Below are 57,671 nucleotides of genomic sequence, written 5' to 3'. Positions count from 1 at the left end.
CCTAACCTGATGGTGTATCAATGGGATGCATTTGACGTTAATTCTCCTTATTATCACAAAGCAAGACCATGGCTGGCAGCGTCAAATAATCCTTCTACATTCTTTGTGAGTCCTGCATCAACCAATAACAGCATAGCTATTGATGGTGGTGGCGATAAGGGCTGGTACAAACTTGGTTATACACGCACAGATGAACGGGGAGTGTTGCCTAACAGCCAGATCAAAAAGGATATCATCAACTTTGGTGCTTCCTATAATATTACCGACAAGCTGACTGCAACTGCCGGCGTAAATTATTCACACATTTCAGGATTGGGCAGATATGGAACAGGATATAGCGGTGATCACTCCACCAATCTTATGACGAACTTCAGAGAGTGGTGGGAAACAAATGTCGATGTAAAAGAACAAAAAGAAGCTTATGACAGGCAGGGTAAAAATGTAACATGGAACTGGGCCGATCCAAGCGATGAAAAAAATGGCCTCGTGCCCATTTACTGGAACAACCCATACTTTGTGCGGTATAAAAATTTTGAAAACGATAATCGCTCCCGCTACTTTGGTAATGTTAGCCTGAACTATAATGTTGCAAAGTGGCTCAATATACTTGGCCGCGTAACACTGGATTATTATGATGAGATACAGGAAGAGCGTATCGCAGTGGGGAGCCTGGAAGTGCCTTATTATTCAAGATATAACCACACTTTTAGTGAGTATAACTACGATCTGCTTGCCAACTTTAATACAGACATCACGCGTGACCTGAACTTCAAGGGAACAGCAGGCTTGAACATAAGAAGAACAAATAACAGTTCCATTTTTGCTGAAACCAACGGCGGACTTGTTGTGCCGGATATCTATGCGTTGTCCAACACAAAAAATCCGATGGTTGCTCCAACTGAAGCATATATTGATGAAGGTGTAGACGGCATATTTGGTAGCGCAACTTTTGGATATAAAGACATGTTGTTCCTTGATCTTACAGGACGACGTGATAAAGCCTCAACACTCTCTCCGGGAAATAATGTTTATTTCTATCCCTCAGCCTCGCTGGGTTTTGTTTTTTCAAAGTTGATTAAAAACACGCCCTGGCTTTCTTACGGAAAGGCAAGAGTGAATTATGCTGAAGTAGGTAACAGCGCTCCTCCGCAGAGTTTGCTGGATTACTATACAATGAACCCTGCATTTGGTACGCAACCATTAACTGCCAACGCAACAACAAAGAATAATCAGAACCTTGTACCGGAAAGAACCAAGTCTTATGAAGGTGGCATTGAAATGGCGTTCTTTAAAAACCGGTTAGGTTTTGACTTTACTTATTATCATGCAAAAAGTGTAAACCAGATTGTTGCTGCGCCTGTATCTGATGCAACGGGGTATGATTTTAAATACATCAACGCGGGAGCGATTCTTAACCAGGGCTTTGAAGTTTCATTATATGGCACACCTGTTAAAACACGCGACTTTACATGGAACATCAATATTAACTGGACAAGAAACAGGAACAAAGTACTTGATCTCAATGGAATTGATAACCTGCAACTAGGTTCATTCCCCGGTGGCATTTCTCTGAACGCGCAGGTTGGTCAGCCTTATGGAATTTTAAGAGGTAGTGATTTTATCTACCTGAATGGAGAAAAGGTTGTGGACGGAGATGGTTATTACGAGATTACTTCTACTCAAAATAAAAACATCGGTGATATTAATCCTGACTGGATTGCCGGTATTAACAACAGTTTTAAATACAAAGATTTTTCATTGAGCTTTTTGATTGATACAAGACATGGCGGCGATGTATTTTCATTGGATATGTATTATGGGCTGGATGTAGGATTGTATCCTGAAACAGCAGGTCTTAACGATAAGGGCAGCCCCGTTAGAAATACAATTGCTAATGGTGGAGGAATTATTAATAAAGGAGTAACTGAAGATGGCAAGCCGAATGCAACAAGAATAGATATAAGTGGAAGCACCGGTGCTTATGGATATGAATTAAATCCTGATAAAGCCTTTGTGTATGATGCAAGCTATGTCAAACTGAGAGAGCTTACCCTAACATATTCATTCCCGCAAAAATTTATGAATAAGATTGCCCCGTTTAAGGGAATTGATCTTTCCCTGATCGGAAGGAACCTGTGGCTCATTCACAAAAATCTGCCTTATTCAGATCCAGAAGAAGGCATTAGCTCAGGCAACCTGCAGGGCTTCCAGGTAGGAGCTTATCCAACAACAAGAAGCGTTGGTATTAACCTGAGACTTAGATTTTAGTAATGGCTGATTGAAAACAACATCTATCAGCAGTATTTAAAACTTAAATTCTATTCGGATGAAAAAGATCCTCATTATACTATCAGTTTTCGCGGCGCTTGCTTCCTGCAAAAAGGATATTCAAAATTTAAATGAAGGTCCGAAGTTGTACACAGACGTGCCGCCGGCAACCTTATTCAGCAATGCACAAAAGAACCTTGCGGATATACATACCAGCTCAAGTGTTAACCGCAACATATTCCGGCTTATAGTGCAATACTGGACAGAGACTACTTATACCGATGAAGCAAACTACGATCTTACAACAAGATCATTGCCGGATCAGTTGTGGAATATTATATACAGGGATATTATCGTCAACCTGGAAAAAGCAAAAACCCTTATACCGCAGCAGGACCCGCAGGTAGTATCTGATATCGTTAAGAAGAATGAAACTGCTATGTGTGACATTACAGAAGTGTATGCCTTCTCTATGTTGGTGAATACCTTTGGCAATATTCCTTATACAGATGCATTGAAAGTGGATAGCATTGTTCAGCCAAAATTTGATGATGCGCAAACTGTTTATTATACATTACTGACCAGGCTTGACGCTGCCATAGCACAGCTGGATAATACAGATGCAGGCTTTGAAGATGCAGATCTTATCTATGGAGGTTCCATTGATAAATGGAAAATGTTTGCCAACTCACTGAAATTGAAATTGGCTATGGTGATTGCGGATAGTGATCCTACAAAGGCCAAAACGCTTGTTGAGCAAGCTGCACCAAATGTATTTACTTCCAACGGCGACAACGCCACGTTTCAATATTTGGGAAACACGCCCAACACAAATCCTATCTGGGTTGATCTTGTGCAAAGTGGCAGACATGATTTCATCGCATGCAAAACTTTAATGGATAAATTAAACACGCTGGTGGATCCGAGAATTCCTTTGTACCTGGTTCCTAACGCCAACGGCGTTTATATTGGTGCGCCTGCGGGTTTAAAGAGCAGCTTTACAGCTTATGCATCCCCAAGTGAACAAATGTTGGAAACAACATTCCCCGGCGACCTGCTGGATTATAGCGAAACAGAATTCTTATTGGCCGAAGCAAAAGAGCGTGGCTTTAACGTGAGTGGCACTGCTGAAGATCATTATAACAATGCGATAAGAGCCTCTATACTTTACTGGAATGGAAGTGATGCAGATGCAACAACCTATCTCGCTTCTGCCAATGTGAAATACGCGACTTCACAGGGAACATGGAAACAAAAAATAGGTTTGCAAAAATGGATTGCAGAGTACAATAGAGGCTATGATGCCTGGATTGATGTAAGAAGATTGGATTATCCGGAAATGGCTGTTCCCGATAAAGCGCAGTCAGGATTTCCCAATCGCTTTAATTATCCCGTAAAAGAACAAAATGTAAATACAACAAATTATGATGAAGCAGTGAAAGCCATGGGAGGGGATGATAAAGTTGAAGTGAAATTATTCTGGGATAAATTCTAAATTGTTATATGTACTATTTATAAAAGACTGCCGAAAAGCAGTCTTTTTATTTTGCGATTTTAATTAATATGAATATTTTATAAAGCCTGACCTTAAAATTTTAATTTTTTTAAAAAAAACATAAACCGTTTTAGCTTTTTTTGTTAAAAATATCTAAATTGCCTCCTTATTCGGACCCGATGAACAACTCATCAGTCCATTTTAACCTATAGAATCAAACTACTCACATGAGAAAATTTGCAAGCATGCTACTGCTGCTAATGCTGTCTTCTTTTCTTGCATTAGCCCAATCGAAAATTACAGGTAAGGTCTCCGACAAAAGCGGACTTCCGGTAGAAAATGCATCAGTGGTTATCAAAAATACCTCAAGAGGTACAGTAACTAACGCCGCAGGTGTATTTACCATTACTGTGAAAAAAGGCGAGACGTTGGTGATTTCTGCGCTTAGCTTTAAAACTGCTGAAGTGCTTGTCAAGAACGAAGAGTCACTGACCATTAGTATGGAAACTTCTGAAAGCGTAATGGATGAAGTGATCGTTACTGCGGGTGGTCTTAAGACCAAGCGTAGAGAGCAAGGTACTGCTGGTACAGTGTTAAAAGGCGATGTCATTACTACAGGTAAAGCGCTTAACGTAGCGAGCGGCCTGCAAGGTAAGGTTGCCGGCTTACAGATCAGCGCGACCGGCGGAGGTGTTAATCCTAACTATAGGCTCATTCTTCGTGGTCAGCGTTCTTTAACTGGTAATAACCAGGCATTGATTGTATTAGACAACGTAATTGTGCCTAACGAAGTATTAGGTAACCTTAACCCGGAAGATCTTGAAAGTGTAAACACCCTGCAGGGCGCTGGTGCTGCTGCACTTTACGGTTCTCAAGCTTCTAACGGTGCGATCATCATTACCACTAAAAAAGGAAGAAAAGGCTCTAACACAGTAAGATTGTCTAACACAACAACAATCGAATCTGTGGCTTATTTTCCTAAGTTGCAAACTTCATTTGGCGGTGGTGGTGCTGGCTATGGATATGACGTAAATGGCAACACTGCTTTCTCTAACCTGGAAAACCAAAGCTACGGTCCTCGTTTTGATGGAAGCCAGGTATCACTTGGTTTGCCATTGGAAGATGGAAGCCAGCTAATGGTGCCTTTTGCTCCAAACAATTCACGTAAAGACTTTTGGAATAAAGGTCTCACCAACCAGACAGACTTTGCATTGTCTTCAGGCGATGATGTTTCTTCCTTTTATGTTTCCGGTCAGTATGCCGCTATTAAAGGAACAACTCCCGGTGATAAATCAAACCGCACAACTTTACGTGTAAACGGTACAAGAAAGATCGGTCAGAAAGTAAACGTATCTTATAATACAACATACACTCAATACAGAGATGACATTACAACACAGACTGGAAGCATGTATGCAAATATGTTGAACGTTCCTGCTAACGTTCCGCTTACAAGCTACAGCGACTGGCGCAATGATAAATTCTCTAATCCAAACGGTTTCTACAACCCATGGTATCAGAACCCATATTTCTCTGCTGACAACTATAGAATTAAAAACAGGAAAGATTACCTGATTGCAAATATTGAAGCAAGATACTCTCCAACCAAATGGCTGGATTTGGTAGCAAGACAAGGTATTTCAACAAGAAACGGGTCTTCTAAAGCAACCGTTGGTGCGTTTAAGTATACTCCGTATGCTATTGAATCAAGCGGTGGCTCTAAATCAAATATTCCTGCCTCTGTTTCTGACGGAAGCGGCTATATAACAAACCTGGTGAGCGACCTGTTCTTACAGGCTCGTAAAAACTTCGGCGATTTCAGTGTAAACTTCGTAGGCGGCGGACAATGGCGTCAAGACGAATCTAAAGTTGTTGGTGTAGGTGCATCAGGACTTGTAGTTCCAAACTTGTACAATGTTGGTAACCTTGTAGGTACACCAACTGTTAGTGAGGGTAACTATAAAGCAAGGCAGATGGGCTTTTATGGTGACTTACGTTTAGGCTACAAAAACTACTTGTTCTTACACGGTACAGGTCGTAAAGACTGGGTTTCTACATTAGCTCCCGAAAACAGATCTTTCTTCTATCCTTCAGTTGACCTTTCTTTCGTAGCTAGCGAAGCCTTGCCTTTCCTTAAAGAAAGCAATACAATCAATTACCTGAAATTAAGAGGTGGCTGGTCTAAAGTTGGTCAGGTTAACCTGGGTAATTCTGGTGATTTTGGCGCATACTATTTGCAGCAAACTTTTAGCCAGGCAAACGGATTCCCTTATGCAAGCGGTGCAGGTTTTACTGTTAACAACACGCTGGTTTCAGCTTCTTTAAAACCAGAGATGACAAAAGGATATGAAGTTGGTTTTGAAATGAACATGTTTAAAGATCGCATTACATCAAGCGTAACCTGGTATAGCACTAAAACAGACGACCAGACAGTTACAACCGGTGTATCTAACACAACCGGCTTCTCAGGATTGAGAACAAATACTGGTCAGACTCAAAGCCAGGGCCTTGAGCTTACTTTACATGGTACACCGGTAAGAACTCGTGACTGGGAAGTTACAATCGGTGGTAACTATACTTACCTGGATAACAAAGTAAACTCCATCAGTGCTGACCTTCCAAGACTTGCATTGGCTACCTATGGCGACAATACCGGTTCTTACGCAGTAGAACAGCAATTCTTCCCTGTGATCATGGGATTTGATTATAAAAGAGATCCTCAGGGCCATATCATTGTTGACGGAAAAACTGGTAACCCGCTGAAAGATCCAACCATTAAAGTGCTTGGCAATGCTGTTGCTAAACATCGTTTAGGTTTGGATGCGAATGTTAGTTACAAAAATTTCCATTTCACTGCATTAATGGAGTACCGTGGTGGATACCAGATATATAACAGAGGCGGTGGCGAATTTGACTGGTCAGGTTCTGGTATCAGAACTGTAGGCTTCAACCGCACACGTTTTGTTGTTCCTAACTCAGTTTATGAAGATCCAAACAAACCAGGTAGCTACATCAAGAATACAACACTTACTGTACAGGATGGTAACGACTTCTGGAGCGATAACGACTTAAACAGGTCTATTACATCTAACTATGTTACATCAGGTGCATTCTGGAAATTAAGAGAAGTTTCTATCTCTTATGATCTTCCCGCAACTGTTATTAGAAGCGTTAAGTTTATTAAATCTGCAAAGATCAGTGTTCAGGGACGTAACCTGTTGATCTTCCTGCCAAAATCAAACGTGTATACAGATCCTGAATACAGTGAAGCAGGTAACGACAGCAACGGTATCGGTATCACCGGTCTTAGCTCAGCTCCTCCTTCCCGTTTTTATGGAGCTACATTATCTCTTAACTTCTAATAACACTGTATTCGAAAATAATTATCTCTGTGTGTGTGATTGATTCAGGAAGTACAGAGATGAGTTTAAAAAATTACACATGAAAAAATTAGCATACATAGTTTTTATGGGAGTGTTTGCGATAAGCACTTCTTGTAAAAAATATCTTGATATAAACCAGAATCCAAACACGGCAACAAGCTCTACTCCTGAGTTGATCCTGCCACAGGCATTGACGGCAACTGCTTCAGTTACCAATGCGTATAACTCAATGGGGTCTCAGCTAGGTGGCTACCAGGCAAATGCCGGTGGTTATAGCGGCTTTGGTCCTGCCGTAACATATAGCTTTTCTGCATCTGATTTCGGAAACTTATGGTCTAGCGTTTATGATAACCTGGAAGATTATCAGTATATACTTGATAATACAGACACATTACCCGATTACGCTTTCTTTAATGGTGCTGCCAGAATTATGAAGGCAATGGACTTCCAGGTGTTGGTAGACACTTATAATGATGTTCCATATTCTCAGGCATTAAAAGGCATTAACAAACTTACTCCGGCTTATGACAAAGCTGAGGACATTTATGTAAGCCTTGGTAATCAACTGGATTCTGCTATTGCTTCAATTAAAGCCGGTCAGAATAATTCAAATGCTGTGGCTTTAGACAAAGCTGACGTAATGTTCAAAGGTGATATGAACAAATGGCTTCAATTTGCTAACACTGTGAAGCTGCGTCTCATGATTCACGGACAGGGAAAAATTAACCTGGCTAACAAAACTTTTGATCCAGCAGGTTTCTTAACTGATGATGCTATTGTAAACCCTGGTTACATTAAAGATAACGGTAAACAAAACCCTCAATGGAACAGCTGGGTATCAGACTATACAGGTACTGCTGCAAACAGGGCATGGATACCTACAAAATGGATCTTGTCTTTCTATGACGGAAGAAAACTGGATGACTACAGGGGTTATGCTATCTACTACAGCTTCCCTAATACGGCATCTAACCAGTTAGGTAATTTGAGCAGCAGCACACCTTCATCACCATCAGACGGTGCATGGAACTCTAAACAGGAAGGCGGTGTAGGCATCTTAAAAGGACCATCTCAGGGACAGCCTATCATTACTGCAGCAGAAGCTTATTTCTTAAGAGCAGAAGCTGGTTTAAACGGTCTTACAGCAGAAACAAATACGCAAGTATTATTTGAAGCAGGTATACGTTCTTCGTTCAAATATTTGTACAAGCTTCTTGATGGAAGTTATGATATGAACAACTGGAACTATACTGCTGACGCAGATGCTTATTTCGATAATAATCCTACCAGCCGTTTAGTTCACTACGATCTTGCTACAACAAAAGATCAGCAGTTAGAAGCGATCATTACACAAAAATATATTGCATTGAACTTCATCAATGGTAATGAAGGATGGAACGAGTATCGCAGAACTCAGTATCCTAAAATTGTAAATGGCTCAAGCGATCCGTTGTTAACGTTCGCTTCTACACAGTCAACCAGCACAAGGCCTGATAAATTACCAACAAGGATTCAGTATCCTTCGTCGGAGAATTCTTATAATCCAGAGCACGTGCCAACAAACATCACTCCGTTTACATCATTCATTTTCTGGGCAAAGCAATAGTGAGTTTGATATAAAAAGGATTTTAAAATAAAGCCGGTTATGTTTAACAACCTCTGACCGGCACAATTAAAAACTAAAACGATGAAAAAAATAATTATAAAAGTATTGCCGCTCCTGATTGGTATTACAGGTCTGGCGTCATGTTTAAAAGAGGCTCCGAGCTTTAACCCTGACGACTCTAACAATGTAGTTGAGTTTGGCAACACTGGTGCTGTACAGCATTATGGAGATCAAATCGGTTTTGCAAGTGATCTTGGTTCAATTGCAGTTGGCGACACAGCAACCTTCAATGTAAACCTTAGCTATTCAGGAGCAAAAGTTGCCGGAGAGGATATTACCGTAACATTGGATCTTGATGAAACTTTGTTAACTGGCACAGATCATATTATGCCACCTGCAGAACTATTCAGCTTTCCTAAAACAGCTGTTATTAAAAAAGGAGCTCAGGTAACCCAGATTAAAGTAACCATCAAGAGAACTGAAGCTTTTGACTTTACTGTAAATTACGCGCTACCATTAAAAATTACAGCTGTATCAAACAATACGCCTATCAGTGGAAATTTTGGTGCTGCATTATATGCATTTGCACTTCGCAACCAATTTGATGGTGTCTACCAAATGAAAGGATATGCTTTGAGAGGAGGGGATGCTAATCTTACAGGATATTTTAAGCCGATCGAAATGGATCTGAAAACAATGGGAGCAACAAGCGTTCAGTTTGGAGATCTGCAGGTATGGGGTAATGGAAGCGGTGTAGGGGTTGGTAATCCTCTTATTTCTGTAGATGTTAAGCCTTCAGTTGATAAATATGATGTTACGATGAGCAGCAGCGGTGGAATATATAACGCTCCAGGGTATGCCTCTCATTACGACGTGGCTTCTAAAACATTTTATATCTCTTTCACTTGGGGTGCTGGTCCTTCTGCAAGGTTGGCCACCGATACCTTAACATTTTTGAGAGCAAGAGATTAAACATTTTCTTATTTCTTATGTGATGGGCTGTCCTTTCCAGGGCAGCCTTTTTATTTTGTGGGGGTTGTGACACAAAAAGTGAAAAAAAGCTTAATAACGGTATCGGCTTTATGCAGAAAATGAATGCGAATTTTTGTTAGTTTTTGACATTGAAATATTTCACGCTGTGGATTTAATATATTATAAATAGAAATATTAAAATGACATTATAAATTGGTTAAATTTTCATTTAAATTGCCTCAAAATTGTTAATTGGCTTTGCAGTTTGAAAAATACTGAATTGCAGATCCGCTAACCAATGAAAAATAATCACATGAGAAAAATCGTAAGCATGCTTATGCTGCTAATGCTGTGCTCTATTCTGGCATTGGCTCAAACTCCCAAATCAATTACGGGTAAAGTGCTCGATAAAAACGGTCAGGCGGTTGAAGGCGCTACTGTTACTATCAAGGGCTCTAAAAAAGGAACCATGGCAGGAGCCAATGGTGGCTTTACCATTTCCGCCAAAAAAGGAGATGTACTGGTTATCTCCGCAATCAACTTTGACAATATCGAAGTTACTGTAGGCGACGATGACGACTACCCTGTTATGCTAAGTGCAAAGGCGAACATCGTTAACGAAGTTGTTGTGACAGCGCTTGGTGTTAAACGAGAAAAGAAAGCGCTTGGTTACGCTATGCAGGAGGTAAAAGGTGAAGAGTTGACACAAACAACTGAAAACAACGTGTTGAACTCCTTAACCGGTAAGGCTGCGGGTGTGCAGATTACCAACACGGGTGGTGCAGTTGGTGCAAGCGCAAGCATCATCCTGAGAGGTTACAACTCTTTCAGCTCAAACCAGCCTTTGATTGTAGTAGATAACGTTCCCATCAGCAATGGTGCTACTTCTGTAACGCCTGGTGCTTTAAGGAACAGTGGTACAAATACACAAACTGCGGTTGACTATGGTAGCGGTATCCAGGACATTGATCCTGAGAACATCGCTTCTATTTCAATTCTTAAAGGCGCAAATGCTGCTGCATTGTACGGTTATCGGGCTGCAAATGGCGTTATACTGATCACAACAAAAACAGGTAAATCTTCAAAGAAGGGTATCGGCGTTTCTTATTCTGGTGGTTATTCTTTCGACAACCAGTACATTCTGCCTAAATACCAGAACAAATACGGACAGGGTTCCACAGGTAGCGAATACTGGTACAATCAGTATGCTGCTTCTACTCCAAGTCCTTTAAGCTACCAGGATTGGGCTTTGCAAAATGGCTTTGCATATGTTGATGGTGCTGGTGGTGGTGTGAATGATGGTGTGGATGAAAGCTGGGGTCCTCGTTTGGATATCGGTTTAAAACTGCCTCAGTACAACAGCCCGCTTGATGCAAATGGCAATAGAACTGCTACTCCATGGATCTCTCATCCAAACAACGTTAAAGACTTCTTTGTTACAGGTAACACTTTCAACAACAACGTAGCATTAACTTCTAATTCGGATAAAGGAAGCACCAGGTTGTCTTTGAGCAGTCAGCAACAAAATGGTACTATTCCTAATACTGATCAAACAAAATATTCAGTTCAGTTAAACACATCTCAGAATCTTACCAACAAATTAAAGATTGATGCGATGATCAACTATGTAAGAACTGATAACAAAAACCTGATTGGCCAGGGCTATAACGAATTTAACCCGCTGCAATCTTTAGGCAGTTGGTTTGGTCGCCAGGTGGATGTAATGGATCTGAAGGCTAACTGGCAGAAAATGATGGTAAACCCATTATTCCCTGCTACCGGCGCCCCTTACAACTGGAACCTTAACTATCACGATAACCCTTACATGTCTGTTTACAAAAATCTTAATTCAAGAACAAAAGACAGGATCATCGGTTATACCAGTGCTTCTTACAGCTTCAACAAGTGGTTCAATGCAATGGTAAGAGTTGGTAACGACTGGTCAAGTGAGTACCGCAAACAGATCACTTCAAGTTTAGCAACTGCTAACTTCCAGTCTGGCCAGGGTGGCCAGTTCACAGAATGGAATCTTTATGCGAATGAACTTAACGCTGACCTGATGTTTACAGGTGGCGGTAAATTAAGCGAAGATTTTTCTTTGAACTATACTGCTGGTGCTAACTACAGAGATGTAAGATCACGCACAACTTCAGTTACTGCAAACGATCTTACAGTTCCTGACTTCTTCACAATTACAAATGCTAAAGGTGCTCCAACAAATACTTCTTACCAGGATCATATCCGCTCAAACAGCGTATTTGCTCAGGGTTCGTTAGGTTACAAATCATGGTTATATCTTGATGTAACTGCAAGAAATGATTGGAGCTCTACATTACCCAGCAACAATTGGTCTTATTTCTACCCTTCAGCTAGTTTAAGCTGGATCTTCACAGATGCATTGGGTATTAATTCTTCTATACTTAATTATGGTAAAATCAGAACAAGCTGGGCTAAGGTAGGTAGTGCAACAACAGCTGCTCAGTTACAAAATACTTTCGTTGCTTCTGCAAACACTTTCAACGGAACTACATTGTACAGTCCTAACAGCAGACTTGCTCCACAGAACCTGAGACCAGAAATGACAACGAGTAACGAAGCTGGTATCGAGTTGCACTTCTTAAACAACAGGTTGAATCTTGATGCGACTTACTACAGCAAGAAAACTGTTGATCAGATCATGCCGGTTAGTATTTCTACTGCATCAGGAGCAAGCAGCGTGTTCGTAAATGCTGGTGAGCTACAGAACAAAGGTGTGGAAGTGTTATTAAACCTTGGTATCCTTCGCACACACAGCGGCCTTAACTGGGATATGACTTTCAACTGGTCTAAGAACAAAAACAATGTAGCTGCATTATATACTGATCCTGTTACTAAACAATCATTGGCTAGCCTGAACCTTTCAAATGCATGGGCTACGACAATTGATGCGATCCCCGGCCAGCCTTTTGGTGTGATTAGAGGTGCTGCTTACCACAGAGACAGCAAAACAGGTGCTATTGTTGTAAATGCAAACGGTCTGCCGTTGTTTGATAAAGCACAACCTATCGGAAACATTACTCCTGATTGGATGGGCGGCATTAACAACAGCTTTACATACCGCAACTTCAACTTCAGTTTTTTAATTGATGTTAGAAAAGGTGGCGATCTGTACAGTGTTACTGATATGTTCGGTGCTAACACAGGTATTCTTGAATACACTGCTGCAGGCAACATTCGTGAAAAAGGCTTAGTAGTTGGTAAAGATGTTTTAGGTGGTGAGAAAGTTGTGAAAGCTGACGGTACTCCTAACGACATCGTTGTATCTGCTGATAAAGCTTTCAAATATCTTTCTTATGATGGAGCTTCTTCTGGTACTCAGTTCGATATCATGGACGGTAGCTACATTAAACTTCGCCAGATCCAATTGGGCTATAACCTGCCTGCAAGAGTTGTCTCTAAAATCGGTTGGTTGAAAGGTGCTGGTTTATCAGTATTCTGCCACAACGTAGCATTGTTAGCTGTTTCAAAATCAAACAAAGCGCATATCGATCCAGAAACTGCTTTCGGTACAGATATCAGCTCAATTGGTATCGAAGAATACCAGATTCCTTCAACCCGTAGCGTTGGTGTTAAGCTGAACGTAAACTTCTAATTCATGTATGACATGCTGCGACCCCGCTTGCAGCGTGTCATCACAAAAAAATAAATGAAAATGAAATTGAATTATTTAGTAGCTGGTTGTATAGCTGTAGCTTCTTTAGCTTCCTGTACAAAGAGCTTTGAAGATATAAACCAGAATCAGAACAACCCTTCAACAGCGCCTTCTACAAACCTGTTAGGTTTTGCTTTGGAAGATTATGCTGCAGGTCTTTACGACGTGTGGGGAAATATGAATGAGCCAGAAACTTATGGCGGTCATTTAGGTAAGATCCAGTACATTGATGAAGCACGTTACGTGTTCCGTAGCTCAACTGTACAGAATGATTGGACATATACTTACCGCGACATGAAGAACCTTCAGCTGATCATCAACGCAGCAATTAAAGGTGGTCAGGCTAACCAGCAGGCAACTGCTTTAACTTTCCAGTCTTTCATCGGACAAATTGCCACAGATACATGGAGAGATCTTCCATTCTCTGACGCGTTGAAAGGTGATTCTGGTGTAATCACTCCGAAATACGACAAACAGGAAGATATTTATCCGGTGTTATTGGCTAATCTGAAAAAAGCAAATGACCTGTTTGCTCAGGGTTCTGCCGATGAACTTGGTTCTGGTGATTTTCTTTACAATGGTGATGTAGCTAAATGGCGCAAGTTCTGTAATTCTATCAGGTTAAGAATTGCTATCCGCATTTCAAAAGTTGATGCTGCTACAGCAAAAGCAACTATCGAAGAAATCATGGGCAATCCTTCACAAAACCCGATTTTCACCAGCAATGATGATAACGCCTTCTTCAACTGGCCTGGAGGAAAACCATACAATGAGCCTTGGGCTAGCGACAGATTCGACAACAGCCGTGATGATCACGCTGTAAGTGATGTTTTGATCAATACTTTGCAAAACCTTTCAGATCCAAGATTGGATGTATATGCTAAACCTGCTACTGACGGTGTTTACAGGGGTGTAGGTATTGGTATTCCTGATGAAGATAAATTACCTTCTTTAGGTCTTTATTCAAGAATCGGCGCTCGTTTCCGCGACAACAAACAAGGATTCACTCCGTTTATGCGTTACGCAGAAGTTGAATTTATTTTAGCTGAAGCGGCTGCTAACGGTTGGAATGTAGGTGTTACAGCTAACGATGCTTACAACAAGGGAATCAAGGCTTCAATGGATGAGAATGAAGTGGCCGGTGATGTTAACGCATACATCAACAGCGCTAACGTAAAATACAACGGCGATGTAACAAGGATCAACCTGCAGAAATGGATCGCTTTATTCAAAGATGGTCATGAAGCATGGGCTGAAAGCCGCAGAACTGATGTTCCTTCACTGCCTGCAGCAAAAGGCTCAGTATATCCTGGTCACACCCGCGCACCTTTCCGTTATCCTTATCCTGATAACGAAACTAAATTGAACGGTACAAACAGTGCAGCATCTGTTGCTCAACTGAAAGACAATTTCTGGGGCCAGCAAATGTGGTGGGATGTTAGAAAGAACGTACAGTAAATGTTCATGTTTTGGATAATAGAAAGAGGTTGCCGGCAACGGCAGCCTTTTTCTTTTTAATGGAAAATTGAAAAGGGGGGCAGGTATCAGGTATCAGGTGTGAGGCATAAGGTTTGAGGAATGAGGTATAAGTGACTGTATTTAGCAGTAAGGTACAGGTATAATAATTTTCGCAAGTTGCAACCGCTCTAATAAAAAAGAAGCTGTTTCACCTAAGTACTTCGTAACTCGTACTTCGTACTTATTAATTCCTAAATCAAAGATTCGCCTACATCGTACCCGCCCGAACGTACCGTCGGTACGGGCAGGCACCTAACACCGTACATCGTACATCCGTCTGTTTTCCTACATTTGCTGCCATGCAACCAGCTTATATAGTCGACGCGGTAAGATCTCCTGTGGGAAAATACGGAGGAAAATTAAGTTCCATAAGACCGGATGATTTAATGGCTTCAGTACTCAAAGCCTTATTGATGCGCAATGAGTTTGATGTAGAATCCATAGAAGATATTATTATTGGAGATGCCAACCAGGCTGGGGAGGATTGCCGTAATGTGGCGCGTATGGCTGCATTGCTTGCCGGCCTTCCTGTAAGCGTTGCTGGTAATACGGTGAACCGTTTGTGTGGAAGTGGTATGCAGTCCGTAATGGATGCTGCAAGGGCTATTATGTGCGGTGAAGGATTATTTTATGTAGCAGGCGGTGTAGAAAGCATGACAAGAGCTCCCTTTATCATGCCCAAAACAAACGGCGCGTGGAGCAGGAATAGTGACGTGTTTGATTCAACCATTGGCTGGCGTTTTACCAATAAGCAGTTGGCAGATATGTATTATCCATACTCAATGGGAGAGACTGCAGAAAATGTTGCCAAACATTGGAAAATCTCCCGTGAAGATCAGGATCTGTTTGCATGGCAATCTCATCAAAAATATTTTGCCGCACTGGAGGCTGGTAAATGGGAAGATGAAATGGTTGGCATCGAAATAGAGAATAACAGGATGATCAGTTGGATCTCTGGTGATGAACCGCCACGCAAAACTTCCTTGCAAACATTGTCCGCATTAAAACCAGCCTTCGCAAAGGATGGTACCGTTACTGCTGGTAATTCTTCAGGATTAAATGATGGAGCTGCCGCCGTATTGCTAGCCAGCGAAGAGGCACTAAAAATATTCAATTTGCAACCTCTTGCCCGGATAACAAGCATGGCCGTTTCCGGAATCGATCCTGGTATAATGGGCGTTGGTCCGGTGCCTGCTTCTGATAAAGCGCTAAAGCGCGCAGGCCTTCAAATGAATAATATAGATGTTATTGAGCTGAATGAAGCTTTTGCTGCTACTTCTCTCGCATGCATCAAAGAACTGGATGCAGATCCCGGCAAGATCAACATAAATGGCGGCTCGTTAGCCATCGGCAACCCGCTCGGCTCCAGCGGCGCCAGAATTATCGCAACGCTCGTTCACGAACTTCAACGCAACGACAATAATAAATATGGCCTCGCAACCATGTGCGTTGGACTGGGGCAGGGGATGGCGATAATTATAGAGAAAACTTAATTAATTGAAAGTTGAAAATGGAGAATTGAAAATGCAGGTGCGGATGGGGGAATGTGCGAATATGCAAATGTGCGAATGAGTAAAATAATTGAAAGTTGAAAATGGAGAATTGAAGAAGGGGAAATGTGCAAATGTGTGAATGTGCAGATGTGCGAATTTGCAGATGTGCGAATGAGTGATATAATTGAAAGCTGAAAATTGAGAATTGAAAATGAATGCGTGGAAGTGAGAATGTAGATCAAAAAAGGACTGCAGACACCTATAAAACAACCCAGCCTCACTTCAGCAAGCCCTGAAAGGGCGCGGGCAAATAATTCAAAAATCCCGTCAACCCTCACTATCCGCAAATCCTGGTCCAAGTAATTTGGCACCTCAAGGAGCCCCCAATCCCAATCAATTAATCCCGTCAATCCTCTAATCCCCCAAATCCCGGTCCAGACAAAATGCTCCCGCAGGAGCAAATCCAAGTCATTTTCGCGCCGTCGTCGCTCCTCCCAATCCTTTCTCAACATTTTCCTTATATGCCAGCACCGCCCTCATGATCGCATAAGCCACTTCATCCTGGCCTTTTTCACTATTGAGGTATTTTTCCTCATCCGGGTTTGAAATAAATCCTGTTTCGACCAATATGCTCGGCATCGCGGTTGCAGCAAGTACTAGAATGCCCTTATCATCCCTTTGGCGGGCTCCTCTGGAAATTCTTCCCTGTTTAATAAATTCTGCCTCTACCAATTCTGCCAGCATCTTACTCTTTTCAAAATATTTTTTTGTCCGCAAGGATGCAAGGATCTTGGCTTCCGGTGTGTCAAAAAAGTTAACGGTGCTGGCACTGTCTTCCTGCTCGCCGGTAGGCTCGTAGTTGCTTACATATTGTTTTTTCTGTTCGTTTTTATCTACTGCCCAAATGTAGGTTTCTGTCCCTGCGGCGTCGCTAGGGGTTGTCCAATAGCGATATTTAGGAACCTTGCGGGTGTATTTTTTCTTTTTTTTGCCTTTTCCCTTATAATAAGTCTCGGTTGTGTATCCCGTTTTTTCTTTGTGAAGGGTGCCTGAAGTACTGTTACAATGAATGGATATGAAAAGATCCCCCTTGTTGTCGTTCGCCATTTTGGCACGGTAGCGAAGTGCATCGTTTTTGTTTTTTAAACCGTTGGGAAGATTTTCGTCCGTACGTGTAAAAAGGATCCGCGTGTTGGGGAGAACCTGTTGCAATTGTTTGCCGAGCTTCAGTCCGATGGCAACCGAAATATCAGATTCTTTGCTGTATTCGCCATCTGCGCCGCCGTCTGGCAAGCCATGTCCGGGATCAATAATAATAGTCCTGAGTACCTCCTGCGCGTTCACTTTTATGAGCGGGGTGCCGGTGAATAAAAACGTAGCAAGTAAAATACGAATCAAAAGTGTTTTTCCAGACATAATAAAATGAACCTTAGGATATTTCTTCACAAATCATTTATCCAATTACCCCTATTTTTGCCCGAACCTTATGCGCGAACGTTATAAAGTTAAATCAAAAACCATCATCTGCGGACTTGCGGTATGCCTTTGCATACTCATAACGCTCCAAAATACAGCTAAGGGTAAAAGCTATAAACGATTTTTCAAATTATTAACAGAGGAACAGGATACAACACTTCGTAAGAAGGGCGGTAAAAAGCCTCCTGCAGATACCTCTACGGTTAATAAAACGGATACAATCAATAAGACTGATACCACCAGGAAAAAGGTCGATTCCTTAGGTAATCCAATCGATAGTTTGCATGCGTCTGATACTGTTAAACAGAAGATAGACACCATTAATATGTCTAAAGATTCGTTAGATGCACCGGTAAACTATTCGGCTGAAGACTCCGGAGTGCTCGTTCTTACCAAAAAGCAATTTTATCTCTACGGTAAGGCTACTACGGATTATAAGGACATGAAGCTGGAAGCTGCCAATATCAATTTCGACCAGCCCACAAATATTATCAAAGCATATGGGGGAACAGACACCGCCAAGGGAGCACTTAATCTGCCCAAGTTTACACAAGGCGGCTCAACTTCTATCAGCGATTCCATCATCTTTAATATGAAGAGTCAGCGAGGCCTGGTAAAAAATACTTACTACCAGGAAGGCGATATGTTTGTAAAGGCGGATGTGTTGAAAAAAGTTGATAAGAATGTAGAATTTGGTTTTAGAACCCGATTTACTACCTGTAATCTCGATACGCCACACTTTGCTTTCCGCACAAGAAAAGTAAAGATCATTAATGATAAGATAGCTGTATCAGGTCCCGCGTTTCCTGAATTTGAAGGCGTGCCGATGCCTGTCGCTATTCCGTTTGGTATATTTCCTTTAAGCAGGGGAAGGCACTCAGGCTTGCTGCCGCCGCAATTCGCATCCAGTGAAGATTTTGGTCTGGGTTTGGAAGGATTAGGCTACTATAAAGTGATCAACGATAATCTTGATGTTATTACAAGGGGAAACATTTATTCTTATGGTGGATGGAGCCTTAATGTTAACCCCAAGTATTATAAAAGATATAAGTATACGGGCGCGCTTAATTTTTCAATCCAGCACACAAAGTTGCTTAACCGTTCCGGCTTGTCAAAAGATGAATTTACTACCAGCCAGAACTTCTTTATTACATGGAGCCACTCCATGGATAGCAGGGCGCGGCCGGGGACGAGTTTTTCTGCAAGTGTGAACGCAGGTAGTACGCAGTACAATAAATATGTGACCAACAACCCCATGAGGAACTTTCAGAACCAGTTGAGTTCTTCTATTACTTATGGTAAAACATGGGATCAGGGTAAATACGTGTTATCTGTTAGTGCCAACCACAACCAGAATAACAATACTAGGCTGGTTACATTAAATCTTCCAACGGTAAACTTTACTGCCAATACTATCTATCCGTTCCAAAAGAAAGAACAGGTGGGAACGCCCAAATGGTATGAGAAACTTGGTGTAGCATATAACGGAAACCTGTTAACACAAGCCTCTTTTTACGATTCACTGTTCAATTTTCAGAAAATACTTGATACCACACAGTGGGGTGCACAGCACAACATTCCTATTTCGCTGACATTACCTGCATTCGGACCATTTATCGTGTCTCCATCCATCAGCTACGGAGAGCGTTGGTATGGCCAGCAGATCAGGTTAAAATGGAACGATAAAACCAATAAGAACGACACTACCATAAGCCGGGGGTTTTATACAGCAAGAGAAACCAGTTTCGGGCTGTCTGCCAATACAAGGATCTTCGGTACTTATAACTTCCCTAAGTCAAAAGGTATTATGGCAATAAGGCATGAGGTGAAACCTTTTATAAGTGCCAACTACAAGCCGGATCTCGTTCATCAATACTTTTATGATGTTCAGATAGATACGGCAAAAAATACAAGACGGGCGTCGGTGTTCGATGGCGGTGTGATGGGTTCCTATTCTGAAGGCCAGTTTGGCGGGTTTAACTTCGGTATTGACAACCTGCTGGAAATGAAAGTTCACGATAAAAGCGATACCACTGCAAAGGCCACCAAGAAGGTGAAACTAATAGATGGGTTAGGCGTTACCGGTGGTTATAACTTTTTTGCAGACAGCCTTAAATGGTCGCCTATTGCTTTATCCTTAAGAAGTACATTATTTAATACCGTCAATATCACGGCCGGTGCAAATATTGATCCTTATGGCGTGGATAGCTTTGGCAGGAGGGTAGATAAATTGCTTTGGAAAGATGGCAAAATTGGTCGGTTCACAAATGGTAACATAGCCATCTCAACCTCATTCAAGAGCAAGTCAAAAGATGATAAAGACAAGAGCGGAGGAACCGGTATACCTGTTGATCAGACGTTAACACCCGATGAACAGATGCGTCAACTGGAGTACGTTAGGCAAAACCCGGCAGAATTTGTCGATTTTAATATTCCCTGGAACGTGCAGATGTCTTTTGCATTGAATTTTTCAAGAATACTTGCGGCAGATTATAAAAACTTTGTCACCAATACAACAGCCAACATCAGCCTTAACGGAGACTTCAGCCTGACACCTAAATGGAAGATAGGTGGGAACACCTATTTCGATTTCAAAACGGCCAAGATCCAAACACTAACAATGTTTATCACGCGTGAGATGCACTGCTGGCAAATGGCGATCAATGTAACACCCATCGGTCCTTACAAATCATTTAATATTTCCATCAATCCCAAGTCAGGCATCCTGCGCGATCTTAAGATCAATCGTTCAAGGTTCTTTTACAATCAGTAGCTTAAAGCTTAAAGCTCAAAGCCCAAAGCTTATCGTAGCGAATGATGGAAAGTTTGATTAAAATTTTCCATCATTCTGTCTAGTAAGCTCATTACGAGAATATACAATTAGTTTTAAGCTTTAGGCTTTAAGCTATTTTCTTAAACGTACAACTTACAACGTACAACCAGTTTTAAGCTTTAAGCTTTAGGCTCTAAGCTTTTCAAAAACTCCACCAATTTATCCGTCGCCTTCCTTCTATGGCTGAATACATTCTTTTCTTCCATTGTCATTTCTGCGAAGGTTTTATTGCTTCCGTCAGGAACAAAAACAGGATCATATCCAAAGCCGCCGGATCCTCGTTGAGCCTCAAGAATTTTGCCTTCGCAAATGCCTTCAAATAACTGTTCTTTCCCATCAAGGATAAGCGAGATCACGGTAATAAAACGGGCGCTCCTGTCATGCTTTTCCTGTAAATTAAAGAGCAACTTATCTATATTATGCTGAAAGTTTTTGTGTTCCCCGGCATATCGGGCGCTTTTAACACCCGGCTCGCCATTAAGTGAATACACCTCAAGGCCTGTGTCTTCGCTAAACACGTTTTCTTTCGTGAACTTATGGATCACTGAAGATTTTTCAGATGCGTTGGCTGCAATCGTGTCATGAGGTTCGGGAATATCAATATCAATACCGGCTTCTTTCATGGTAATAAGATTAAACTTATCACCAATAACATTTCTTATTTCGTCAACCTTGTGCTGGTTGTTGGTAGCAAAGATAAGTGTCATATTTAATAGCTATCAGCTGTCAGCTATGAGCTTTCAGCTTTGGTTAAAAATTAGTAAGGTTGTCAGGTTTCAGGTATCAGGTGTCAGGTGTCAGGTCTGCGGCAAATACCAGCTTTAAGCTTTAGGCTTTGGGCTTTAAGCTCAGATTCCAAACACTCGCTTCAAACTGTCCCAGAGAAATCTTTTTTCAAGTTTAGCTTCGTTGGTATTGGGAAGCATTGTTGTAAGCGAAGGCGCCACCAGGAATGTGCAGTTATCAAATTGCTGCACCTGGTAATTTGGAATTGTGAAAGGAAGCTGCATTTGCTGCATAGAAACATCAAACATAAACAATTGCTTTGGTTGCAAATGTTCCTTTACCGTTTCATATGTGCAGGGCGTTTGATTGTAATTTATAATTGCCGCATCGCTCAGATTAAGCTTGCAGGCATTTAGAATTCCACCCAGCAAATTAAGGCAGTCATCATTTATAAATACAGCTTCAGAATCATTTACCACAATGCAAATGTTTTTTTTGTTTTCTCCCAAATACCACCGTTTTCCCGGTTGAATTGCATTTTCTGCCACAGGGGTAGCCGTTTTTATCGTATCTTGCACTAATTCCTTCTGTGATGAAATCTCCACATCACTGGTTAATACAATCGCATCTTTATAAAGTTCTGCGAGGACAAATGGTGGTAATGATTGAATCATTGAATGAATATAATTAACAGTTGTTAGTTAATTTATTTGTTTTTATTTGCAGCAAATTTAGTGTTATGACCGAAGCATTAGACATTACAATCACCAAAACTGAAAGAAGTAAGTTAAAAGATCTTAGCCTGGAAAATCTTCCATTCGGTAAATACTTTACCGATCACATGCTGGAAGCAGAATACGCCGACGGCGAATGGAAATCTGTTGAAATTAAACCTTACCAGCCGTTGATGCTGGAGCCTTCGCTAGCAGCTATCCATTACGGACAGGCCATTTTTGAAGGTATTAAGGCTTATAAGGATGAGGATGGTAACGCATTTATTTTCCGTCCATTTGACAATTTCAGAAGATTCAACAGATCTGCTGAAAGAATGAACATGCCTGAAGTGCCCGAAGATATTTTTATCGAGGGGATGAGACAGCTTATTGAAATTGATCAGGATTGGATCCCCGCAGTAAAAGAACATTCTTTATACATACGCCCTTTCATGTTTTCGACTGATGCAATGCTTGGTGTAAGGCCGTCGGAGACATATAAATTTATGATCATATTGAGCCCTTCAGGGCCTTATTTTGCCGCTCCAATGAAAATTGCGGTAGAAGAACAGTACACAAGGGCAGCCCCCGGTGGTGTAGGTTTTTCAAAAAATGCAGGCAACTACGGAGGAAGTCTCAGAGCTGCGACCGATGCGAAGTTAAAAGGCTATGACCAGGTATTATGGACAGATGCATTTGAGCATAAATGGCTGCAGGAAGTGGGCATGATGAATGTGTTCTTTGTTATCAACAATGTGGCGATCACACCTTCCCTCGAAGAAGGAACTATTCTGGCTGGCGTAACACGTGACAGCGTGATCACTATCCTGAATGACATGGGCATAAAGGTGGAGGAGAGAAGGATCAGCATCGACGAAATAGTAGAAGCATACAAAAAAGGCCAGGTTCAGGAAGTATTTGGAACAGGAACTGCCGCTGTGATTGCTCCTGTAAAGGAACTAAAGTATAAAGACAATGCGATGACGTTCGATGTCACCAGCTATAAAATTGCAGATGAAGTGAAGCAACGGCTCACTGCAATCCGTGAAAGAAAAGCTGAAGACGTTCACGGATGGTTGTTTAATATATAAGATGGTTAATCTATTGATTATTAAGTCGATAGATTGTATTTATGCTATATTGCGTCACAAAAAAGAATATACTCGCGGAGAAGGTTTTCTACCTCCTCCGCAATTTTTTTCTATAATTTTTGGAATTTAAAGGTGAGGTGCATACCTTTGCCGTCCGAAAAAATAATTGGTTTAGAATGCCTACAATACAACAATTAGTAAGAAAAGGCCGCGAAATTATCAAGGCGAAAAGCAAGTCAAGAGCTTTGGATGCATGTCCTCAACGTCGTGGCGTATGTACAAGGGTTTACACTACTACACCTAAAAAGCCAAACTCAGCTCTACGTAAAGTAGCTAAAGTGCGTTTGACTAACAAAGTAGAGGTTATCGCTTATATCCCGGGTGAAGGACACAACTTGCAGGAGCACTCCATCGTTTTGATTCGTGGTGGTCGTGTGAAGGATTTACCGGGTGTTCGTTATCATATTGTGCGTGGTAGTCTTGATACTGCGGGTGTAAAAGACCGTAAGAAGAGCCGCTCTAAATATGGTACTAAAAAAGAAAAAGCCAAGAAATAATTTTAATTAGTTACAAGAATATTTGAGATATGCGTAAAGCACAAGCCAAGAAATTACCTTTAGCTCCTGATGGACGCTACAACGATAAACAGGTTACAAGATTCATCAACAACCTGATGTGGGATGGCAAAAAAAGCACAGCTATCATTACCTTTTACAATGCTTTGGATAAAGTAAGCAAAACAACTGGTGAGGATGGTTATGAAATTTGGAGAAAAGCATTATCCAACGTTACTCCGGCTGTAGAAGTACGTAGCCGTAGAATAGGTGGTGCAACCTTCCAGATTCCTACAGAAGTTCGTGCTGACAGAAAAATTTCATTAAGCATGAAATGGTTGATCCGTTACAGCCGCGAAAGAAACGGACGTACCATGGCTGACAAGCTGGCTAATGAAATTGTTGCTGCAAGCAAAGGTGAAGGTGCTGCTTTCAAAAAGAAAGAAGACACCCATCGTATGGCTGAAGCTAACAAGGCATTCTCGCACTTCAAAGTATAAACAGCATTCTAATTTTTTATACAGAAAAGTCCCGTCTCCATTGGATGACGGGATTTTTCATTGGAAAAATATATTGGAAATTTTTAATTTAGGATGGTTTTATTGAATTGCTGCATGAAAAAAGCAGCCGCAAAGAACTTTGGTCTATACCTTGTGAGAACATCTTAGCCGGTAACATTTAAGTATTCTTCGTGATCTTGGAAATGCTGGTTACTGCCAATTTTTCCTACCGGTTACCTTGGCAAAAAATTTGACCATTACATTCATTAACAAGTATAGTTATGGAAGAAAAAGAAATGCCGCAAAATAATAGAAACGGAGCAACAGAAATGACTGATTATAGTATTAATGCTGACGAAAATGCAGCAGGCACCACGCATTTAAGTGAACCTGTGACAGACGAGACTGAACTGGAAAAGACAAAAGCGGAGCTTGCTGAGCAAAAAGACAAATACCTGAGGCTGATGGCTGAGTTTGATAATTTCCGCAGAAGAACGGCGAAAGAAAAGATCGAACAGACTCAAACGGCCGGAAAAGAGGTTATTACATCTTTGCTCGATGTGCTGGATGATTGCGACCGTGCAGAGCAACAATTGCAGAAAGACAATGACATTAACCATGTAAAACAAGGCGTGTCATTGGTGTTTAATAAATTAAGAAGTGCCTTACAGTCAAAGGGCTTAAAGCCGATGGATAGTGTAAATACTCCATTTGATGTGGAGAAGCATGAGGCTATCACTGAAATTCCCGTACCCGATGAATCGCAAAAGGGAAAAGTGATTGACGAGGTACAAAAAGGATATTACCTGAATGACAAGATCATCAGGTTTGCAAAAGTAGTAGTAGGGAAGTAGTTGTAAGTTATAAGTTGTACGTTATACGTTTATCGAGGCGAACAGAAAGGCGTTTGGGTTCGAAAACTTAAAACTTATAACGCAAAACGTACAACTCCAAAATATTTATCATAAAAAGGTCTCCGGTAGGAGATAGGTGCATGAAAAGAGATTATTACGAAATTCTGGGCGTATCCAAGAGCTCGTCGGCAGATGAAATAAAAAAGGCTTACCGCAAGGTGGCCATGCAATATCACCCTGACCGTAACCCTGGTGATAAAGAAGCAGAAGAAAAATTTAAAGAAGCTGCTGAAGCTTACGAAGTACTAAGCGACAGCGACAAAAAGGCGAAATATGACCGCTACGGTCATGCTGCATTCGGTCCCGGTACCGGTGGCGGATTTAGCGGCGGCGCTAATATGGAAGATATCTTTAGCCAGTTTGGCGACATATTTGGCGACGATATTTTCGGCAGCTTTTTCGGCGGTGGCGGAAGAAGAGGTGGCGGAGGCGGAAGGTCCCGCGGTGTTAGGGGCAGCAATCTGCGCGTAAAGCTGAAATTGAATTATGAAGAAATTGCCAAAGGTGTTACCAAAAGCATCAAGGTTAAAAAGTACGTTGGTTGTAATACCTGCGGTGGAAGCGGAGCAAAAGACAAGGGAAGCGTACAAACCTGTAGCACTTGTGGAGGCAGCGGCCAGGTAAGAAAAGTAACGAGTACTTTCCTCGGACAAATGCAAACTGTTACAACCTGCCCAACATGTAATGGTGAGGGAACAACAGTAACTGCAAAATGTACTTCTTGTAAAGGAGAAGGACGTGTTTACGGTGAAGAAACAGTAACCATAGATATTCCTGCTGGTGTTCAGGAAGGAATGCAACTAAATGTGACCGGAAGAGGTAATGCAGGAGAGCGTGGCGGTATGCCTGGTGATCTGATTGTGCTGATTGAAGAAGAAGCACATAAAGAACTGCAAAGGGATGGTTTAAATGTGGCTTATGAGTTACACATTTCTTTCCCTGATGCGGCGTTTGGAACACAGGTTGAAGTACCTACCATAGATGGCAGAGCTAAAATTAAAATTCCTGCAGGCACACAAAGCGGTAAAATATTCAGGTTGAAAGGAAAAGGGTTCCCTGAAGTAAATGGTTATGCAAAAGGCGATCAGTTGATACATGTAAATGTTTGGACGCCTCAGAATGTAACGGCAGAAGAAAAGGAAATGCTTGAAAAACTAAGCAACAGCCCTAACTTCAAGCCGCAACCGGCAAAAGGCGAAAAAAGCTTTTTCGATAAGGTAAAAGAAGTCTTTAGTTAGTATATGAGCCCCGCAAATCGCGGGGTTTTTTATTTGTTGGCCAATGGCGAATTCATGTAAATAACATTGAATTTGAATTGTATAAGTTTAATCGCTGACGTGTTTACCGATTTTAATCTGAAAGGTGATGTTTACCTATTGCGTTTTAAAATACCGCGATGTATTTTGAAAGAAAAACTTTATGAACCTCTCAAAAAACTTGCTACTTGCCCTCACCTTTATTGGCGCTCTTTCTACAACCAGTTGTAAAAAATTTATAGACTGTGTAACTAAACCCGGTGAGCCCAGTCAACTGTTGCCGGCTGTAAAATAATCAGCACTACCGAAATGGTGGATTTTTATACAAATAGCATACAGGATTTTTCCAGGAAGTTACCTATTGTTAAGAAATTCTATTACAATGCAAAAGGGAATCCGGATAGTATTGTTTGGATACCTTACGGCAAAGATACTGTACCAGCTAATTATGGCGACTTTACTGTTACCTGGCATAATTCTGAAGGTCCCCATAATTTTTATTTTAGATATGATGCGCAAGACAGGTTAGTTGGAGTTTTGCCAAAAAATAGCTATGATAATACGCCGATAAACGCTTTAAATTGGACAACCTTCACTTATCCCGATGCACACACGATAAAGGATAACAAGGGCGGAACCTTTGTGTTAGACGATTCTATGCGCGTTATTTCTACGGGAAACCGCACATTTGAATATGATAGCAACGGCAATCTCCAAATCAATCCCTTCAATAATTTCGATTGGGGGAGTGTTGAAGACGTTGATGATTACTTAGGATATAAACGGCTGGCTTATACATTGGATAAAAAAACACCACGCCAGCTCAATTGGGTGTTCATGTTTCTTGATTTAGACTTCAGTAAAAATCCGTCGGAATTATTTACTGAGTTTAATGCGGACGGATACCCCCAAAGGCACGGTGGCCCTGATCATAACTATCCAATGGGTTGGCAGGATATATTGTTTTATGAACTGCCCTATACAGGCGAGTATTATGGCATGGGTGACCGGTCAATACAATACGCTTGCACAGAAACACCTCCTTCGAAGAAATAGGATTAGTACTTGCTGATAAAAAGCACTTTTGATAAACCCATCTTTCTATAAAGATGGGTTTTACTTTTTTAAGACGGGTGGATCGCAAAATTAAGTGGCGGCAAATGGGCGCTTTATTGCACTGAAATATTCCGCTTTCATTTCGACGATTTTAAGATTAAAATCTAACTGATATATTGATTTTTTAAAATGCACAATGTATTTTGAAAGAAAAACTTTATGAACCTATCAAAAAACTTGTTACTTGGCCTAACCCTTATTGCCGCTCTTTCAACCACTAGCTGTAAAAAACTTATTGACTGTATTGATCACACTCCGAAACCACCTGAAACCCCTGCATGCAGGATAGTAAGTACCACAGAACTAGTAGAGTTTGATATTTACCATCCGGGTTATGACTCTTGTCAAACAGGAGATTGCAATATTGACTACCAGGTGCAAATACCCGTTGTCAGCAAATTTTATTACAATGCAAGCGGATTGCTGGATAGCATCATCTGGAAACCTTTTAGCAAGGATACTGCCCTCTCTCTTAATATAAACGGGGGGCCACAGAATTCTTATTTTAAATATGATGGCCAAGGCAGGCTTATAGAGTATAATACAGCCAGTTCTTATCATCCTAATCAGCTGGCTCATCATACTTTCACGTATCCTGATGCGCATACAATCGTACAAACCGGCGAGTTTACGCTTCATCTTGATGATTCAGGTCGTGTTATCAACGATGGCACCAGAAACTATAAATATGATCAAAATGGTAATCTTGAATTGAATCCATGGAATGATTATACATACTCCAATGAAGACCTGGCTGATCTTGGATATGGAAGGTTGTTGACATACGACCTGACCAAAAAAAGCCCACGTCAACTTAATTCGGTTTTCATGCTAATAGACAGGGATTACAGCAAGAATGCTTCTGAAATGTTTTATGATTTCAATTCCGGTGGCTGGGCAAACTCTTTCGGAAAAAATGTATTTCCTCCGGGATGGCAGGATGTATTTATTGGTCAGCTGAATAAACTTACAGATTCTGACGGTGGAATAAGAACCATCCAATATTCATGTGACGAAGTGGCTCCGCCGTCGGCTAAATAAAAACTGAACTGTTCACTATTAGAATTAGATCGGCATCTCAATCTGCATAGAGTCAAATAAAAAAGAAAGCACTCAAACGAAACGTTGGGTGCTTTCTCTATAGTCTCTTTAAAACAATTTCTTCTTCTTTTTAGCCGTGTAAATTTTATTCGCCTTTTCAATCATCGCCACCAATTCTTTTTCTGATGTTGATTTTCTATCAACATAAAGGCTGGATAACCTCAGCAGATCGTTCCATGTGTATTCTGCATAAGGAGACTGTTTAAGCAATTGCCCAAACATTACGATCACTGTGGCGAGCTTTTCGCAGGATTTCGCGTCCGTATTATCTATCAAGGTATTGGTACACTTAAAATCCTGGTGTACAAAATATTTGGCGCGGCAGGGCTTAAACTGAAGATGTATACTTGCTACATTTTCGCTTTCATTCCATGTAGATTCGTCAACGCCATCCCATTTTGTTATTTCAAACAAAGCAACTATCGAATGTCCTGACCCTACTGTACCGCCCTCAAGGTTGCTGCTGGTATCGCTGATTGCTTCAATTTTATTATTGTAGCCAATCAGTCTGTAAGATTTTACAAGCGAAGGATTAAAGCAAACATTCATCGATGCTTCATTTGCAACCGTATATACTGTTTTGGTAAACTCTTCAATAAGCACTTTTTCTATTTCCTGGTAATTGTCGATGTATGCAAAATTGCCGTTGCCTTTTTTTGCAAGAGTTTCCAGTTTGCTGTCCTTATAATTTCCCATACCAACCCCCAGGCATGTCAGGTAAATCCCTTCCTGTCTTTTGTTAGTGATCAGCTTTTCCAGTTCATCTTCAGAGCTTTGTCCTACATTGAAGTCTCCATCGGTCGCCAGTATAACGCGGTTATTGCCATGTGCGTTATAAGATCTTTTAGCCAGGTCGTAAGCTGTTTTTATTGCAGCTTCACCAGGAGTGTCTCCATCGGCAACCAGTCCGTCAATCACATCGACAATTTTCTTTTTCTCTGCGCCCGAAGTTGGTTGAAGCTTTATACCCACATTTCCGCCATAAACAACGATCGATACGGAGTCTTTCGCCCGCAGATTTTGCACCAGCAGTTTCAGACCAGTCTGTATAAGTGGCAGGCGGTTCTCTTTATCCATAGAACCTGAAACATCAATAAGAAAAACAAAGTTGGTAGGCTCTACATTATCTGTTTTTATTTTGGGTGCCTGCAGATTGATATACAAAAGTTGTTTGTTTTCGTCCCACGGAGAGGTTGTAAGCTTGGAAGAATAGCTGAACAGAGAGTCGCTGGCGGCTTTATCGCCGGTTGCAAACTGGAAATAGTTCAACATTTCTTCAATGCGCACCGCATCTGGCGGTACTTTTTCGTTCATATTCAGAAACCTCCGGATATTGCTGTAAGAAGCCCGGTCAGTGAACAGGGCAAAACCTGTTTCGGGAAATTTATCCGCATTAACAAAGCTGTTTTCGACAAGGGTATTGTACGTTTCGTTATTGTAATAGCTTCTGTTAATGACTTGGTTGGAAAGGTTTTTTGTTTGAGATGACAGTCTGTGTGCTACCGTAACAGGTTTTAGTGGTTTTAAGGAGAATGACTGGAATTTATCAGCTTCAACCTGTTGTCTTATTTCCTCGTATTTATCAAAACGCAGAACGATTGTATCTCTCCTGGTAGAAAGCGGAATACCGAAAGTGCCGGCAGTACCAGTATAAAAAAGCATGCCTCCTTTGGAAATGAGATTGATGCGAACATTGGGCATGATCTTGCCTTCTTCGTCGTGAACCTCACCACGAAGGTAATACTGGGCTTGTAAACCGGATGAAATGAATAAACCCAGCAAAATGGCAAGCTGAATTTTTTTCAAAGTGCTCTGTTTAAGTGAACTAAAAGGCAATCAGGTTGCTGTCTATATCCGGCCTTTCGAAACGAAATATTGGCAGAGCGCTTTTCAGTAGGAAGAAGGAGATTGTAATTCTAACGCTCGGTTTTGCTGTCAAATTATACTGCAGATGATCTCTATGAAGGTTTTACAGCAACAAAAGTCAGCTCATTGTCACTCTAAATATACGATAATTTATTCGTTGAGAGCCAATTAGCAAGATTTTGGAAAAAAGATCAGGGGAAGCTTAAGGCCCAAAGCTTAAAACTTTGTATATCGAAGCGCGGGTGTATCGGGAATGCCGCGGTTTTTACAAGCGCGGTAGTTTCAATGCACAATTCATTACGTTAATAGTACAAAAAGTGCTGCTCGAAGTTTATTGCGGTAATCAAAAATGAACCTCAGTTCTAAGCTTTACGCTTTGGGCTTTAAGCTCCTTCTTCCTTCAGCCTGTAAATCTGTGGCAAATTCCTTCCTAGTCCATCGTAGTCAAGACCGTAGCCAACAACAAATTTGTCGGGAATGGAAAAACAACAATAATCAATGTCTACTGGAAATACGGTGGCTTCGGGTTTATGAAGCAAAACTGCAATTTTGAGGGATTTTGGTTGCTGGTTTTGCAGCTGAGGTAAAAACTGGGTGATGGTTTTGCCGGTATCAATAATATCCTCAAGAATGATCACATCACGGCCGGTGATATCTGTATCAAGTCCAATCGCCGTTATAACATGACCGGTTGATTTGGTGCCTTTATAAGACGCCAGCTTTATGAAACAGATTTCTGCATCTATAGGCAAATATTTAAAAAGATCAGCGGAAAACATGAAAGAGCCATTCAAAATTGCAATGAACAGTGGCCTTTTATCTTTATAATCCGCGCTGATCTGGCAGGCTATTTCACGGATCTTTTCCTGGATCACGTTTTCAGTTAAGTAGGGTTCAAAGAATTTGTCGTGTACTTGTATAAGATTAGACATTTGTGCTTTCTTTTTGGGTATAAATTTTTCCTGCTACCATCCGTTCACCAATTGTCAAAACAGATAATAACAGGAAAGATCAATGAATTTTAAGCCGGCAAACCGTTATTGGTTGCAGACTTTTATTATGATTTGGAAATTCTTTCGGCTTTAATCACTCTTGGAGCTTGCGGAGCAGCTTGTCTCAGATAGATTTTTTCGCCTGTCTCCGGTTGAGCGTTTTTGTCAATTCTATTGAAATCTGTCAGGCTTTTCAGTAATACACCTTCTTTTTGAGCTATATCCGCAAGTGTTTCGTTCAGTTCCACTATATGGAAGTCTTTGGATCCTTTCTTGCTTTTCTTTTCGAGGAAGATCAGCTGGTCTTTCTCAAGAATGTCGTTGTCAGATAATTCATTGAATTCCAGCAATTTTTTGTAGGAAATATTGTTGTTGTTAGCCAATGCAAACAACGAAGTGCCGGATTGGGCAAACATTACTTTGGCAGAATTGATCGCAAATGTGCCGGTAGGATAGGAGGGCGGCTGCACTGTTGTCTGGGCAACTTTTGCATAACGTTCTTCTCTGTTTACCGCCGGAGCACTATTTGCTGCATTTTTTTCAATTGCTTCTGCAGCCTTAGCAGTCGTTTCTTCTTTGTTAGCGGCTCCGTTTATTACAAACGGCGTTTCTTTTTTGGGCTCAGTAACCGTATTCTTTTCAGCGGCTGCAGGAGCGTTTGTACTGGTATTAGATGCCAGCATATCGCCGCCTTTTTTCATGCGCTCAAGAGCTACCAGTGAATACTGTTGTAAATTATTGCGAACGATGGTGGCAATTAAGGTTTGAGGATAATCTTTTTCAGTTGCATACCCCGCTTTCTTCAAACCTTTTGCCCAGCCTTCGTAATCTGTCGGATCCAGTTTAAAAAGAAAAGTATAATTGGGCCGGTTCTTCAGGAAATTTGAATGGTCGATGTAGGATTCTTCACCACTGTTGTAGCTTCTGAAACACTCACCTTTAGCATCATCATCGTAATTGAATGTGGCGCCGGTCCAATCGGATTTACATTTTATGCCGAAATGATTATTCGTATTTTTTACGAGCATGCTCTGCCCATATTGAGATTCCACTATTCCCTGGGCAAGCGTAATTGATGCCGGAACGCCGGTTCTCATCATTTCCCTGATGGCGAGATCGCTGTATTGATTAATGTATTCCTGTACTTTGGAACTTTGGGCGGAGGCCTGCAGACATCCTGCCATGGCAATGAGCGCAAGAAGTTTTTTCATCCGTAGATCTTTAGTTTTTAATCAAGCCGGAAGATGTTCGTTAGATAGCTGATCTTATTTTGCCGATCATTTTACTACGGTCTTCCGTGGATAATTGTTTTACTATTGGCGGATGCCACCCGCGTTGCCAGCGGGTTTATCCAGGTTTTAATTATGTTTTTTTCTTATAAGCAGCAGTCCATCTCTCATCGTAACTAAAACCTGTTCTGATCTTTCATCATCCATCACGTGCTGATTAAATGCCTGTATTGCTTTAGCGCTTTTACCTTTTACGGGCTCTTCCAGCACTTCGCCATGAAACAGCACATTATCAGCAATAATCATTCCCCTGTCACTTAAACGTGGTAAAACCAGTTCGTAGTATTGTGTATAGCTTATTTTATCGGCATCGATGAAAACCAGATCCCATTGAATATCAAGGGTTGGAATAATATCCAATGCATTGCCGACGTGCAAATGTATCTTTTTATCCAAATCCACGCGATGAAAATTTGCTTTAGCCGTGGCCGCGTCGGTCTCCCTAAGCTCTAAAGTATGGAGTTCACCGTCTTCCTGCAAGCCTTTTGCCAGGCAAATTGCGCTGTATCCTACAAATGTGCCTATTTCCAGTATATATTTCGGACGCATGATCGTACTCACCATTTCCAGGAACTTGCCCTGTACATGCGTGCTTAGCATGTGGGCATGCGCATGGCTTTGCATGGCCTCATCGTGAATTTGCTGCAAAACACGGTCGTGAGCGGTCGTAAAACGCTCCGAGTAATCGTTTAGCAAAGGACTGAACATTTCCATCATTGCTCTTTTTTAGAAATGAGGAATAAGCCTGCATAAGTGAGCAGACCGTTATAGATCAGCAATTCGTAACCAATTTTGAATTTGCCGAATATTGATTGTGAAAAAGATGAAATACTGTTTATGGTGCTTTCGTCCAGTTTTAGTTGCTTGCTATACCATTCAATGTTATTGATAAAGTCGATTCCAAGAATAAGAAGCGGCGCGAGCAGACAGATCCATATAGCTTTGCTATCATCAATCTTTCGTTTAGAAAGAATGCCAAAAAAGAACAAGCCCAATAAAGGTCCATACGTAAAGCCCGCGACTTTCAAAATAATATCAATGATAGATTTATTGTCGATCGCCTTAAACATCAAGATCAACAAAAAGAAGATAATGGCGAATGTAACGTGCACCGTTAAGCGAACCCTTTTCTTTTGTTGCTCATTCCAGTCTGTTCTTCTTTTTAATCCGATGATGTCGATACAGAAACATGATGTAAGGGCTGTTAACGCTCCGTCGGCACTCGGGAACAACGCGGATATTAACGCAATAATGAAAATGATGGATATCGCTCCGGGTACATGATTTAAAGCTATTGTCGGAAATAAGTCATCACCTTTAACGCCAATACCATTTTTCTCTGCAAACAGGTATAGCAATCCGCCGAGCAATAAGAACAGAAAGTTCACCAGCACCAGTATAAAACTGAAGGTGATCATATTTTTCTGGGAATCCTTCAGGTTCTTAACGCTGATGTTCTTTTGCATCATTTCCTGGTCAAGACCAGTCATGCCAATAGTGATAAATGCGCCGCCAATCACCTGCTTCATCCAGAATCCTGCACTGTTGGGCGTACTGTTGATCATTCTGGTGAATTGTTTTTCAGAAAGCGCATGCATACTTTCGGAAAAGGAGAAATGCATGTTATTCATTATATAAATCACACAAACGACTAAACCAAGCAGCATGAAAGTTGTTTGTAAGGTATCGGTAAAAACAATGGTTTTAACGCCGCCTTCAAAAGTGTACAGCAGTATCATTGCAAGAATAATAAAAGCTGTTACTGAAAAGGGTACATGCAGGTCGTCCAGTATAAAGATCTGCAGTACATTGATTACCAGGTACAGGCGGGCCGTAGCTCCCAGTATTCTTGAGATAATAAAAAAGAGTGCACCTGTTTTATAGGAAGTCATGCCGAACCTGTCGTGCAGATAGGTATAAATAGATGTGAGGTTCAGCCGGTAGTATAGAGGCAGCAGCACGTACGCTACTATGAAGTAGCCGATAAAATAACCGATGACCACCTGGAAATAGGTAAAGCCAGCCGGTCCTACCGTGCCTGGAACACTTACAAATGTTACACCGCTTAGCGACGTGCCGATCATGCCAAAAGCAACAAGCATCCAGTTGCTGTTGCGGTTGCCGATGAAGAATGACTCGTTATTGCTGTTACGGCTGGTGTACCACGCGACACCTAATAATATGAGAAAGTATAAAACGACGAATGTTAGTAATAATGTAGCAGACATGAAGCAAATATAAGGGGGAGGGGCGAGCTATGAGCTTTTAGGTGCCAGGTTTCAGGTATCAGGTTTCAGGTATGAGGTATAAGGTGTAAGGTGTAAGGTGTGAGGATAGATTGATGGAAGGAAAGAGCTTTGATGTCTTTTGATGAATGAATTGTGAGGCTTAAGGCGTGAAGCGGAGGGATGAGGTATAAAGCTTGAAGTACAAAACAGAAAGATAGCCAGCGCAGAATTGCGAATTTCATTCCTCACGCCTCAAACCTCAAACCTCAAGCCTGTTACCTGATACCTGACACCCCACCGCTGATAGCTGATAGCTGACAGCTGATAGCTCCGAATCACAGATATTTACAAAAAAAAGCACAGATGTATAAATCATTAGCCGTGTTCTGCGGATCAAGGAACGGAAATAGCCCTTTGTACGAACAGCATGCAAGAGAATTGGGAAGACTGATTGCAGAAAATGATGTGAGGCTGGTTTATGGTGGAGGCAATAAGGGATTGATGGGGGCAGTAGCAGACGGTGTGTTACATAATGGCGGTTACGTTATAGGTGTTATGCCTGAGATCTTAATAAGCTGGGAACAACAACATCAGAAACTTTCTGAACTACATACTGTGCCGGACATGCATACCAGGAAAAGAATGATGTATGATCTGTGTGATGCGGCTGTTGTTCTGCCTGGAGGAACGGGTACTCTTGATGAAATGTTTGAAATGATCACCTGGAATACCTTGAATATCCACGACAAAAAAATAATCCTGCTGAATTCAGCAGGATATTATAATTCTTTATTGCAACATATTAATACAATGTACCTGGAAGGATTTCTTTACAGTGATCTCCGGGAATCTATCCTGGTCTGCAATACGCCCGATGCTATTTTCGATGTCCTTTATTAAGATAAATATTGAAACCGGCCCTGATGATCGGGATGGCATGATTGTATCCATCCCGGTAGGGTGAATTCGGGTTGTCGTTTACATCAAACAACAGTGCCATGTAATAATTGGCCTGTCCTACCAGTCTCTGTGAATATCCCAAACCCAACAATACGCTGGGTGCATTTGTGGTGAACTCACTTGTTTGACCCGTATTAACATCTTTAAGATTGTAATGCATCCAGTTTTGCTCTAACTGCGCCTGCACGAATAAAAAATTCAACGGATAAGCCCGCACAAAAGGGCCAAGCCCGTAGTTAAAGCTATGTTGTGTTACGCCGTAGTTATAATCTGCGTTAAGACTAAAATAGTTCAGATTAATACCAATGCCCGCATCCAGCCAGTCGGTAACGCTATAGCCGATCTCGGGATTTGCGCCGATATTAAAACTTCCGCTTGAAAATCCTAAAGCGATACTTCCACCTAAAAACAGCCTGCTTTTATCAAATCCTTGCTCAGGCTCCTGGTAGGTTTGCGGTACCTGTTGTGAAAAAGCAAATGCTGTAACAAACAACCCCAGGGCTAAACATACCATTCTTTTTACCATAGCATAAAGTTTACACAAACTAAAAGAATTAATTAAGGTCAAATATTTTTCCGGCATTTAAAATATTGTTAGGATCGAACACCCGCTTGATTGACCGCATCAATGCCAAATTATTCTCGTTGAATACGATATCCATAAAATCTTTCTGAATCAGACCTATACCATGCTCACCGCTGATTGTACCACCCATGCTTTTTACCAGTAGGAATAATTCACGCAAAATGTTTTGCATCTCTGCATTTTTATAACTGTTAGGGATACCTTCTTTTTTAATGCGGATGTGCAAATTTCCATCGCCCGCATGTCCATAGCATACTGCATGAAAATCAAACTGCTTACCCAGTTCTTTAACGCCATGTATAAGTTTAGGTAATTCAGCTCTTGGAACTACAGCATCTTCTTCAATGGTATAGCCAACAGTTTTAACCGCTTCAGCCACGCGACGGCGAAGCTTCCACAATTCAGCCTTTTGTTGCGCGTCATCAGCAAAGAAAACGTCTTCGGCTTCAAATTGTTGCAATAGTTCAGAGATGGCTTCCATTTCCTGCATCAGCACTTCCATATTGTTACCATCAACTTCTATGATCAGATGTGCAGCTATATCGTCCGGTATGGGCACTGCGTAGCTATCAAGCATACGGCTGGTGATCTGTAAAGCATCAATTTCAATCAGCTCCAGGGCGCTTGGCGTAAAGCCGGCACGGAAGATGGCACTTACAGCTTCGCTTGCTTTCTCCAGTGACTTGAACGGAACCAGCATCAACAGATCGTATTTGGGAAAAGGAATAAGCTTAAGCACAATTTTAGTTACAATTCCTAATGTACCCTCACTTCCTACCATTAGTTGGGTAAGGTTATAGCCGGTGGAGTTTTTCAAAACATTGGCACCGGTCCAAATGATCTCGCCCGTTGGAAGAACCACTTCAAGATTCAATACATAATCCTTTACAACGCCATATTTTACAGCTTTAGGACCGCCACTGTTTTCCGCGATATTTCCACCTATAAAACAGGATCCTCTGCTGCTTGGGTCGGGAGGATAAAACAGGCCTTTGGCTTTCACTGATTCCTGTAGTACTTCCGTAATAACGCCCGGTTCGGTTGTAACCTGCAGGTTGCGTTCATCAATATCAATAATAGCGTTTAATCTTTCTGTTGAAAGTAATACACCACCTAAATGCGGAATAGCGCCACCACTTAAGCCCGTGCCCGCACCGCGCGGTGTCACCGGTACAAGATGTTCATTGCAAAGGCGCATAATATCGCTTATCTCTTGAGTAGTGCGGGGTTTAAGTACAACCTCCGGCAAAAACAAGATCCGTTCTGTTTCATCGTGGCCATAATGTTCAAGGCTTTCTTCGTCGGCAAACACATACTGTTCGCCAACAATTCCTTTGAATTGCTCCAGTAATGTTGTTGTAACCAGACCTTTTTTAGCAACCGTTTCCATTTAATTGAATGTTTGTCAGCGAAGATAAGTAAAGGTTGGAGGAGTGCGGCGTCGCAAAATGGCTGGGATAAATTGATAATTGACAGTTGAAAATTGACAATGAGGATGTGCAAATGGGTAAATATGCGAATGTGCAAATTCTACACGCGCGTCAGGTCGATCTTTCTAACATCTCGTATTCAAACCAAATCCAATTAACCAACGTCCTCAAATCGGAAATTATACTTTTAAATTTTATTGGGTCAACAAAATCCCGGAGGGATGGAATTATTATAGAATGGAGTACACACCTGTATCTAAAACCGAAGCCCGCCTGACCGGATGGGCAGGGGTTGACATTATTTTGTGTAATCCTTAATTCAATGTATGTCAGGTCGCTTTTCTGGAGATTTTGCACTCAAACCAAATCAGACATCTTCAAATCAGAAATCCGACATTTTTCATTTTCAATCGTCAATTTTCCATTCTCCATTAAAAAATGACAGGCGGTTTGTTTGAATTACGAATATTGTCGTATGTTTGTTACGAAATGATTCGTAAATAGTTTATTCAAATCGTAAAAACATGAAAAAGAGCTTCAATCTCCCCGTGTTAATAGGCATAGCTTCACTTATAACCATTGGCATTGTATCTATTGCCTGGCAAAAGAAAGAACCGGTAAAAGAAAAGAAACCCGGCTACAGCAACTATGAAGACACCACAAAAAGAAAGAAATACCTGACCAATAAAGATATGGAAGAGGTGGACAAGGCGATGGGCAACCTCAACATAAACCTGGATGATCTGGATGTTCAAATGAAAAATATAAATATGGATAGCATTAATATCCAGATAAAAAAGGCGATGGCACAGGTTGATATGCAAAAAATAAATGCAGATGTGCAGGTTGCTTTAAAGAATGCGGAAGAACAAATGAAAAAAGTTGACTGGGATAAAATGAAGGTAGATGTAGACAAAGCTATGGTAGAAGCAAAACAGGCAATAGCTCAAATTGATACCAAAGCGATCCAGGCACAAGTGCAGGCTGCGTTGAAAAATGTGCAGGATATAGAGCTAAAGAATAATATAAATATGCAGGACATTTCTGTACAGGTTAAAAAAGGTATGGAGCAGGCTAAAGTTGGCATTGAAAAAGCAAAAGCGCATGTAAAAGAATTAAAGACTTTTGTTTCGGAACTTGAAAAAGACGGTCTGATCGATACTAAAAAAGAATACAAAATTGAATGGAAAGGAGATGACCTGTATCTCAATGACAATAAGCAACCTAAAGAGGTAAGCAAGAAATATGGGAAATATAAAAACCTGTTGGATTCTATTCATATGAATGGTGACGGGGAAGAGTTTTAGGAAGATCGCTGATGCCTGATGTGACGATGTCTGATCGCTGATCTAAGGAACGCTGATTTGTTTTAGTGCAGGCAGGTTCACTGAACTGTAAAGCTTTTAAGTTATAAGCAGGCTCGATATAAGATTACATTCAAAAAGCCGTTTGAAACACTGATTCAAACGGCTTTTCTATAAATATAAATGTTGCGGAGCGTAATTATATCGTTGCATCTCAAAAATCAGACATGTCCAGATCAGACATCTTCAAATCAGAAATCAGCGGTTCTTAAATCAGCGATCAGACATCTTCATATCAGAGATCTTAAATCAGACATCAGCGATCTACAACTACTACTGTCTGATTTTCTTTATCTCCTCCGTCAATTTCGGCACAACGTCAAAAGCGTCGCCAACTATGCCATAATCCGCTGCTTTAAAAAATGGTGCTTCAGGATCTTTGTTGATTACTACGATATGTTTGCTGCGGTTTACTCCGGCAAGATGTTGAATAGCCCCGGAAATACCAATCGCTATATATAAGTTTGGTGCTATCTGGATGCCGGTTTGTCCAACATGTTCGTGATGCGGCCTCCAATGACTGTCAGCAACCGGACGGCTACACGCGGTTGCAGCATGCAATGCATGCGCAAGGTCTTCCACAATGCCCCAGTTCTCCGGTCCTTTTAAACCACGGCCACCACTTACAACAATGTCGGCTTCGGTCAACGGCACTTCACCTTTTACTTTATTCACAGCAGTAACTTTTACCCTGGAATCTTCAACTGCGATATTTAGCAGATTAACGGAGGCTGGCTTGTCGTCGCCCGCTACTGTTTTATAACTGTTAGGATTTAACGAGATCACTTTTACAGGAGACGTAATGTTAACGTTCGCAAAAGCTTTACCACTGAAAACAGATTTCTTCACAACAAATCCGGAAGATGTGTCCGGCAATGCAACTGCTCCGGTCACCAAGCCTGCTTTTAGGCTGGCGGCGACTCTCGGCGCCAGCGCCTTTCCTGTTTGATTGTGGGAGAATACAACAATTGTAGCGCCGGTTGATTGTACCGCTTCGGCTATTACCTTCGTTTGAACCTGAGCATCCAGGTGATTAAGACTATCATTATTTACCTGTTGAATAGTAGCAACGCCATATTTGCCAAGTGCACTTAAATCGTCTGTAACTGTTCCAAGCAATAAGGCTTCTGCGGGTAAACCCAGTTGTTTTGCAACTGCTGCTCCGTAACTAAGCGCTTCAAACGAAGATTTTTTTATGTGGCCATCTGAGTGATCTATGTATACTAAAACTGACATTGTTGAAATTTGAAAAAGTGAAAAAATTTGATTGTCGCTTTCCGAGAATGCGAAGTTTAGATAACCTTTGCTTCTTCGTGTAACAGTCTTACAAGTTCGGCAACATTATCAGCCGGAATTAATTTTACGCCAGCTTTGGCCGGTGGTAATTCATAACTGGCGATGGTTGTTAATGCATCCACGGCTGCAGGTTCAACTGCTTTCAATGGTTTTGTTCTTGCAGCCATAATTCCGCGCATATTGGGAATGCGTTGTTCCGCAACTCCTTTGGCACAACTTACAACAAGCGGGAGTTTAATTTCGGCAACTTCTTCGCCGCCATCAATCTCGCGTGTTACTGTAGCAACGTCACCGTTCAAATCAAATTTCGTTGCCAATGAAACGTACGGAACATCAAGTAACTCGGCAATAATTCCGCCTATGGCCGAGCCGTTATAATCAATGGTTTCTTTGCCGGTAAAGATCAGATCATATCCGCCTTGTTTTGCAATTTCTGCAATTTGGGATCCTACATAAAAACTGTCATCGCTGGTTGCGTTGATCCGGATGGCTTCATCACCACCAAGCGCCAATGCTTTGCGGATAACCGGTTCTGCATCGGCAGTGCCAACAGTAACCAGGTGTATTATAACGGAGGGATCTTTTTCTTTCAGTTCAATCGCCCTTACCAATGAGTACCATTCGTCATACGGATTAATGATCCATTGAACGCCCGCTTCTTCAAACTTTGTATTGTTATCTTTAAATGCAATTTTGGAAGTTGTATCTGGTGTCTTGCTTATACAAACCAATATTTTCATAATAGCAATTTTAATGTTCGCTAAGATAATAAAAGTTGTTTATGCAACTTTGTTTAAGGTGGGTTAATTTAAGGCTAACAAGTGAAAAGTCCCCGCCTGACCATCGGGCAGGACAAGTCAAAAGTCAAAAGTAAAAATGCCCTTCGCGAGATAGACTTAGCGTGTTCAACTAAAATCAGACATCTTCAAATCAGACATCCGCGATTCTCAAAACGTCATTACTTTTGATTTATGAACAGGATTGAACGCATACAGGAGATGCTTGCGACAAACGGCAAGGACAATTTTTTAAGACATGCACTGGCATTAGAGTATATCAAAACCGGTGAGGAAGCAAAAGCAAAGGAATTATTTATTGCAATACTCGAAGAATTTCCCGACTACATTGGATCTTACTATCACCTTGCAAAACTCCTGGAAAGAAGTGGCGAAAGAGAGCAGGCAATTGAATGGTACGAAAAGGGGATGAGCGCAGCAAAAAATGCCAAAGACCAACATGCTTATAACGAGTTGCAAAGCGCCTATGAGGATCTCGTTTATTAGTAAGAACAAAAAAATGCGATTGAACATAGCTGAAAGCTAAAAGCTGATTGCTGAAAGCTAAAAAAAATGGGCTCCTAATTGGGAAACATAAGGAGCCCTGCACTGGGGATGCAAATCCCTTGGCTGCAAAAAGTACAAGTTTATCAATGACAAAACATCATTGAAAATATTTTTATAGTCAGTTGGTGGATGGTTTTAGAGAATGATCTTTTTGGGGTAATTGGAGCAACAAATTTACACCCTATGTTGCAAAAAAAGACTAAAAGAAATGATAAGGAATTATCAAAGAATTTGATCGTTAAACATGGCTCATTTACTGATTTTAAGAATTTTTTAATAAGCTTGCATTGCACATTTACGTTCTTGAAACGTCAAATCGGTTAATCAATTAAAGCATTACTTATGCGATACATATTATTGATTTTAGGCCTATTATTCATTAGCGAAGTTTCAATGGCGCAACGACACGTGTACGTGGGACCCAGATACTATTATTCGCCGAGAGTTTATGTGGCACCGGCACCACGCGTTTATGTTGCCCCTGTTCCGAGAGTGTATTACCCTCCGGCAAGAGTTACAGTAATAGCTGGTCCGCATATGGTTGTTCCCTACGCGGGTATTTCATATACGTTCGGTGGCGGTTACTGGTACAGGCCTTACGGCGGTTATTTTAATATGGTTTTCCCGCCGGTTGGTATCAGCATTGGATATCTTCCTTATGGCTACTCAACATTTTATATGGGGCCATCCATGTTCTTTTACCTGAATGGCATTTATTACATGCAGAATGCCGACCGTTCATACAGAGTTGTTGATCCCCCGATGGGAGCTGTAGTTAATTCATTGCCACATCAGGCGCGAAAAGTGGTTGTAAATGGCGAAACCTTTTACGAGCTGAATGGAACTTATTATCGCAGGGATGTAAATGAAAAGGGCAAAACCGTTTATACAGTTGTCGGAAAGAATGGGAAGATCAACAATACACCAGCACCATCCCAACCCCAGGAAAAGCAGCAGACGGCACCAAACATTGGTGACGTTTACGATAAATTGCCCGACGGCAGCAAATCTGTAACCGTAAACGGAGAGGCTTATTTTGTAGCGCCGGATAACACCTACTATAAAGAGATCAATGATGAACAGGGTAAAGGTTACCAGGTGGTAGAAAAACCGGTAGAAGCGGACCCCTCTCTTCAAAGAGAATTATAAAAAACAGCCGTTGGGAAATATCGTATTGCCGGTATTTTATCGACGGCTTTTTTGTGCGATCACGCAGCGTTGCTGCCTGCGCTGCTGACTTTAGGGTAAATAAACCAATGCGCTACGGATTGATTCCTTATTTTTGTCGTCCTTCAAAAAGCAAAGCATGAGCGAAGAAAAGAGTTTGAATTTTTTAGAAGAAATCATTGAAGAAGATTTAAAGAGCGGTAAATACAAAGATATAGTTACCCGTTTTCCTCCTGAACCAAATGGATATTTACATATAGGCCATGCAACCAGCATTTGTCTGAACTTTGGACTAACACAAAAATACGGCGGCTATACCAACCTGCGTTTTGATGATACAAACCCTGTTACAGAAGACACCGAATACGTGGAAAGCATTAAAGACGATGTACGCTGGCTTGGTTTTGAATGGAAAAATGAACTGTACGCATCTGATTACTTTGCAACCTTATATGAATACGCCGTTAAACTGATTTCGAAGGGATTGGCCTATGTTGACGATTCAACATCTGAAGAGATGGCGCAAATGAAAGGAACGCCAACAGAACCGGGTAAAAACAGTCCTTTCCGTGATCGCGGCACTGAAGAGAACCTGGATTTATTTGCCCGAATGAAGAACGGTGAATTTCCGGACGGCAGCCGCACGTTAAGGGCGAAGATAGATATGGCACACGCCAACATGCTGATGCGCGATCCTGTTTTATACCGAATTAAACATGCCCATCATCACAGAACCGGAGATGCATGGTGCATCTACCCGATGTATGATTTTGCGCACGGACAAAGCGATTCTATTGAAAAAGTAACGCATTCCATTTGCACGCTGGAGTTTGTTCCGCACCGCGAACTATACGATTGGTTAATTGAAAAACTGGAAATATATCCGTCTCATCAATATGAATTTGCACGCAGAAACCTCAATTATACTGTAACCAGTAAGCGAAAATTGTTACAGCTTGTAAATGAAAAATATGTTACGGGATGGGATGACCCGCGTATGCCAACCATTGCTGGCTTGCGGAGAAGAGGCTTTACTTCTGAGAGTGTACGTGATTTTTGCGACAGGATAGGCATAGCAAAAAGAGAGAATTCAGCTGATCTTGGTTTGCTTGAATTTTGTGTGAGAGAACATTTGAACAAGATTGCACAAAGAAGAATGGTTGTGTTTGATCCTGTGAAGGTGGTTTTAACCAACTATGAGGAAGGCCTGGTGGAAATGATGCAAAGCGAGAACAATCCGGAAGATCCTGAGACAACACACCGCGAAATTCCTTTTAGCCGCGAGTTGTATATCGAGAGAGAGGATTTCATGGAAAATCCTCCCAAGAAATATTTCCGTCTTGCACCCGGACAAATGGTCCGCCTGAAAAGTGCTTATATCATTAAATGTGATGAAGTGATCAAGGATGAGCATGGTTACGTTACTGAAATACACTGTACCTATTTGCCGGAAAGCAAAAGCGGTCATGATCAGTCTACAATAAAAGTTAAAGGAACATTGCACTGGGTAAGTGTTCAGCATGCAATAACAGTAGAAGTAAGACAGTACGACAGGTTGTTCCAAATAGAAGATCCGGCTTCAGAAGATGGCGATTTCAGAGATTACATAAATCCGGAATCGTTGGTAACGGTAAATAATGCTTATGCAGAACCTTCGTTGAAGACCGCCAAATTTGATGAGCGCTATCAATTCCTGCGCAAAGGATATTTTACATTGGATAAAGACACCAGTGAGGAAAAAATGGTATTCAACAGAACCGTTACGCTGAAAGATGCGTGGGCAAAGGAGATGAAGAAGTAGGTTTTGAAGTTGTACGTTATAAGTTTTACGTAATACGTTTATCGAAGCAAATAAAAAAGCCATTGCAGATTATTAGTCAGCAATGGCTTTTCCTATTTGTTTCAGTTTCACGCGACGTTCGCAAAGAGGCAACGACGCAACGATTATGGGTGTATTTGTGTTCTTCAGCGCGCTAGCGCTCTTAAAAAATCTTATGAATTATCTTTGTGCCCCTTTGTGTCTTTCTGCCTTCGTGGCCCAAATTCGCTGTGTTTCGTTCTTTCGTTGTGCCTCCGTGGTTTAAACGCCCAAATAGCTTCTCATTTCCTCCGCATACTCCTTAGCAACAACACCTGCCTTCTCAGCAAAATCCTCTCCCGGCGAAGCAAAGATGATCGCGCGGCTCGCATTTACCAGCAATCCGGCATTTTTATTCAATCCATATTTGCTTACTTCTTCAAGGCTGCCGCCTTGCGCGCCAACACCTGGCACCAGCAAAAAATTATCCGGGATAATGTTCCTTATAGTTGCGAGCTGAGAAGCTTGTGTGGCGCCGGCTACAAACATCAGGTTACCCGGTGTACCCCAGGAAGCAACTTTGGTCAGCACTTCTTCAAAAAGGTAAGTTGATGACTGTTCCAGTTTCAAATATTGAAAATCGTTGCTGCCTTTGTTAGAGGTAAGTCCGAGCACAATGGTCACTTTGTTTTCGTATTCCAGGAAAGGGCGAACACTGTCCTCACCCATATAAGGAGCCACCGTAACAGAATCAAAAGGCAGCACTTCGAAAAAGGTTTTGGCATATTGGGACGAAGTATTGCCTATATCCCCACGCTTTGCATCAGCAATGGTAAAATGTGTAGAAGGAATATAATGGAGCGTTTTTTCCATTGCTTCCCAACCTTTTAAGCCTTGTGATTCATAGAAGGCAGTATTTAGCTTGTAAGAAACACAATGGTCCTTTGTGGCGTCAATAATCGCTTTATTAAATTCAAAAACCGCATCGGGGCGAGCGGCTAAATGAGCAGGAAGCTTGGTAATGTCCGTGTCCAGTCCCACGCAGAGGTAGTTTTTCTTCTGCCGGATCTGTTCAATGAGTTGTTGAATGTTCATGGATGCAAAGAAAATCAAAATTCAAAAGTAAAAGTAAAAATTCCCCGCCTGACCGTCGGGCAGGAAAAGTCAAAAAAAGTCGCCCTGAATTGAAACAGGTTAATTTCTCCGGAGCCTTTTTACTTTTGACCTTTTACTTTTGACTTCTCCTTCGTCATTGCGTCTGCGACAGCCCTGGCTTCTGCATTTTCCGAAGAAGAGAGATGATCTACGATACTATTAAATGACTTTTCATCCCTGTTCTGGCTCAATTTAAAAACATGCCGGATGTCAGTTACTTCTATTTCCAGGGCGATAATGGCACTCATCATATCCTGCATGTAATCTTCCGTCATGTGTTTTACCAATGCGGGGGAGTGGGGATTGTTTTCGAATTTATCTGTAAGCCTTGTCAGAATTTGCCTCAGCTCATCTTTTTCGAGAAAACGCAAAGTGCCATGTGCATGAACAACCTGGTAGTTCCAGGTACTTCCTACATTTTTTGTTTCATACCAGGAGGCACTTACATAAGTGTGCGGGCCGGTAAAAATTGCCAATACACTTTTATTGGTATCAAAAGCAATTGTATGATCCTGTTTGCGCATCACATGGGCATTCAAAAATATCTTTTCATCACGTTCGCTTATTAATACAGGTATATGGGTTGCTACAGGTTTATTGTTGGCATCAACACCGCAAAGCGTTATAAATGGATGTTCGCGCATAAACGCAATCACATCTTGCTTGTCAGCGGCTTTATAGTAAGGCAAATTATACATATCCCGAAGATACCAAGTTGCCTGATAGCATTGAGTTCTAAAAAATAATTTTGTGTGAAGCGAATAAATAAATAATATTGTGCAAACGATTGCGTGTTTTTATACCAAAATTGACCGAATTGCTTGTTAGGATAAGATGTTAATTATAGGTAATAAATGTGACCCTTGACAGGAATTATGAGCAATCCGTGGCGGTGTAAACGTTTACATTTATGAACGAGGAATACAATTTACTGAAGCTTGTTGCCGAAGGCGATGAAACCGCTTTCAAACGCATTTTTGAGATGCACAGAGAGAAACTCTACAATTACCTTTTTCGAATTACCAAATCAAGAGAAATTTCCGAAGAGATTGTTATTGACGTTTTTGTGAAACTTTGGATGGGAAGAGAGCTGATCCAGGATATCCATAACCTCGACGCGTTCCTTCGTAAAGTTGCGCATAACAAAGCACTGGATTATTTCCGCATTGCGTCGCGCAACAACGCTTTGCAGAAAATGATCAGGCAGGAGATTGAAATGGCGCAGGAAAGTGCTGCAGATCATCAGGTGCTATCCAAAGAGTCTGATGAAATATTTCATAATGCTATAAAGAAACTGTCTCCTCAACGACGCATTGTTTTTACCCTGAGCAGGGTAGAAGGCTTAACACATGAAGAGATAGCACAGAAACTTAATCTTTCACGCAACACCGTGCGTAATACAATATCTGATACCTTAAGGCATATGAAAGATGTCATCATGCATCATGAGACAAGTACCTTACTAATCCCCTTATTTTTGTTTTTGAACTAAATCGAATTAGCTTTTTAATTGATAATTGAAAGTGGAAAATTGAAAATGAAGCATAGAGCCCCTGACTGCAGCAAATAATTTTCTGTAGAAGCGTAGCTCACTTGTTAATAATTCGGCTTTTGCAAATAAGCAGAATTTTCCACTTTCAACTTTCAATTATCCCTTCCGACGAGCTGTCTGAAAAAAAATTATCTCTTCCATTAGTACTCCCAGCTTCCTTCCGTCGTCTCTATTGCGTAAAGCTGCCATATGTCGTCGAATCCGTTAAGATTAAAATACCTTCTTCAAAAATACCTGAACAATACCTGCACGCCTGATGAGTTGACGGAGTTCTGGCAGTTGATGAATGAACTTTCTGAGAATGATCTTATTTCTGTTGATCTTCAAAACCTGTGGGATGATAAAGATGAAAACTACAATGCCGCAAAAGATGTAGAGTGGGATAAGTTATATGATCGCCTGCAGGAAAAAAAAATGGACCTGAGTGATTTCACTTATACGCCTTCTATTTCAAAAAAAACATTGATCAAACGATGGGCAGTAGCCGCCTCAATATTAGTATGCGTTGCTGCAACCCTGTTTTTATATAGAAACTCTTTCAACCAAAAGCCAACACTGGCAAGTGTCAGGCAGCAAGACTCGTCTCTGCGTCATCGCATAATGACACTGCCGGACGGGTCAACCGTTACGCTTCATGCGGGCAGCAAACTTGAATTTTCCGAGAACCTGGCAAAAGGTACGCGCGACGTCTTTTTAAAAGGTGAAGCCTATTTTGATGTAAGGCATATTGAGGGAAAACCTTTCATTGTTCATACAGGAGACATAAGTACAAAAGTGCTCGGTACAGCGTTTAATGTAAAAGCATACCCTGATCAGCCAAGGGTTTTTGTAACTGTTGCAAGGGGAAAGGTGCAGGTGGGTAATGACAAAAGCAAACAGCCGTTGGGCGTGCTTTTGCCGGGCGATCAACTGTCAGTGGATAAAAACACCATGACTACAACCGCTTCTAAAGCGGATATAAAAAAGGTGGTTGAATGGAAAACCGAAGCTTTGATTTTTGACGATATAACTTTTGGAGAAGCCGCTCAGATTATGAGCAATTACTATGGAAAAGACTTGCAGCTAAAAAATGAAAAACTTGCTAAGTGCAAATTTACCGGTGACTTCAGTAGTAAATCAATTGAAGAATCGCTGGATATCATTTGCACGTTAACATCTTGCTCATGGAAAATGTCTGAAGATTCTACGATTGTAATAGACGGTAAGGGTTGTGAATAAGGCATTGTAATTACAAAGGGCTAAAAGAAGGCTACTTTAAGTCGCATTTAAAGTAGCCGGTTTTAAATATTCAATTAACATTCAAAACAATTAAAGGTATGAAATTTCTTACCCAATGGAAAGATTTTTGTACGCTTGCCAAAGCGATTGCACCACGAAAATGGCCGGGCTTTACAAGACTGACATGCATGGTCGTTTCCATTTTTTTACTTAGTTCCCAAACTCTTCTGGCTGAAGCTGGTAACGCTCAAAAGCTGGAAACAACAAAAGTTACCATTGGTCTTGAAGGAGAATCTCTTAAGGCTGGGTTGAAACAAATTGAGGCACAAACCTCATTCAGGTTTGCATTTGTTGAGTCTCAAATTTCAGGTTACGACAGGATCATTCTTCCCAAAGCAAAGCGCTCAGTATTGAATACGCTCGAGCTATTATTGAACAATACCCATTTAAAGTATATCGTAAAAGATAATACCATTGTTCTACTGGAAGAAAAAATTAATACAACGGCAGTCAGCCAGGAAATGACGGCAGCCGATTTTATTGAATTTTACCACGCTGCTTACAAAAAGCCAACAACAATCACCGGAACCGTTACAGATGAATCCGGCAAGCCATTGAGCAATGTAAGCGTGCAGGAAAAAAATACAAATAACGGAACTGTAACAGATGAGCAGGGTGAATACACCATTCATGTTGCAGATAATAAAAGCATTCTTGTTTTTTCGCATGTAGCCTATACGCTGGAAGAACAGCCGGTAAATGACAAGACTACAATAAATGTTCGCCTGAAAACCGCTGCTTCTACATTACAGGATGTAGTTGTGGTTGGTTATGGTACAAAAAAGAAAGAAGCTATAACCGGTGCGATTTCTACTGTTACAAGTAAAGACATAGAAAACGCGCATGGCGGATCTACAGTAAGTACAGCACTTGCCGGTAAAATACCTGGTGTAAGCTTCAGGCAGGTAGATGGTCGCCCCGGAAGTGGCGCAAGTGTTCAAATCCGTAACTATGGAACGCCTTTGTACGTTATTGATGGTATACAACAGGATGAAGGTCAGTTCAACAATATCGCTCCTACAGATATAGAATCTATTACCGTGCTGAAAGACGCATCAGCAGCCATTTACGGTGTAAGGGCCGCAAATGGAGTTGTGGTGGTAACTACCAAGCGTGGTAAATTGGGTACGCGCAATTCGGTGAACTTAGATGCTTATACAGGCTGGCAAAACTGGACAAGATTTCCTAAAGGTACCAATGCCTATGAGTGGCAATTAGGTAAAGTTGAAGCTGATGTAAATGAAGGAAGAACGCCCATGGCCAAAGAAGAGTTGGAGAAATGGAAAGCCGGGACTGAAGACGGTTATAAAAGCTTCGACTGGTATGATTTCATTGTAAAGAAGAATGCGCCACTGACTAACCTTGGTTTGAGTTTTACCGGCGGATCGGACAAGATCAACTATTACACATCTATCACGCATCTTAAACAATATTCAGTTCTTGGCAGGGAGTTTACTTTTGAACGTACTAACATTCAAAGCAACATTGATGCGAGAATTACAAACAGCTTTAAGATCGGCGCACAGATTAACGGTCGCGTTGAAACCCGCGATCAGCCTGGTGTTCCCGGTGGTGATGACTACTGGGAAGCCCGTTTTGCTATCTTAAAGCTTAGGCCTACCGAGCGTCCATACGCAAACGACAATCCTGATTATATCGCAGACCTTGGAAACCATGCCAATGAAAACTGGGCATATCAAAAGAAATCTGTTTCCGGTTACTGGCGCGAAGACTGGCGCGTGTTACAGGGCAATTTAACCGCCGAATGGAAAACTCCGATAAAAGGATTATCTGTTAATGGTTTATTCTCTTATTTCTACGCGGATAAAGTAATGAATGGTCACGAGTATACGCTCGATTTCTATACGTATGATAAATCTAACGATCAGTACATCCGCACAGGCGGAAGCACTAACCCCTGGAGAGAAAGAGGTACACATAAAAACTTATCTCCAACAATACAGTTGCAGGCAAGCTATAACAGAACCTTCGGTAAGCACAGTATTGCTGCAACATTCGTTAATGAAAGAATAAAGAGGAGAGAACTTGACACGTGGGTACACGCCGTTCCTACAACCAATGTATTACCGCTTATTTATTTTAACACAATGGACACTTACAATGATGCTGATGACTGGTCTGCACGTATAGGTTACATTGGACGTGTGAGCTATAATTATGCCAATAAATACTATGTCGAGTTAGCTGCACGTCGTGATGGTTCATGGAAATTTTCTCCTGACCACCGATGGGGCAACTTCCCGTCTGTTTCTGCAGGATGGAGATTGACACAGGAAGACTTCTTTATGAAATGGGCAAACACCATTTCACTGAATGAATTGAAACTTCGTGGATCATGGGGACGTCTGGGTGATGATGACAATGGCGTTGGTCCTTATGACTGGAGATATGGTTATAACTACAATGTATCCACAAACATCCTGGATAGCTACAATCCTTCAACCGGTGGACTGATCCGTAACAACAACACAATTATTGGAAGCAGGGACAAAGGTGTGCCTATCACGAATATCTCATGGTACATTAGTGAAATCAGCAACGTTGGTCTTGATTACGCATTCCTGAATAACAAGGTCACCGGTAGTCTGGAGTTTTTCAAAAGAAAACGTACAGGTCTTCGCGGTCGCAAGTATGACGTATTAATGCCAAGCGAACTTGGATATTCACTGCCTGATGAGAACATCAACAGTGACGCTAATGTGGGTGGTGAATTCGCTATCAACTACAATGGCTCAGTCGGAAGAGACTTTGTGTTTAGAGTTGGTGGTAACGTATCCATCTCCAGGAGAAAAATTGAATACCAATACAAACCAGTGTTTGATAATTCACTGGATCATTACCGCAATGGAAGTGCGTACAGATGGGATAATCTTTTCTGGGGATATACTGCAATCGGTCAGTTCAAAAGCCAGGATGAGATCAGCCAATATGCTGTTGACATCGATGGAAAAGGCAACACTACTTTATTACCTGGTGACCTTAAATACAAAGATGAAAATGGTGATGGTGTGATCAATGATTATGATATGCGTCCGATAGGTTGGGGAACCGGAAAAAATCCGATTCTGTACTATGGGTTTAATCTTGGTGCAGCGTATAAAGGATTTGACTTTACAGCGCAGTTCTCAGGCGGCGGAATGTCTTCTTACAATGTTAACTGGGAAATAAGAGCGCCATTCCAGAACGAAGGTGCATTGAATAAAGAAATATTTGATGGCCGTTCTTACAGAGTAGATCCTTACGATCCAAAGAGTGCCTGGGTGATCGGGAAATATCCGGCAATGAGGTATAACCCTTCAAGCTCAAGGCAACATAGCGATTACAACATTAACTCAACCTTCTGGCTGAAGAATGTTCATTACCTGAGATTGAGAACAATTGAAATCGGCTATAATCTTCCGGCAAACCTTATCAACAAGGTAAAACTGCAAAAAGCCCGTTTTTATGCCAATGCTTACAACCTGTTGTCACTGGATAATTTGAGGAAGTATGGCGTTGATGCGGAGGTAAATGCAGACAATGGTTTAGACTATCCTCAGAGCAGTTACTTTAACATAGGTGTAAACCTTACTTTCTAACGAAAATGTGTGTTTGTTAATTCAAATAACAAGTAAAATGAAAAAATATATAGTAATAGCATTCCTTTCCGTGGCAGCCATCGGTTGCGTAAAGGATAAGGATTTTCTGGATGTTAAACCCAATGCTGTTCTTAGTGACGAGCAGATTTGGGAACACTCGGATATGGTTCTCTCGTTGTTATCAGATCTTTATGGCCGTTTGCCGGACCAGTGGAGCACCAATAGCACAATTGAATATTGCAATTTTGATGAAGCATATCCTTCTACCTGGAATGACGGATGGCGCACTGATCAGTATGACTATCCTTTTGACTGGTTCCGTATGTGGGATTATGGATTTATCCGCGAGATAAATCTCTTCATTCAAAAATGTCAGAAAGCGGATAAGCTGTCCGCAGATGATCGTAAAGCATATCTCGCAGAAGGACGTTTTCTGCGCGCCTTTGAATACTTCGAGCATGTTAAACGCATGGGCGGTGTTCCTTTAATTTTAGAACCGCTTACGTACGATTTCAGTGGAGATCCCACATATCTGCAGTATCCAAGAGCAACTGAAAAACAGATGTATGATTTCGTGATCTCAGAAATGGATACGATTAAAACAATGCTGCCCGATGATCCAGGAGTAAAATCACGCGCCACTAAATGGCTCGCACTGGCTATGAAGTCAAGAGCTGCTTTGTACGCCGCATCCATTGCCAAATATGGTTCCTCTGTTACTCCCACAGAAAAAACAGCTGGCGGAGAAGTTGGCATTAGCGCATCTGAAGCGCTGGCTTATTACAAAATTGCCTTAGATGCAGCAAAAGAGATTATTAATGGGGGCAGATACAGCCTGTATTCAAAATCATCCAATCTATCGGACAACTTTGCAAACATTTTCCTGGATAAAAGCAACAACTCAGAAGTGATCTTTGCGAAAGATTACAAACTGAAATTCAGTACAGTTGGTTTTACCATCGAGAACCAGCCTTTCTCAGGTTCAGAAGACGGAAGCAATGGCGGTCAGCTAAATCCGTCACTGAATCTCGCACTGCAATTCGAAAAACTGGATAACACATTTGAAGCATTTGCCGCAAAAGACAAGAATGGTAAGTATATCTACTATGATAAAGTGGGTGATATTTTTAACGGACGTGATGCAAGACTTGCCGGAACTTTCCTGTTACCAGGTAGCAGCTTCAAGGGAAGACCTGTTGAAATATGGGGCGGTTTGCTGGTAGATACCGGAAGCGGTCCAAAACTGATCCAGGGATACAGGGATGCAAGGTCTGTAACACTACGCGGACAATCAGTACAGGTATGTGGTAAAGATGGTCCCGTATATGAAGAAGCAGCAACTGCACAGACTGGTTTCCTGGTGAGAAAGTATCTTGATCCAACTGTGGGTTCTGGTCAGTTAGGTACCCGCAGTGAAGTGTGGTGGGTACGTTACCGTTATGCAGAAGTTCTGTTAACCGCTGCAGAGGCTTCATTTGAACTGGGTGATAACGCAACTGCTGCTATCTACCTTAACCAGGTTAGAGGCCGCGCCGGCCTTACTACTCCTTTAACTGCTTCAGATGTAACGTTTGACCGCATCGTTCACGAACGTAAAGTTGAATTTGCATTTGAAGGTCATGAAGTGTATGACTATAAAAGATGGAGACTGGCGCATCGCATTTTCAATGGAAGAAATACTTACAACGATTACAAATCTTATCCGCAAGGCGATGGATCAAATCCTTTAGACAATTTGGGTAAGGTAGCATCTACGCCTAATACAATGATCTTTGGTTTTTGTCCTTACAAGGTGTACAGCCCCGGCACTCCAAACGATGGTAAGTGGGCATTTGATGTGCTGAAATTGTCAAAAGTTAAACAGGGGCATAATTTCAGAATAGGCAACTATTACTCCAGCGTGGCTGATGATGTAATGAGTAACAATCCTAAAATCGTAAGAAACCCTAATCAGTAATCAGAATCTAAAAAACAAATTATGAAAATCGCATTCATACCTGTAGCGCTTGCATTGTTGGGTTCCGGTATTGTTTCCTGCAAAAAAGATAATTACGCTGCGCCGGCAACAATGCTCACAGGGAAAATTGTATATAAAGGAGAAGCGCTGAATTTTCAACGCACACTGGACAGAACAAACTACAGGGTTCGCTTCGAACTGCGCGAAAGCGGATGGGGCAAAACAGGTCCCATTACTGTACCGGTCAGCCAGGAGGGAACTTTTTCTGCTAAATTGTTTAACGGGGAATACAAACTTGTGTTCCCTGCAGATAACATTCCTTTCATCATGAATGAATCCGTTGCATTGTCACGTGATACTATAGCGTTATCGCTGCATGGCAATAAGGACATGGATATTGAAGTGATTCCATATTACATGATCAGAGATGCGGCGTTTGGTATGTCCAAGGTCGATAGCGTAGTTTCGGGAAGTTTCAAGTTGGAGCAGATCATTACCGGCGCCAATGCAAAAAATGCCGAAAGAGTATTTCTGTACATTAGCAGAACACCGTTTGTAGATGATGCAGATAAGGTAGCCGTTACTGAACTGGATGCATCATCCATAACGGATTTTAACAACATCAATCTTTCAGTAAAAGTACCAGCATCGCTTAACAATAACTACGGTACTCAGATGGCTGATCAAAAAGCGGTTTATGCCAGGATTGGTCTGAAAATAGCGGATAAGGATCATTTGCTTTTCTCGCAGATAGCCAAGCTGGATTTGTAGACGAAAGGCTCTAAGTAAGACAAAGGTCATAGGATGCCACAGTTACACCATGACCTTTGTTTTTTTCATGATTAACTGTTACAATCGTTAAGTTTGTATGCCTCACCCTTAATTTAAGTCTGTAATAGATAACAATGCAAATATGAAAAAACGTCTTTTCTTCACATGTGTCAGCGCATTTCTCTTACTTAAAAGCGAAGCACAATGGGCCATTGCGCCAGGTAAAATCACAACGGAATGGTCGGCCAGTGTAACAGCAGATAAGCCATTGCCTGAGTACCCTCGTCCGCAGATGACAAGAACAGAGTGGGTAAACCTTAATGGTTTGTGGCAATATGCTATTCAGCCAAAAGCACAACAGGAGAATATGCCTGCGAAGTTTGATGGTAACATTCTCGTGCCATATGCGGTAGAATCTGCTTTGTCAGGCGTTGCAAAAACAGTGGGGAAAGATAGTGTGCTTTGGTACAAAAGAACTCTGACTATTTCACCTGTAAAGAATAAAAAAGTATTGCTGCATTTTGGAGCGGTAGATTGGTTATGCGACGTGTTTGTGAACGGCCAGCCTGCAGGCAGTCACAAAGGCGGATATGATCCTTTTACGCTTGATATTACATCGTTAATTAAAAAAGGGTCACAACAAGAAGTAAGTGTGCGTGTTTGGGATCCTTCGGATGATGGTCCTCAGCCTCGCGGTAAACAGGTAAAGAAGCCGGAAGGGATCTGGTACACACCGGTAACCGGCATCTGGCAAACTGTTTGGATGGAAACAGTTCCTTCAACTTACATTTCATCAACTGTACAAACACCCGACATAGATAAAAAGACAGTAAATATTGTAGCCAATACAGAGAACCTTCAGCAAGGCGATCTTATAAAAGTTACGGCGTTTGACGGTGCACAAAAACTGGTTGAAAAAAGCAGCAACAGCAACGATATAGAACTGGAGATTTCCAGTCCTAAACTTTGGTCACCTGCACAGCCGTTCTTATATGATCTGTCTGTTCAAATTGTCCGCAACGGGAAAGTGGTGGATGAAGTAAAAAGCTATTTCGCGATGCGCAAATCAAGCATTGGCGTTGATAAAAATGGTATTCAAAGAATGCTGCTGAACAATGAATTTGTTTTTCAATATGGCCCGCTGGATCAGGGTTGGTGGCCTGATGGCTTGTACACTGCCCCAACAGATGAGGCCTTGAAATTTGATATTGTAAAGACAAAAGAAATGGGCTTTAACATGATCCGTAAACATGTTAAAGTGGAACCTGCACGTTGGTATTATTACTGCGATAAAGAAGGGATGCTTGTTTGGCAGGACATGCCAAGTGGTGACCTCGGCAATCGTTGGGAACCAAGACCTGCTATAGTAGGACGAGCGACTGATAAGGACCGCACTGCTGAATCAGAGAACATCTACCGCACTGAGTGGAACGCTATCATGGAGGCATTACACAACTTCCCCTCTATCATTGTATGGACACCTTTCAATGAAGCATGGGGACAATTTAAAACGGAAGATATTGTGAACTGGACCATGAAGAAAGATCCTTCAAGGGTTGTAAACACAGCAAGTGGAGGTAATTTTCATGACGTGGGACATATCATAGACCTGCACAACTATCCTGATCCCGCAATGCCGGATCCGGTATTATTTGGAAGCAAAAGAGCAATTGTATTAGGAGAGTTCGGCGGACTGGGTTTACCTGTTGAAGGCCACACATGGCAGCAAAAGGACAACTGGGGTTACCAGACTTTTAAAAACAGTGACGACTTGTTGAAAAGATATTCCGCTATGGTAGACAAATTTCCTGATCTGATCCGCAAAGGATTGTCTGCCGCTGTGTATACCCAAACAACAGATGTGGAAGTTGAAACAAACGGCCTGATGACTTATGACAGAAAAGTAACCAAAATGCCAGCTGCCAGCTTGAAGAGTTTGCATCAAAAATTGTATGATGCATCGTTGGTGAAAAAATAAAAGGAGATCGCTGATGTCTGATTTGCTGAAGTCTGATTTGATTAAGTGCAGCAGTTCAATTAATCGCTGATCTCTGATTTGAGGATGTCTGATTTGTTTAGGTGCAGCAGGTCAATTAACAGTGACAGTCTGAATGCAAAAATTAATGATTTTAGAAGAAGGTTCTTCGCAATTAATTAGCGTCTTAGTGCTGAAGAAATCAGAGATCATCAAATCAGACATCAGAAATTGTATGACGCATCGTTGGTGAAGAAATAAATTAATCGCTGATCTCTGATTTGAGGATGTCTGATTTGTTTAGGTGCAGCAGGTCAATTAACAGTGACAGTCTGAATGCAAAAATTAATGATTTTAGA

At 41.4% G+C, this 57,671-nt stretch carries 41 protein-coding genes (1 of these 41 cut by a window edge); 27 read left to right on the top strand and 14 right to left on the bottom strand.

Annotated elements, in window-relative coordinates; genetic code table 11:
* The 8 genes from QTN47_RS09140 to QTN47_RS09105 form a co-directional block, all read left to right on the top strand.
* Positions 1 to 2,268, top strand: the 3' portion of a protein-coding gene (locus QTN47_RS09140; protein ID WP_369329049.1) for a SusC/RagA family TonB-linked outer membrane protein. The gene continues 978 nt to the left of window position 1, outside the view; only the last 2,268 of its 3,246 coding nucleotides appear in the window; its start codon lies off the left edge, out of view; it ends in the stop codon at positions 2,266 to 2,268.
* A gap of 58 nt (positions 2,269 to 2,326) precedes the next feature.
* Positions 2,327 to 3,763, top strand: coding sequence for a SusD/RagB family nutrient-binding outer membrane lipoprotein (locus QTN47_RS09135; protein WP_369329048.1), 1,437 nt, complete (start codon positions 2,327 to 2,329; stop codon positions 3,761 to 3,763).
* A 227-nt stretch (positions 3,764 to 3,990) separates the two neighbouring features.
* A complete protein-coding gene (locus tag QTN47_RS09130; RefSeq protein WP_369329047.1) occupies positions 3,991 to 7,125 on the top strand; it encodes a SusC/RagA family TonB-linked outer membrane protein in 3,135 nt (1,044 codons plus the stop codon).
* Positions 7,126 to 7,204: 79 nt separating this feature from the next.
* Entirely contained in the window at positions 7,205 to 8,752 is a 1,548-nt protein-coding gene (locus QTN47_RS09125; protein WP_369329046.1) for a SusD/RagB family nutrient-binding outer membrane lipoprotein, read from the top strand.
* Between the two features lie 81 nt (positions 8,753 to 8,833).
* Entirely contained in the window at positions 8,834 to 9,724 is an 891-nt protein-coding gene (locus QTN47_RS09120) for a DUF1735 domain-containing protein (protein WP_369329045.1), read from the top strand.
* Positions 9,725 to 10,037: 313 nt separating this feature from the next.
* Positions 10,038 to 13,355, top strand: coding sequence for a SusC/RagA family TonB-linked outer membrane protein (locus QTN47_RS09115; RefSeq protein ID WP_369329044.1), 3,318 nt, complete (start codon positions 10,038 to 10,040; stop codon positions 13,353 to 13,355).
* Positions 13,356 to 13,415: 60 nt separating this feature from the next.
* Positions 13,416 to 14,873 carry a SusD/RagB family nutrient-binding outer membrane lipoprotein gene (locus tag QTN47_RS09110; protein WP_369329043.1) on the top strand — a complete coding sequence of 486 codons (1,458 nt, stop codon included), beginning with the start codon at positions 13,416 to 13,418 and terminating at the stop codon, positions 14,871 to 14,873.
* Positions 14,874 to 15,232: 359 nt separating this feature from the next.
* On the top strand, positions 15,233 to 16,426 hold the full coding sequence (locus tag QTN47_RS09105; protein WP_369329042.1) for a thiolase family protein: 1,194 nt from the start codon (positions 15,233 to 15,235) through the stop codon (positions 16,424 to 16,426).
* Positions 16,427 to 16,894: 468 nt separating this feature from the next.
* Here the strand turns inward: QTN47_RS09105 and QTN47_RS09100 are convergent, their stop codons facing one another.
* On the bottom strand, positions 16,895 to 17,842 hold the full coding sequence (locus QTN47_RS09100) for an N-acetylmuramoyl-L-alanine amidase family protein (protein WP_369329041.1): 948 nt from the start codon (positions 17,840 to 17,842) through the stop codon (positions 16,895 to 16,897).
* 70 nt (positions 17,843 to 17,912) lie between these two features.
* On the opposite strand from QTN47_RS09100, the gene QTN47_RS09095 reads away from it, so the two are divergent.
* On the top strand, positions 17,913 to 20,675 hold the full coding sequence (locus QTN47_RS09095; RefSeq protein WP_369329040.1) for a putative LPS assembly protein LptD: 2,763 nt from the start codon (positions 17,913 to 17,915) through the stop codon (positions 20,673 to 20,675).
* A gap of 179 nt (positions 20,676 to 20,854) precedes the next feature.
* Here the strand turns inward: QTN47_RS09095 and rdgB are convergent, their stop codons facing one another.
* Entirely contained in the window at positions 20,855 to 21,442 is a 588-nt protein-coding gene (gene rdgB, locus QTN47_RS09090) for an RdgB/HAM1 family non-canonical purine NTP pyrophosphatase (protein ID WP_369329039.1), read from the bottom strand.
* 141 nt (positions 21,443 to 21,583) lie between these two features.
* Positions 21,584 to 22,135 carry a hypothetical protein gene (locus QTN47_RS09085; protein ID WP_369329038.1) on the bottom strand — a complete coding sequence of 184 codons (552 nt, stop codon included), beginning with the start codon at positions 22,133 to 22,135 and terminating at the stop codon, positions 21,584 to 21,586.
* Positions 22,136 to 22,200: 65 nt separating this feature from the next.
* On the opposite strand from QTN47_RS09085, the gene QTN47_RS09080 reads away from it, so the two are divergent.
* The 7 genes from QTN47_RS09080 (at position 22,201) to QTN47_RS09050 (ending at position 28,646) form a co-directional block, all read left to right on the top strand.
* Positions 22,201 to 23,265, top strand: a complete 1,065-nt coding sequence (locus tag QTN47_RS09080) for a branched-chain amino acid aminotransferase (protein ID WP_369329037.1) — start codon at positions 22,201 to 22,203, stop codon at positions 23,263 to 23,265.
* 176 nt (positions 23,266 to 23,441) lie between these two features.
* Complete coding sequence (rpsL, locus tag QTN47_RS09075; RefSeq protein ID WP_217791970.1) at positions 23,442 to 23,822, top strand: 30S ribosomal protein S12; 381 nt, start codon at positions 23,442 to 23,444, stop codon at positions 23,820 to 23,822.
* Between the two features lie 29 nt (positions 23,823 to 23,851).
* Positions 23,852 to 24,319 carry a 30S ribosomal protein S7 gene (gene rpsG, locus QTN47_RS09070; protein ID WP_369329036.1) on the top strand — a complete coding sequence of 156 codons (468 nt, stop codon included), beginning with the start codon at positions 23,852 to 23,854 and terminating at the stop codon, positions 24,317 to 24,319.
* A gap of 281 nt (positions 24,320 to 24,600) precedes the next feature.
* A complete protein-coding gene (locus QTN47_RS09065) occupies positions 24,601 to 25,173 on the top strand; it encodes a nucleotide exchange factor GrpE (protein WP_369329035.1) in 573 nt (190 codons plus the stop codon).
* A 140-nt stretch (positions 25,174 to 25,313) separates the two neighbouring features.
* Complete coding sequence (dnaJ, locus tag QTN47_RS09060; protein WP_369329034.1) at positions 25,314 to 26,471, top strand: molecular chaperone DnaJ; 1,158 nt, start codon at positions 25,314 to 25,316, stop codon at positions 26,469 to 26,471.
* Between the two features lie 327 nt (positions 26,472 to 26,798).
* Positions 26,799 to 27,545, top strand: coding sequence for a hypothetical protein (locus QTN47_RS09055; RefSeq protein WP_369329033.1), 747 nt, complete (start codon positions 26,799 to 26,801; stop codon positions 27,543 to 27,545).
* Positions 27,546 to 27,764: 219 nt separating this feature from the next.
* Positions 27,765 to 28,646, top strand: a complete 882-nt coding sequence (locus QTN47_RS09050) for a hypothetical protein (protein WP_369329032.1) — start codon at positions 27,765 to 27,767, stop codon at positions 28,644 to 28,646.
* A 108-nt stretch (positions 28,647 to 28,754) separates the two neighbouring features.
* On the opposite strand, the gene QTN47_RS09045 is transcribed toward QTN47_RS09050, so the two are convergent.
* The 5 genes from QTN47_RS09045 to QTN47_RS09025 all read right to left on the bottom strand — a co-directional run bounded on the left by QTN47_RS09045 (position 28,755) and on the right by QTN47_RS09025 (position 35,081).
* Positions 28,755 to 30,512, bottom strand: coding sequence for a vWA domain-containing protein (locus QTN47_RS09045; RefSeq protein WP_369329031.1), 1,758 nt, complete (start codon positions 30,510 to 30,512; stop codon positions 28,755 to 28,757).
* Positions 30,513 to 30,955: 443 nt separating this feature from the next.
* Positions 30,956 to 31,504 carry a hypoxanthine phosphoribosyltransferase gene (gene hpt / locus QTN47_RS09040; protein ID WP_369329030.1) on the bottom strand — a complete coding sequence of 183 codons (549 nt, stop codon included), beginning with the start codon at positions 31,502 to 31,504 and terminating at the stop codon, positions 30,956 to 30,958.
* Positions 31,505 to 31,629: 125 nt separating this feature from the next.
* Positions 31,630 to 32,775, bottom strand: a complete 1,146-nt coding sequence (locus QTN47_RS09035; RefSeq protein WP_369329029.1) for a glucosaminidase domain-containing protein — start codon at positions 32,773 to 32,775, stop codon at positions 31,630 to 31,632.
* 147 nt (positions 32,776 to 32,922) lie between these two features.
* Positions 32,923 to 33,570 (bottom strand): O-methyltransferase, encoded by a 648-nt coding sequence (locus QTN47_RS09030; RefSeq protein WP_369329028.1) that lies wholly within the window; start codon positions 33,568 to 33,570, stop codon positions 32,923 to 32,925.
* Positions 33,567 to 35,081 (bottom strand): sodium:solute symporter, encoded by a 1,515-nt coding sequence (locus tag QTN47_RS09025; RefSeq protein ID WP_369329027.1) that lies wholly within the window; start codon positions 35,079 to 35,081, stop codon positions 33,567 to 33,569. The genes QTN47_RS09030 and QTN47_RS09025 overlap by 4 nt, the downstream gene beginning before the upstream one ends.
* Before the next feature lie 363 nt (positions 35,082 to 35,444).
* Here QTN47_RS09025 and QTN47_RS09020 point away from each other — a divergent pair, with 363 nt between their 5' ends.
* Positions 35,445 to 35,981 (top strand): LOG family protein, encoded by a 537-nt coding sequence (locus QTN47_RS09020; protein ID WP_369329026.1) that lies wholly within the window; start codon positions 35,445 to 35,447, stop codon positions 35,979 to 35,981.
* On the opposite strand, the gene QTN47_RS09015 is transcribed toward QTN47_RS09020, so the two are convergent.
* The gene (locus QTN47_RS09015; protein WP_369329025.1) at positions 35,959 to 36,567 is read right to left on the bottom strand and encodes a hypothetical protein; all 609 of its coding nucleotides are present in this window, start codon (positions 36,565 to 36,567) and stop codon (positions 35,959 to 35,961) included. The two genes, QTN47_RS09020 and QTN47_RS09015, sit on opposite strands and share 23 nt — an antisense overlap.
* Positions 36,568 to 36,595: 28 nt before the next feature.
* Positions 36,596 to 38,017, bottom strand: coding sequence for an FAD-binding oxidoreductase (locus QTN47_RS09010; protein WP_369329024.1), 1,422 nt, complete (start codon positions 38,015 to 38,017; stop codon positions 36,596 to 36,598).
* A 564-nt stretch (positions 38,018 to 38,581) separates the two neighbouring features.
* On the opposite strand from QTN47_RS09010, the gene QTN47_RS09005 reads away from it, so the two are divergent.
* The gene (locus QTN47_RS09005; RefSeq protein WP_369329023.1) at positions 38,582 to 39,364 is read left to right on the top strand and encodes a hypothetical protein; all 783 of its coding nucleotides are present in this window, start codon (positions 38,582 to 38,584) and stop codon (positions 39,362 to 39,364) included.
* Between the two features lie 330 nt (positions 39,365 to 39,694).
* On the opposite strand, the gene QTN47_RS09000 is transcribed toward QTN47_RS09005, so the two are convergent.
* Together QTN47_RS09000 and QTN47_RS08995 are read right to left on the bottom strand one after the other, a co-directional pair.
* Positions 39,695 to 40,657, bottom strand: coding sequence for an electron transfer flavoprotein subunit alpha/FixB family protein (locus tag QTN47_RS09000; protein WP_369329022.1), 963 nt, complete (start codon positions 40,655 to 40,657; stop codon positions 39,695 to 39,697).
* A gap of 56 nt (positions 40,658 to 40,713) precedes the next feature.
* Positions 40,714 to 41,457: an electron transfer flavoprotein subunit beta/FixA family protein gene (locus tag QTN47_RS08995; protein ID WP_369329021.1), complete on the bottom strand. Its 744-nt coding sequence runs from the start codon at positions 41,455 to 41,457 to the stop codon at positions 40,714 to 40,716.
* A gap of 231 nt (positions 41,458 to 41,688) precedes the next feature.
* Here QTN47_RS08995 and QTN47_RS08990 point away from each other — a divergent pair, with 231 nt between their 5' ends.
* The 3 genes from QTN47_RS08990 to QTN47_RS08980 all read left to right on the top strand — a co-directional run bounded on the left by QTN47_RS08990 (position 41,689) and on the right by QTN47_RS08980 (position 45,028).
* Entirely contained in the window at positions 41,689 to 42,000 is a 312-nt protein-coding gene (locus QTN47_RS08990; RefSeq protein ID WP_369329020.1) for a tetratricopeptide repeat protein, read from the top strand.
* Positions 42,001 to 42,402: 402 nt separating this feature from the next.
* Entirely contained in the window at positions 42,403 to 43,209 is an 807-nt protein-coding gene (locus tag QTN47_RS08985; RefSeq protein ID WP_369329019.1) for a DUF6515 family protein, read from the top strand.
* A gap of 157 nt (positions 43,210 to 43,366) precedes the next feature.
* Positions 43,367 to 45,028: a glutamine--tRNA ligase/YqeY domain fusion protein gene (locus QTN47_RS08980; RefSeq protein ID WP_369329018.1), complete on the top strand. Its 1,662-nt coding sequence runs from the start codon at positions 43,367 to 43,369 to the stop codon at positions 45,026 to 45,028.
* A gap of 279 nt (positions 45,029 to 45,307) precedes the next feature.
* On the opposite strand, the gene pyrF is transcribed toward QTN47_RS08980, so the two are convergent.
* Together pyrF and QTN47_RS08970 are read right to left on the bottom strand one after the other, a co-directional pair.
* Positions 45,308 to 46,120, bottom strand: a complete 813-nt coding sequence (pyrF, locus tag QTN47_RS08975; RefSeq protein WP_369329017.1) for an orotidine-5'-phosphate decarboxylase — start codon at positions 46,118 to 46,120, stop codon at positions 45,308 to 45,310.
* A gap of 119 nt (positions 46,121 to 46,239) precedes the next feature.
* Positions 46,240 to 46,878 carry an FMN-binding negative transcriptional regulator gene (locus QTN47_RS08970; RefSeq protein WP_369329016.1) on the bottom strand — a complete coding sequence of 213 codons (639 nt, stop codon included), beginning with the start codon at positions 46,876 to 46,878 and terminating at the stop codon, positions 46,240 to 46,242.
* A 212-nt stretch (positions 46,879 to 47,090) separates the two neighbouring features.
* On the opposite strand from QTN47_RS08970, the gene QTN47_RS08965 reads away from it, so the two are divergent.
* The 6 genes from QTN47_RS08965 to QTN47_RS08940 all read left to right on the top strand — a co-directional run bounded on the left by QTN47_RS08965 (position 47,091) and on the right by QTN47_RS08940 (position 57,315).
* Positions 47,091 to 47,672 (top strand): RNA polymerase sigma factor, encoded by a 582-nt coding sequence (locus QTN47_RS08965; RefSeq protein WP_369329015.1) that lies wholly within the window; start codon positions 47,091 to 47,093, stop codon positions 47,670 to 47,672.
* Between the two features lie 249 nt (positions 47,673 to 47,921).
* Positions 47,922 to 48,950: a FecR family protein gene (locus tag QTN47_RS08960; RefSeq protein WP_369329014.1), complete on the top strand. Its 1,029-nt coding sequence runs from the start codon at positions 47,922 to 47,924 to the stop codon at positions 48,948 to 48,950.
* A gap of 98 nt (positions 48,951 to 49,048) precedes the next feature.
* Positions 49,049 to 52,609 carry a SusC/RagA family TonB-linked outer membrane protein gene (locus QTN47_RS08955; RefSeq protein ID WP_369329013.1) on the top strand — a complete coding sequence of 1,187 codons (3,561 nt, stop codon included), beginning with the start codon at positions 49,049 to 49,051 and terminating at the stop codon, positions 52,607 to 52,609.
* A 37-nt stretch (positions 52,610 to 52,646) separates the two neighbouring features.
* Positions 52,647 to 54,566, top strand: a complete 1,920-nt coding sequence (locus QTN47_RS08950; RefSeq protein ID WP_369329012.1) for a RagB/SusD family nutrient uptake outer membrane protein — start codon at positions 52,647 to 52,649, stop codon at positions 54,564 to 54,566.
* A 21-nt stretch (positions 54,567 to 54,587) separates the two neighbouring features.
* Complete coding sequence (locus QTN47_RS08945) at positions 54,588 to 55,337, top strand: DUF3823 domain-containing protein (RefSeq protein WP_369329011.1); 750 nt, start codon at positions 54,588 to 54,590, stop codon at positions 55,335 to 55,337.
* 142 nt (positions 55,338 to 55,479) lie between these two features.
* Complete coding sequence (locus tag QTN47_RS08940; protein WP_369329010.1) at positions 55,480 to 57,315, top strand: glycoside hydrolase family 2 protein; 1,836 nt, start codon at positions 55,480 to 55,482, stop codon at positions 57,313 to 57,315.
* Positions 57,316 to 57,671: the final 356 nt, after the last annotated feature.

Source organism: Danxiaibacter flavus (assembly GCF_041060425.1).
Lineage (GTDB): Bacteria > Bacteroidota > Bacteroidia > Chitinophagales > Chitinophagaceae > Danxiaibacter > Danxiaibacter flavus.
Note: the sequence above shows the minus strand (reverse complement) of the source record. Positions and strands in the feature narration are given on the sequence as shown.

Excerpts from the sequence above, each read along its gene's own strand:
- QTN47_RS09135 (WP_369329048.1), top strand. The coding sequence starts at position 2,327 with ATGAAAAAGATCCTCATTATACTATCAGTTTTCGCGGCGCTTGCTTCC.
- QTN47_RS09130 (WP_369329047.1), top strand. The coding sequence starts at position 3,991 with ATGAGAAAATTTGCAAGCATGCTACTGCTGCTAATGCTGTCTTCTTTT.
- QTN47_RS09125 (WP_369329046.1), top strand. The coding sequence starts at position 7,205 with ATGAAAAAATTAGCATACATAGTTTTTATGGGAGTGTTTGCGATAAGC.
- QTN47_RS09120 (WP_369329045.1), top strand. The coding sequence starts at position 8,834 with ATGAAAAAAATAATTATAAAAGTATTGCCGCTCCTGATTGGTATTACA.
- QTN47_RS09115 (WP_369329044.1), top strand. The coding sequence starts at position 10,038 with ATGAGAAAAATCGTAAGCATGCTTATGCTGCTAATGCTGTGCTCTATT.
- QTN47_RS09110 (WP_369329043.1), top strand. The coding sequence starts at position 13,416 with ATGAAATTGAATTATTTAGTAGCTGGTTGTATAGCTGTAGCTTCTTTA.
- QTN47_RS09105 (WP_369329042.1), top strand. The coding sequence starts at position 15,233 with ATGCAACCAGCTTATATAGTCGACGCGGTAAGATCTCCTGTGGGAAAA.
- QTN47_RS09100 (WP_369329041.1), bottom strand. The coding sequence starts at position 17,842 with ATGTCTGGAAAAACACTTTTGATTCGTATTTTACTTGCTACGTTTTTA.
- QTN47_RS09095 (WP_369329040.1), top strand. The coding sequence starts at position 17,913 with ATGCGCGAACGTTATAAAGTTAAATCAAAAACCATCATCTGCGGACTT.
- rdgB (WP_369329039.1), bottom strand. The coding sequence starts at position 21,442 with ATGACACTTATCTTTGCTACCAACAACCAGCACAAGGTTGACGAAATA.
- QTN47_RS09085 (WP_369329038.1), bottom strand. The coding sequence starts at position 22,135 with ATGATTCAATCATTACCACCATTTGTCCTCGCAGAACTTTATAAAGAT.
- QTN47_RS09080 (WP_369329037.1), top strand. The coding sequence starts at position 22,201 with ATGACCGAAGCATTAGACATTACAATCACCAAAACTGAAAGAAGTAAG.
- rpsL (WP_217791970.1), top strand. The coding sequence starts at position 23,442 with ATGCCTACAATACAACAATTAGTAAGAAAAGGCCGCGAAATTATCAAG.
- rpsG (WP_369329036.1), top strand. The coding sequence starts at position 23,852 with ATGCGTAAAGCACAAGCCAAGAAATTACCTTTAGCTCCTGATGGACGC.
- QTN47_RS09065 (WP_369329035.1), top strand. The coding sequence starts at position 24,601 with ATGGAAGAAAAAGAAATGCCGCAAAATAATAGAAACGGAGCAACAGAA.
- dnaJ (WP_369329034.1), top strand. The coding sequence starts at position 25,314 with ATGAAAAGAGATTATTACGAAATTCTGGGCGTATCCAAGAGCTCGTCG.
- QTN47_RS09055 (WP_369329033.1), top strand. The coding sequence starts at position 26,799 with ATGGTGGATTTTTATACAAATAGCATACAGGATTTTTCCAGGAAGTTA.
- QTN47_RS09050 (WP_369329032.1), top strand. The coding sequence starts at position 27,765 with ATGAACCTATCAAAAAACTTGTTACTTGGCCTAACCCTTATTGCCGCT.
- hpt (WP_369329030.1), bottom strand. The coding sequence starts at position 31,504 with ATGTCTAATCTTATACAAGTACACGACAAATTCTTTGAACCCTACTTA.
- QTN47_RS09035 (WP_369329029.1), bottom strand. The coding sequence starts at position 32,775 with ATGAAAAAACTTCTTGCGCTCATTGCCATGGCAGGATGTCTGCAGGCC.
- QTN47_RS09030 (WP_369329028.1), bottom strand. The coding sequence starts at position 33,570 with ATGATGGAAATGTTCAGTCCTTTGCTAAACGATTACTCGGAGCGTTTT.
- QTN47_RS09025 (WP_369329027.1), bottom strand. The coding sequence starts at position 35,081 with ATGTCTGCTACATTATTACTAACATTCGTCGTTTTATACTTTCTCATA.
- QTN47_RS09020 (WP_369329026.1), top strand. The coding sequence starts at position 35,445 with ATGTATAAATCATTAGCCGTGTTCTGCGGATCAAGGAACGGAAATAGC.
- QTN47_RS09015 (WP_369329025.1), bottom strand. The coding sequence starts at position 36,567 with ATGGTAAAAAGAATGGTATGTTTAGCCCTGGGGTTGTTTGTTACAGCA.
- QTN47_RS09010 (WP_369329024.1), bottom strand. The coding sequence starts at position 38,017 with ATGGAAACGGTTGCTAAAAAAGGTCTGGTTACAACAACATTACTGGAG.
- QTN47_RS09005 (WP_369329023.1), top strand. The coding sequence starts at position 38,582 with ATGAAAAAGAGCTTCAATCTCCCCGTGTTAATAGGCATAGCTTCACTT.
- QTN47_RS09000 (WP_369329022.1), bottom strand. The coding sequence starts at position 40,657 with ATGTCAGTTTTAGTATACATAGATCACTCAGATGGCCACATAAAAAAA.
- QTN47_RS08995 (WP_369329021.1), bottom strand. The coding sequence starts at position 41,457 with ATGAAAATATTGGTTTGTATAAGCAAGACACCAGATACAACTTCCAAA.
- QTN47_RS08990 (WP_369329020.1), top strand. The coding sequence starts at position 41,689 with ATGAACAGGATTGAACGCATACAGGAGATGCTTGCGACAAACGGCAAG.
- QTN47_RS08985 (WP_369329019.1), top strand. The coding sequence starts at position 42,403 with ATGCGATACATATTATTGATTTTAGGCCTATTATTCATTAGCGAAGTT.
- QTN47_RS08980 (WP_369329018.1), top strand. The coding sequence starts at position 43,367 with ATGAGCGAAGAAAAGAGTTTGAATTTTTTAGAAGAAATCATTGAAGAA.
- pyrF (WP_369329017.1), bottom strand. The coding sequence starts at position 46,120 with ATGAACATTCAACAACTCATTGAACAGATCCGGCAGAAGAAAAACTAC.
- QTN47_RS08970 (WP_369329016.1), bottom strand. The coding sequence starts at position 46,878 with ATGTATAATTTGCCTTACTATAAAGCCGCTGACAAGCAAGATGTGATT.
- QTN47_RS08965 (WP_369329015.1), top strand. The coding sequence starts at position 47,091 with ATGAACGAGGAATACAATTTACTGAAGCTTGTTGCCGAAGGCGATGAA.
- QTN47_RS08960 (WP_369329014.1), top strand. The coding sequence starts at position 47,922 with ATGTCGTCGAATCCGTTAAGATTAAAATACCTTCTTCAAAAATACCTG.
- QTN47_RS08955 (WP_369329013.1), top strand. The coding sequence starts at position 49,049 with ATGAAATTTCTTACCCAATGGAAAGATTTTTGTACGCTTGCCAAAGCG.
- QTN47_RS08950 (WP_369329012.1), top strand. The coding sequence starts at position 52,647 with ATGAAAAAATATATAGTAATAGCATTCCTTTCCGTGGCAGCCATCGGT.
- QTN47_RS08945 (WP_369329011.1), top strand. The coding sequence starts at position 54,588 with ATGAAAATCGCATTCATACCTGTAGCGCTTGCATTGTTGGGTTCCGGT.
- QTN47_RS08940 (WP_369329010.1), top strand. The coding sequence starts at position 55,480 with ATGAAAAAACGTCTTTTCTTCACATGTGTCAGCGCATTTCTCTTACTT.